At 66.8% G+C, this 57,671-nt stretch carries 51 protein-coding genes and 2 tRNA genes (2 of these 53 cut by a window edge); 22 read left to right on the top strand and 31 right to left on the bottom strand.

Annotation, left to right across the window (positions count from 1 at the left end):
* A protein-coding gene (locus MU582_11865) for a type IV toxin-antitoxin system AbiEi family antitoxin domain-containing protein (protein UPK73146.1) crosses the window boundary here: on the top strand, positions 1 to 847 show its 3' portion. 143 nt of this gene lie to the left of the window's left edge; only the last 847 of its 990 coding nucleotides appear in the window; its start codon lies off the left edge, out of view; it ends in the stop codon at positions 845 to 847.
* Between the two features lie 231 nt (positions 848 to 1,078).
* Here the strand turns inward: MU582_11865 and metH are convergent, their stop codons facing one another.
* The gene (gene metH / locus MU582_11870) at positions 1,079 to 4,567 is read right to left on the bottom strand and encodes a methionine synthase (protein ID UPK73147.1); all 3,489 of its coding nucleotides are present in this window, start codon (positions 4,565 to 4,567) and stop codon (positions 1,079 to 1,081) included.
* A gap of 200 nt (positions 4,568 to 4,767) precedes the next feature.
* On the opposite strand from metH, the gene MU582_11875 reads away from it, so the two are divergent.
* Positions 4,768 to 5,571: a PAC2 family protein gene (locus tag MU582_11875; GenBank protein ID UPK77158.1), complete on the top strand. Its 804-nt coding sequence runs from the start codon at positions 4,768 to 4,770 to the stop codon at positions 5,569 to 5,571.
* Between the two features lie 18 nt (positions 5,572 to 5,589).
* On the opposite strand, the gene mshC is transcribed toward MU582_11875, so the two are convergent.
* Positions 5,590 to 6,828 carry a cysteine--1-D-myo-inosityl 2-amino-2-deoxy-alpha-D-glucopyranoside ligase gene (gene mshC / locus MU582_11880; GenBank protein UPK73148.1) on the bottom strand — a complete coding sequence of 413 codons (1,239 nt, stop codon included), beginning with the start codon at positions 6,826 to 6,828 and terminating at the stop codon, positions 5,590 to 5,592.
* 175 nt (positions 6,829 to 7,003) lie between these two features.
* Here mshC and MU582_11885 point away from each other — a divergent pair, with 175 nt between their 5' ends.
* Positions 7,004 to 11,782 (top strand): metallophosphoesterase, encoded by a 4,779-nt coding sequence (locus MU582_11885; GenBank protein ID UPK73149.1) that lies wholly within the window; start codon positions 7,004 to 7,006, stop codon positions 11,780 to 11,782.
* Between the two features lie 18 nt (positions 11,783 to 11,800).
* On the opposite strand, the gene MU582_11890 is transcribed toward MU582_11885, so the two are convergent.
* Genes MU582_11890 through MU582_11905 form a run of 4 tightly spaced genes read right to left on the bottom strand, consistent with a single transcriptional unit; the run spans position 11,801 to position 15,161 of the window.
* Positions 11,801 to 12,601, bottom strand: a complete 801-nt coding sequence (locus tag MU582_11890; protein ID UPK73150.1) for an SCO1664 family protein — start codon at positions 12,599 to 12,601, stop codon at positions 11,801 to 11,803.
* Positions 12,594 to 13,118 (bottom strand): DUF3090 family protein, encoded by a 525-nt coding sequence (locus MU582_11895; GenBank protein ID UPK73151.1) that lies wholly within the window; start codon positions 13,116 to 13,118, stop codon positions 12,594 to 12,596. Before MU582_11895 ends, MU582_11890 begins: the two co-directional genes overlap by 8 nt.
* A 57-nt stretch (positions 13,119 to 13,175) precedes the next feature.
* Complete coding sequence (locus MU582_11900; GenBank protein UPK73152.1) at positions 13,176 to 14,462, bottom strand: Nramp family divalent metal transporter; 1,287 nt, start codon at positions 14,460 to 14,462, stop codon at positions 13,176 to 13,178.
* Positions 14,463 to 14,483: 21 nt separating this feature from the next.
* On the bottom strand, positions 14,484 to 15,161 hold the full coding sequence (locus MU582_11905; GenBank protein ID UPK77159.1) for an MSMEG_4193 family putative phosphomutase: 678 nt from the start codon (positions 15,159 to 15,161) through the stop codon (positions 14,484 to 14,486).
* Positions 15,162 to 15,224: 63 nt separating this feature from the next.
* Here MU582_11905 and corA point away from each other — a divergent pair, with 63 nt between their 5' ends.
* Positions 15,225 to 16,205 carry a magnesium/cobalt transporter CorA gene (gene corA, locus MU582_11910; protein ID UPK73153.1) on the top strand — a complete coding sequence of 327 codons (981 nt, stop codon included), beginning with the start codon at positions 15,225 to 15,227 and terminating at the stop codon, positions 16,203 to 16,205.
* Between the two features lie 19 nt (positions 16,206 to 16,224).
* Here corA and MU582_11915 read toward each other — a convergent pair whose 3' ends face one another.
* Positions 16,225 to 17,271, bottom strand: a complete 1,047-nt coding sequence (locus tag MU582_11915; protein UPK73154.1) for an LLM class F420-dependent oxidoreductase — start codon at positions 17,269 to 17,271, stop codon at positions 16,225 to 16,227.
* Positions 17,272 to 17,341: 70 nt separating this feature from the next.
* Between MU582_11915 and MU582_11920 the strand changes: the two genes are divergently transcribed.
* Both MU582_11920 and MU582_11925 read left to right on the top strand, forming a co-directional pair.
* On the top strand, positions 17,342 to 18,292 hold the full coding sequence (locus MU582_11920; GenBank protein ID UPK73155.1) for an aldo/keto reductase: 951 nt from the start codon (positions 17,342 to 17,344) through the stop codon (positions 18,290 to 18,292).
* Between the two features lie 4 nt (positions 18,293 to 18,296).
* Positions 18,297 to 18,479, top strand: a complete 183-nt coding sequence (locus MU582_11925) for a DUF5703 family protein (GenBank protein UPK73156.1) — start codon at positions 18,297 to 18,299, stop codon at positions 18,477 to 18,479.
* 72 nt (positions 18,480 to 18,551) lie between these two features.
* Here MU582_11925 and MU582_11930 read toward each other — a convergent pair whose 3' ends face one another.
* A complete protein-coding gene (locus tag MU582_11930) occupies positions 18,552 to 19,859 on the bottom strand; it encodes a M20/M25/M40 family metallo-hydrolase (GenBank protein ID UPK73157.1) in 1,308 nt (435 codons plus the stop codon).
* Between the two features lie 122 nt (positions 19,860 to 19,981).
* Here MU582_11930 and MU582_11935 point away from each other — a divergent pair.
* The 3 genes from MU582_11935 (at position 19,982) to MU582_11945 (ending at position 21,767) form a co-directional block, all read left to right on the top strand.
* Positions 19,982 to 20,069, top strand: a tRNA-Leu gene (locus tag MU582_11935).
* A gap of 130 nt (positions 20,070 to 20,199) precedes the next feature.
* Complete coding sequence (locus MU582_11940; protein ID UPK73158.1) at positions 20,200 to 20,475, top strand: hypothetical protein; 276 nt, start codon at positions 20,200 to 20,202, stop codon at positions 20,473 to 20,475.
* A gap of 401 nt (positions 20,476 to 20,876) precedes the next feature.
* Positions 20,877 to 21,767 (top strand): hypothetical protein, encoded by an 891-nt coding sequence (locus MU582_11945; GenBank protein UPK73159.1) that lies wholly within the window; start codon positions 20,877 to 20,879, stop codon positions 21,765 to 21,767.
* Here the strand turns inward: MU582_11945 and MU582_11950 are convergent.
* Both MU582_11950 and MU582_11955 read right to left on the bottom strand, forming a co-directional pair.
* Positions 21,745 to 22,098: a TraR/DksA C4-type zinc finger protein gene (locus MU582_11950; protein UPK73160.1), complete on the bottom strand. Its 354-nt coding sequence runs from the start codon at positions 22,096 to 22,098 to the stop codon at positions 21,745 to 21,747. The genes MU582_11945 and MU582_11950 overlap by 23 nt on opposite strands.
* The gene (locus tag MU582_11955; GenBank protein UPK73161.1) at positions 22,082 to 24,907 is read right to left on the bottom strand and encodes a DUF4091 domain-containing protein; all 2,826 of its coding nucleotides are present in this window, start codon (positions 24,905 to 24,907) and stop codon (positions 22,082 to 22,084) included. The genes MU582_11950 and MU582_11955 overlap by 17 nt, the downstream gene beginning before the upstream one ends.
* Before the next feature lie 168 nt (positions 24,908 to 25,075).
* Between MU582_11955 and MU582_11960 the strand changes: the two genes are divergently transcribed.
* Positions 25,076 to 26,482, top strand: coding sequence for a beta-lactamase family protein (locus MU582_11960; protein ID UPK73162.1), 1,407 nt, complete (start codon positions 25,076 to 25,078; stop codon positions 26,480 to 26,482).
* A gap of 21 nt (positions 26,483 to 26,503) precedes the next feature.
* Positions 26,504 to 27,898, top strand: a complete 1,395-nt coding sequence (locus MU582_11965) for a glucose-6-phosphate dehydrogenase (protein UPK73163.1) — start codon at positions 26,504 to 26,506, stop codon at positions 27,896 to 27,898.
* A 61-nt stretch (positions 27,899 to 27,959) separates the two neighbouring features.
* Here MU582_11965 and MU582_11970 read toward each other — a convergent pair whose 3' ends face one another.
* Together MU582_11970 and MU582_11975 are read right to left on the bottom strand one after the other, a co-directional pair.
* Positions 27,960 to 28,274 carry a hypothetical protein gene (locus MU582_11970; protein UPK73164.1) on the bottom strand — a complete coding sequence of 105 codons (315 nt, stop codon included), beginning with the start codon at positions 28,272 to 28,274 and terminating at the stop codon, positions 27,960 to 27,962.
* Between the two features lie 792 nt (positions 28,275 to 29,066).
* Positions 29,067 to 29,417 carry a helix-turn-helix domain-containing protein gene (locus MU582_11975; protein ID UPK73165.1) on the bottom strand — a complete coding sequence of 117 codons (351 nt, stop codon included), beginning with the start codon at positions 29,415 to 29,417 and terminating at the stop codon, positions 29,067 to 29,069.
* Between the two features lie 742 nt (positions 29,418 to 30,159).
* Here MU582_11975 and MU582_11980 point away from each other — a divergent pair.
* Positions 30,160 to 30,795 (top strand): hypothetical protein, encoded by a 636-nt coding sequence (locus tag MU582_11980; protein ID UPK73166.1) that lies wholly within the window; start codon positions 30,160 to 30,162, stop codon positions 30,793 to 30,795.
* Between the two features lie 544 nt (positions 30,796 to 31,339).
* Here MU582_11980 and MU582_11985 read toward each other — a convergent pair.
* Positions 31,340 to 33,016, bottom strand: coding sequence for an AAA family ATPase (locus MU582_11985; GenBank protein UPK77160.1), 1,677 nt, complete (start codon positions 33,014 to 33,016; stop codon positions 31,340 to 31,342).
* 236 nt (positions 33,017 to 33,252) lie between these two features.
* On the opposite strand from MU582_11985, the gene MU582_11990 reads away from it, so the two are divergent.
* From MU582_11990 to MU582_12030, 9 genes are all read left to right on the top strand, one after another.
* On the top strand, positions 33,253 to 34,485 hold the full coding sequence (locus MU582_11990; protein ID UPK73167.1) for a helix-turn-helix domain-containing protein: 1,233 nt from the start codon (positions 33,253 to 33,255) through the stop codon (positions 34,483 to 34,485).
* Positions 34,486 to 34,520: 35 nt separating this feature from the next.
* Positions 34,521 to 35,687 carry a flavoprotein gene (locus MU582_11995; protein UPK73168.1) on the top strand — a complete coding sequence of 389 codons (1,167 nt, stop codon included), beginning with the start codon at positions 34,521 to 34,523 and terminating at the stop codon, positions 35,685 to 35,687.
* A 143-nt stretch (positions 35,688 to 35,830) separates the two neighbouring features.
* On the top strand, positions 35,831 to 36,250 hold the full coding sequence (locus MU582_12000; protein UPK73169.1) for a hypothetical protein: 420 nt from the start codon (positions 35,831 to 35,833) through the stop codon (positions 36,248 to 36,250).
* A 311-nt stretch (positions 36,251 to 36,561) separates the two neighbouring features.
* Positions 36,562 to 37,992, top strand: a complete 1,431-nt coding sequence (locus MU582_12005) for a hypothetical protein (protein ID UPK73170.1) — start codon at positions 36,562 to 36,564, stop codon at positions 37,990 to 37,992.
* Entirely contained in the window at positions 37,989 to 38,351 is a 363-nt protein-coding gene (locus MU582_12010) for a WhiB family transcriptional regulator (protein UPK73171.1), read from the top strand. Before MU582_12005 ends, MU582_12010 begins: the two co-directional genes overlap by 4 nt.
* The gene (locus tag MU582_12015) at positions 38,348 to 38,731 is read left to right on the top strand and encodes a hypothetical protein (GenBank protein ID UPK73172.1); all 384 of its coding nucleotides are present in this window, start codon (positions 38,348 to 38,350) and stop codon (positions 38,729 to 38,731) included. The genes MU582_12010 and MU582_12015 overlap by 4 nt, the downstream gene beginning before the upstream one ends.
* Positions 38,728 to 40,560 (top strand): replication initiation protein, encoded by a 1,833-nt coding sequence (locus tag MU582_12020; protein UPK73173.1) that lies wholly within the window; start codon positions 38,728 to 38,730, stop codon positions 40,558 to 40,560. Before MU582_12015 ends, MU582_12020 begins: the two co-directional genes overlap by 4 nt.
* Positions 40,561 to 40,578: 18 nt before the next feature.
* Complete coding sequence (locus tag MU582_12025) at positions 40,579 to 40,779, top strand: helix-turn-helix domain-containing protein (GenBank protein UPK73174.1); 201 nt, start codon at positions 40,579 to 40,581, stop codon at positions 40,777 to 40,779.
* Positions 40,776 to 41,999, top strand: coding sequence for a site-specific integrase (locus MU582_12030; protein ID UPK73175.1), 1,224 nt, complete (start codon positions 40,776 to 40,778; stop codon positions 41,997 to 41,999). The genes MU582_12025 and MU582_12030 overlap by 4 nt, the downstream gene beginning before the upstream one ends.
* 37 nt (positions 42,000 to 42,036) lie before the next feature.
* Here MU582_12030 and MU582_12035 read toward each other — a convergent pair.
* Positions 42,037 to 42,113: transfer RNA gene (locus MU582_12035), tRNA-Pro, on the bottom strand.
* Between the two features lie 73 nt (positions 42,114 to 42,186).
* Positions 42,187 to 43,539: an HNH endonuclease gene (locus tag MU582_12040; GenBank protein UPK73176.1), complete on the bottom strand. Its 1,353-nt coding sequence runs from the start codon at positions 43,537 to 43,539 to the stop codon at positions 42,187 to 42,189.
* 102 nt (positions 43,540 to 43,641) lie between these two features.
* Between MU582_12040 and MU582_12045 the strand changes: the two genes are divergently transcribed.
* Positions 43,642 to 43,995, top strand: a complete 354-nt coding sequence (locus MU582_12045) for a DoxX family protein (GenBank protein UPK73177.1) — start codon at positions 43,642 to 43,644, stop codon at positions 43,993 to 43,995.
* Positions 43,996 to 44,016: 21 nt separating this feature from the next.
* On the opposite strand, the gene der is transcribed toward MU582_12045, so the two are convergent.
* From der to steA, 16 genes are all read right to left on the bottom strand, one after another.
* On the bottom strand, positions 44,017 to 45,354 hold the full coding sequence (der, locus tag MU582_12050; GenBank protein UPK73178.1) for a ribosome biogenesis GTPase Der: 1,338 nt from the start codon (positions 45,352 to 45,354) through the stop codon (positions 44,017 to 44,019).
* Complete coding sequence (locus MU582_12055) at positions 45,351 to 46,115, bottom strand: 1-acyl-sn-glycerol-3-phosphate acyltransferase (protein ID UPK73179.1); 765 nt, start codon at positions 46,113 to 46,115, stop codon at positions 45,351 to 45,353. Before MU582_12055 ends, der begins: the two co-directional genes overlap by 4 nt.
* A 16-nt stretch (positions 46,116 to 46,131) precedes the next feature.
* Positions 46,132 to 46,794 (bottom strand): (d)CMP kinase, encoded by a 663-nt coding sequence (gene cmk, locus MU582_12060; protein UPK73180.1) that lies wholly within the window; start codon positions 46,792 to 46,794, stop codon positions 46,132 to 46,134.
* Positions 46,791 to 47,855 carry a prephenate dehydrogenase gene (locus tag MU582_12065; GenBank protein UPK73181.1) on the bottom strand — a complete coding sequence of 355 codons (1,065 nt, stop codon included), beginning with the start codon at positions 47,853 to 47,855 and terminating at the stop codon, positions 46,791 to 46,793. Before MU582_12065 ends, cmk begins: the two co-directional genes overlap by 4 nt.
* Positions 47,852 to 48,583, bottom strand: a complete 732-nt coding sequence (locus tag MU582_12070; GenBank protein ID UPK73182.1) for an rRNA pseudouridine synthase — start codon at positions 48,581 to 48,583, stop codon at positions 47,852 to 47,854. Before MU582_12070 ends, MU582_12065 begins: the two co-directional genes overlap by 4 nt.
* Positions 48,580 to 49,215 (bottom strand): SMC-Scp complex subunit ScpB, encoded by a 636-nt coding sequence (gene scpB, locus MU582_12075; protein UPK73183.1) that lies wholly within the window; start codon positions 49,213 to 49,215, stop codon positions 48,580 to 48,582. The genes MU582_12070 and scpB overlap by 4 nt, the downstream gene beginning before the upstream one ends.
* Positions 49,208 to 50,053, bottom strand: a complete 846-nt coding sequence (locus MU582_12080; protein ID UPK73184.1) for a segregation/condensation protein A — start codon at positions 50,051 to 50,053, stop codon at positions 49,208 to 49,210. Before MU582_12080 ends, scpB begins: the two co-directional genes overlap by 8 nt.
* Positions 50,050 to 50,412 carry a hypothetical protein gene (locus tag MU582_12085; GenBank protein UPK73185.1) on the bottom strand — a complete coding sequence of 121 codons (363 nt, stop codon included), beginning with the start codon at positions 50,410 to 50,412 and terminating at the stop codon, positions 50,050 to 50,052. The genes MU582_12080 and MU582_12085 overlap by 4 nt, the downstream gene beginning before the upstream one ends.
* Positions 50,397 to 51,209 carry a ParA family protein gene (locus tag MU582_12090; GenBank protein ID UPK77161.1) on the bottom strand — a complete coding sequence of 271 codons (813 nt, stop codon included), beginning with the start codon at positions 51,207 to 51,209 and terminating at the stop codon, positions 50,397 to 50,399. Before MU582_12090 ends, MU582_12085 begins: the two co-directional genes overlap by 16 nt.
* 190 nt (positions 51,210 to 51,399) lie before the next feature.
* Positions 51,400 to 52,338, bottom strand: a complete 939-nt coding sequence (gene xerD, locus MU582_12095) for a site-specific tyrosine recombinase XerD (GenBank protein UPK73186.1) — start codon at positions 52,336 to 52,338, stop codon at positions 51,400 to 51,402.
* 25 nt (positions 52,339 to 52,363) lie between these two features.
* Positions 52,364 to 53,479: an alanine dehydrogenase gene (ald, locus tag MU582_12100; GenBank protein UPK73187.1), complete on the bottom strand. Its 1,116-nt coding sequence runs from the start codon at positions 53,477 to 53,479 to the stop codon at positions 52,364 to 52,366.
* A 54-nt stretch (positions 53,480 to 53,533) separates the two neighbouring features.
* Positions 53,534 to 54,160: an NUDIX hydrolase gene (locus MU582_12105; GenBank protein ID UPK73188.1), complete on the bottom strand. Its 627-nt coding sequence runs from the start codon at positions 54,158 to 54,160 to the stop codon at positions 53,534 to 53,536.
* On the bottom strand, positions 54,157 to 55,827 hold the full coding sequence (locus MU582_12110; GenBank protein UPK73189.1) for a CTP synthase: 1,671 nt from the start codon (positions 55,825 to 55,827) through the stop codon (positions 54,157 to 54,159). Before MU582_12110 ends, MU582_12105 begins: the two co-directional genes overlap by 4 nt.
* Before the next feature lie 11 nt (positions 55,828 to 55,838).
* Positions 55,839 to 56,633, bottom strand: a complete 795-nt coding sequence (locus tag MU582_12115; GenBank protein ID UPK73190.1) for a hypothetical protein — start codon at positions 56,631 to 56,633, stop codon at positions 55,839 to 55,841.
* Positions 56,633 to 57,559 carry a copper transporter gene (locus MU582_12120; protein UPK73191.1) on the bottom strand — a complete coding sequence of 309 codons (927 nt, stop codon included), beginning with the start codon at positions 57,557 to 57,559 and terminating at the stop codon, positions 56,633 to 56,635. Before MU582_12120 ends, MU582_12115 begins: the two co-directional genes overlap by 1 nt.
* 13 nt (positions 57,560 to 57,572) lie before the next feature.
* On the bottom strand, positions 57,573 to 57,671 hold the 3' portion of the coding sequence (gene steA, locus MU582_12125) for a putative cytokinetic ring protein SteA (protein ID UPK73192.1). It continues 1,077 nt past the right edge of the window; only the last 99 of its 1,176 coding nucleotides appear in the window; its start codon lies off the right edge, out of view — the gene reads right to left on this strand; its stop codon occupies positions 57,573 to 57,575.

Below are 57,671 nucleotides of genomic sequence, written 5' to 3' on the forward strand. Positions count from 1 at the left end.
CTACTCCCCCTCGACGTACGTGGAATCGCTCGATTCGACGGAACGCCATGCACTTCTCGCTCGGGCGGTGCATCACCGCCTCGGCGACCGGTACGCGTTGGCCGGCATCTCGGCATGCGCCGTGCAGGGCGTCGAACTGTGGAGCGACGACCTCACCACGGTGCATGTTGTGCGAATCGACGGACGCACTGGCCGGAAGGAAGCTGGTGTGCGCTATCACGAGTTCCCAGTGGAGCCAGAGGCCGATGTCGTGTCGGTCGGAGCCGTTCGCGCCATGAACCCTGCCCACGCAGTCTGGCAGGCCGGTTGCGACCAAACGATCGAGCGCGGGTTGGTGTCCACGAACTCCGCGCTCCATCGCGGCATCGTGACAGCGGAAACACTCCGGTCGCGGGCTGCGGCCTTCAGTCGTTGGCCGGGTTCACGCGGGGCACGAATCGCGATCGGCCTCGCCGACCCACGCGTCGAGAGTGTGGGAGAGTCACGGACGTTCTACCTGTGCTGGGAGCAGCACTTGCCCCTCCCGGAGCCGCAGTTCGAGGTGATTGACGATGCGGGCACCCTCATCGGTCGTACCGACTTCGCCTGGCACGAGTACCGCCACGTCGCTGAGTTCGATGGCGCAGCCAAATACAGCCGCTACCTTCGTCCGGGCGAAAGCATCAGCGATGCGGTAATGCGCGAGAAGGTTAGGGAGAACCTGATCCGAGCCGAGCTGTTCGGCGTCACCCGCATCATCTGGATCGAGCTCACATCATCGAAACGCCTGCACACGGCACGGACCCTCCATGAGGCGCTCGACCAGAGTCGTCGCTTGTACACGCGCAATCGTACTGTCGTCGCGTAGTCGCGCCCGTTTGCGGCACGCCCCAACGTGGACTGCTACCTCGCACGGCACATACCCCTTGGGAGAGCGCGGACTCCCTTGGGACCAAGGCAAACCGCGGGATGCGTCGCACACTCCACGACAAACACGCACTCCCCACAGCACACACCCCCTGGGAAGCGCGGACTCCCTTGGGACCAAGGCAAACCGCGCCCCGTCCATGCGGCCGCCGCCGCAAACCACGGGCAGCGGTCAGCGGGCGTTGAAGTAGGACGCCTCGGGGTGGTGGAGCACGATCGCGTCGGTGGACTGCTCGGGGTGGAGCTGTAGCTCTTCAGACAGCGAGACGCCGATGCGCTCGGGGCGCAGCAGCCGTACGATCTGCGCGCGGTCCTCGAGATCGGGGCACGCCGGGTAGCCGAAGGAGTAGCGCTCCCCGCGGTAGCCCTGCTTCAGGATCCCCGACAGCTCGGCCGCGTCGTCGCCGCCGATCCCGAGCTCGGCGCGTACGCGAGCGTGCCAGTACTCCGCCAGCGCCTCGGTCAGCTGCACCGACAACCCGTGCAGCTCGAGATAGTCGCGGTACGCGTTGCGCTCGAACAGCTCGGCGGTCACCTCGCTGACATGGGCGCCCATGGTCACCAGCTGGAGACCGATGACATCGAGCTGGCCGGAGTCCTTGGGCCGGAAGAAGTCCGCTAGGCACAGGAACCGTCCGCGCTGCTGGCGCGGGAACGAGAACCGCGCCACCTCGCCCGACTGCGTCTCCGCATCCAGTACGACGAGGTCGTCGCCCTCGGCGAAGCACGGCCAGTATCCGTAGACGACACCGGGTTTCATGATGCCCTCGGTCTGGATGCGGTCGAGCCACATCCGCAACCGCGGGCGTCCCTCGGACTCGACCAGCTCGTCGTACGAAGGACCGTCGTCGGCCCGCGACGATTTCAGGCCCCACTGCCCCATGAACGTCGCCCGCTCGTCGAGCCAGCCGGCGAAGTCGCCGAGCTGCACACCCTTGACGATGCGGTCACCCCAGAACGGCGGGGTGGGCACGTCGACGTCCGTTGCGACGTCGGACCGCGCAGGCACCTCCACCGGCTCAGCAGTTGCGGCCGCGGTACGCGAACGGACCTTGCGTTTGCGCAGCGGCGGGAGCTCGGCGCCGGGTACGCCGCGCTTCACGGCGACCAGGGCATCCATCAGCCGCAATCCCTCGAATGCGTCGCGCGCATAGCGAACGTCGCCTTCGTAGAGCTCCGCGAGATCCTCCTCGACGTACCCGCGGGTCAACGCCGCGCCGCCGAGCAGCACCGGGAACTCGCCCGCTTGCCCGCGCGAGTTGAGCTCCTCGAGGTTCTCCTTCATCACGACTGTGCTCTTGACCAGCAGACCGGACATGCCGATCACGTCCGCGCGGTTCTCCTCGGCGGCCTCGACGATCGCGTTGACCGGCTGCTTGATGCCGATGTTGACCACGTTGTAGCCGTTGTTGGTGAGGATGATGTCGACGAGATTCTTGCCGATGTCGTGCACATCGCCCTTGACCGTCGCCAGCACGATGGTGCCCTTGCCGTCGTCGTCCTCGGTCTTCTCGATATGAGGTTCGAGATGGGCGACGGCGGCCTTCATCGTCTCGGCCGACTGGAGTACGAAGGGCAGCTGCATCTCGCCCTTGCCGAACAGCTCCCCGACGACCTTCATGCCCTCCAGCAGCTCGTCGTTGATGATCTCGAGCGCCGTCTGCCCACCGGCCATCGCTTCGTCCAGGTCGGCGTCGAGTCCGTTGGACTCACCGTCGATGATCCGCCGCTGAAGCCGATCCGACAGCGGCAGCGCCGCGAGCTCCTCCGCACGAGACGCCTTCGCGTCCGCGGCCTTGACGCCCTCGAACAATCCGAGCAGCTTCTGCAGCGGGTCGTAGCCCTCGGACCGCCGGTCGTACACGAGATCGAGCGCGACTTCGCGCTGTTCGTCGGGGATGCGGTTCATCGGCAGGATCTTGCTCGCGTGCACGATCGCCGCGTCCAGGCCCGCCTCCTGGCACTCGTGCAGGAACGCGGAGTTGACGACCTGCCGTGCCGCCGGGTTGAGCCCGAAGGAGATGTTCGAAAGACCGAGTACGGTCTGCACCCTCGGTCGGCGTTGCTTCAGCAGCCGGATTGCCTCGATCGTCTCGACTCCGTCGCGCCGGCTCTCCTCCTGCCCGGTGCCGAGCGTGAACGTGAGGGTGTCGACCAGGATCGATCCCTCGTCGAGGCCCCATTCGTCGACGAGCTTGTCGATCGTGCGCTCGGCGATGGCCACCTTGTGCTCGGCGGTACGCGCCTGCCCCTCCTCATCGATGCACATCACGACGACACCGGCGCCGTGCTCCTTGATCAGCGGCATCATCCGGGCGTACCGACTCTGCGGACCGTCGCCGTCCTCGAGGTTTACCGAGTTGACGACGCAGCGCCCGCCAAGCAGCTCGAGACCCGCCTGGATCACCGGCGGCTCTGTGGAGTCGAGCATGATCGGCAGCGTCGACGCGGTCGCGAGCCGCGACGCGATCTCCTTCATGTCAACGGCGCCGTCGCGGCCGACGTAGTCGACGCACAGGTCGAGCAGATGCGATCCGTCGCGGATCTGCGCACGCGCGATCTCGACGATGTCGTCCCAGCGCTCCTCCAGCAGCGCTTCGCGGAACGCCTTGCTGCCGTTGGCGTTCGTACGCTCACCGACCGCGAGGTACGAAGCGTCCTGACGGAACGGCACGCTCTGGTAGAGGCTGGCAACGCTCGGCTCCGAGCTGGGCGTACGCTCGGCCAGCTTTCGGCCGCGTACGCGCTCGACGACCTGGCGCAGGTGCGCCGGCGTGGTGCCGCAGCACCCGCCGACGAGCGACAAGCCGTAGTCGCGGGTGAACGTGTCGTGCGCATCTGCCAGCTCTTCGGGCGTCAGCGGGTAGTGCGCGCCGTCCTTGGTCAGCTGCGGGAGCCCGGCGTTGGGCATACAGGCCAGACCGATGCTCGACGTACGCGCGAGGTAGCGGAGGTGCTCGCTCATCTCGGCCGGACCCGTCGCGCAGTTGAGCCCGATCAAGTCGACGCCGAGGGGTTCGAGGGCGGTGAGCGCCGCGCCGATCTCGCTGCCGAGGAGCATCGTGCCGGTCGTCTCGACCGTCACGTTGACGATGATCGGCACGGCGGAGTCGGCGGTCGTACGCGCGCGTTTCGCGCCGATGATGGCGGCCTTGGCCTGCAGGAGGTCCTGCGCGGTTTCGACCAGGATCGCGTCTGCCCCGCCCTCGATGAGTCCGCGCGCTGCGTCCTCGTAGGAGTCACGGAGTACGGCGAACGGCGCATGGCCGAGCGTCGGCAGCTTCGTACCGGGCCCGAGCGAACCGAGTACCCAGCGCGGGTGGTCGTCGGTCGACCAGGCGTCTGCCGCCTCCCGCGCGATCGCCGCGCCCGCACGCGCCAACTCGTACGTACGCTCGGTGATGTCGTACTCGCCGAGGTTGCCGAAGTTTGCGCCGAAGGTGTTGGTGCCGACGCAGTCGCAGCCCACCTCGTAGAACGAGTCGTGAATCGAACGAACCACGTCGGGCCGGGTGACGTTCAGGATCTCGTTACAGCCCTCGTGCTGTTCGAAGTCATCGAGGTCCAGGTCGAACGACTGCAACATCGTGCCCATCGCCCCGTCCGCAACGACGACGCGCTCGGCGAGCGCACTTCGCAGGGACACTGGGGACGCAGGCATGGTGACGATCAACTCCGTGCTTTCGGGGAGTGCGGCTGTGCGGCCGCAGGACTCCTCGAGTCTACGAGGTCGCTGTTCGAACTGTGGACACACGTCTCCACCAGTGAGACGAGGGTCTCGCCGGATGGTCTGACGGTGGCGGCGCCTACTCTGGACGGGTGGAGAGTCACAGGGAGCCCCTCGGCCTGATCGACCCGTGGATGGTCGTGGCGTTCGAGGGTTGGAACGACGCGGCCGAGTCGGCCTCGGGCGTCATCGACCACCTCATCGAGGTGTGGGATGCCGAGCAGATCGCCGAGATGGATCCCGACGACTACTACGACTTCCAGGTCAACCGCCCGTACGTCGGTGTCACGTCCAGTGGCGATCGCGGCATCACCTGGCCGACGACGCGGGTGTACGTCGCCCGGCCGGTCGGGGCCGAGCGCGACATCGTCCTGGTCCGCGGCATCGAGCCGAACATGCGGTGGCGGCAGTTCTCCGAGGAGCTGCTGATGATCGCCGACTGGCTCGACGTACGAATGGTGGTGACTCTCGGCGCGTTGCTGACCGACACCCCCCACACCCGGCCGGTCCCCATCACCGGGTCGGTGAGCGATCCCGGGCTCGTCGCACGACTCGAGCTCGAGGAGTCCCGGTACGAAGGCCCGACCGGCATCAACGGCGTCTTCACCGATATGTGCGTACGCGCCGGCATCCCGAACGCCTCGTTGTGGGCCGCGGTGCCCCATTATGTCGGCCAGCCGCCGTGCCCGAAGGCCACCCTCGCCCTGCTCGGCCGGCTCGAAGACGTCTTCGGCCTCAGCATCGCCGAGGGCGACCTGCCCGAGGAGGCGCGTGCGTGGGAGCGCGGCGTCGACGAGCTCGCGAGCGAGGACGGCGAGATCGCAGAGTACGTCGAGTCGCTCGAGGAGGCGCGTGACACCAGCGAGCTTCCGGAGGCGTCCGGCGACGCGATCGCCCGGGAGTTCGAGCGCTACCTGAAGCGCCGCTCGGGAGACTGAGCGCTCAGCAACGACCGCTCAGAGCCGTAGCCCGAGGAGTGCGTCGAGCGCGGCTCGTACCGCGGCTGGGTCGCCATCGAGCCGATCGGCGCCGGCGAGTGTCGCTTCCGCCCACGAGTCGATCGCCGCCAGCGCGGTCGGCGCATCCAGGTCGTCTGCAAGCGCCGCGCGGAGCTCTGCGACCAGCGGAGCCGCCGGCGCGACACGATCGGTGTCGAGCGCCGTGCGCCAGCGCTCGATGCGACCCCGGGAGGACTCGAGGTCGGCGTCGGTCCATTCCCAGTCGGAGCGGTAATGATGCGCGAGTAGCGCGGCGCGGATCGCGACCGGCTCGACGCCCTGCTCGCGCAGCGCCGAGACGAGCACCAGATTGCCCTTCGACTTCGACATCTTCTCACCGTCGTAGCCGACCATCCCCGCGTGTACATATGTACGCGCAAAGCGCTCCCCGTCGCGCGCGACCTGCGCCTCGGAGGCCGACATCTCGTGATGCGGGAACACCAGATCCGATCCGCCGCCCTGTACGTCGAAGCCCGTACCGAGGTAGTTCAGTGCCATGGATGCGCACTCCATGTGCCAGCCCGGACGGCCGCGGCCGAGACTGCTGTCCCACGCCGGCTCCCCCGGGCGCTCGGCCTGCCAGACCAGTGTGTCCAGGGGGTCGCGTTTGCCCGCACGATCGGGGTCGCCGCCGCGCTCGGCGGAGAGCCCGATCATCGTCGCGCGGTCGAGTCCGGAGATCTCACCGAACGTCGGATCGGCGTGCACCGCGAAGTACAGGTCGCCGTCTACCTCGTACACCGCATCGCGCTTGCGGAGGTCCTCGACCAGGTCAGTGACGAGGTCGACCGTCTCTACCGCGCCGAGGTAGTGGTCCGGCGGAAGCACACCGAGTGCGGTCATGTCGTCACGGAAGAGCTGGGTCTCGCGCTCGGCCAACTCCTGCCAGTCGGTTCCGGTCTGGGTCGCGCGCTCGAGGAGCGGATCGTCGACGTCGGTGACGTTCTGGACGTACATGACATCGGTGCCGTGGTCACGCCACACCCGCTGCAGCAGGTCGAATGCGAGGTACGTCGCCGCGTGCCCGAGATGGGTGGCGTCGTACGGCGTGATGCCGCATACGTACATACGTGCCCGCTCGGCCGGATCGATGGTGACGCGTTCATCCGAGGCCGTGTCGTGGACCGTTGGCGCCGGCCCGCGACCGAAGCCCAGCGTCGACAGGTCAGGGACGTCGCGTGTCGGCCAGGAGCGCATGCACCCGAGCCTAAGCGCTTGTTGGCGGCAACCGTTCGCCGGTCCCGGATGGCGAACAGCCGACAACCGATCGAGTTCACGCCGTGTTCGTGCACCGGATGCCGTACCACGACCTGGTTGCCACCCTCACCCAACAGCCTGGCCACGCCCCAGCACCTGTTCGAGGAGTCGCTCGATGAGTTCGGTTCGCCCCGTGGCCGCTTCCCTGGCCGCATGCCTGACCTTCGCCGGCCTGACGACTCTGTCAGCGATCACGGCCGGATCAGCGCGCGCGGCAGAGGACCGACCGACGTACGGCGACATGACGCACTTCACCGGCGAGTTCCATGCGCACACCGAGGTGAGCGACGGCGTCGAGATGCCAGACGATGCCTTCGATCACGTCGCGGCGAACAGCGACGCCGACTTCTTCACCGTCTCGGAGCACGATGTGCTCTACGACCGGCGCAACAGCGACGACTTCACCGGCGACTGGCGCGATGCGGTCTCGCAGGAGTGGCGATACCTGCACGAGAGGTCCGACGCGTACAACGAGTCTCAGGACGACGTCGTGACGATCGCGGCCGAGGAGATCACCTGGTACGACGACTCCGGGCACATGAACCTGTTCAACACCGACTGGATGGCGACCGCGCGAGCGGAAGGAGACTCGCTCAGCTTCGGGGCCGCGACCGGCGACCTGAAGTACGACCTGCCGACCTTCTACGCGCGGCTCAAGCAGGACCCCGATGCGATCGCGCAGTTCAACCATCCCGACCCCGACGGCAAGGGTTCGTTCGCCGGGTTCGCACATCTCGACCCCGAGGTCGACGACCGGGTCGAGCTGATCGAGGCGAAGAACGACACACAGCGGAAGAACTACCAGGCCGCGTTGGACGCGGGCTGGCACGTCGCGCCGGTGTGGAACGGCGACGAGCACAGCGCGAACTGGGTCACCGGAGACGACGCGATCACCGGCATCTGGGCGGCGGAGAAGAGCCGTGACGCGGTGTACGACGCGATGCGCAACCGCAGCATGTACTCGACCGAGGACGTCAACACGGTTCTGCGGTTCGGCGCTGATGACCAACTGATGGGGTCCGTCCTTCCGGCCGACACGAGCAGTGTGGACCTCGACGTTGCGCTGACCGACGCCGACGAAGCGGAGTCGTTCACCTCCGTACAGGTGCTCAAGAACGACGGCGTCGTGGCGTACGACGTTCCGGTGGGTTCCAGCAACGAAGTCACCGACACGCACGAGCTACCGGTCGACGACGGCGACTATCTCTACGTACGCGCGACGCAGGCCGACGGCGATGTCATCGTCTCGGCCCCGGTGTGGGTCGGCGAGACCACCCGCGGAGCCGACTACGCACCGACGATCGAGGTCGACTCGGAGGTTCCCTCGACGGTCGAGTACGGAGACCGCATCGAACTGCCCGAGGTCGTCGCCGAGGATGACAGCGGCACGACCCCCGATGTGTCGTACGAGGTCTGGGACGACAACGGCGAGGTTCGGGTCCGCAACGGGTCGTTCACGGTGCGCAGCTACTCCGACCATGTCATCGTCGTCAAGGCGACCGATGCCGCGGGCAATGTGGGTGCAGAGATGATCCGACTCCAGGTGAGCCAGGATGACGCCGACCCCGAAGGGGTGTTCCGCTATCTCGGCGCGACGCCGACTGTTGCCGAGGAGCCAACTGGTGCGGGCATCAGCGTCAGCACGGATGCACCGATCGAGCAGGCGTACGCCCAGGTACGCCGAGCGGGCCGCCGGACCTGGGACGACGCGCCGGTGCTCACCTCCGAGCGCGACTCGACGTACGAGATCAACACGATCGGCAAATCGGGCGACGTCTACCAGGACACGGTCACCGGCCAACCGCTGCGCAGCCACGAGTTCGACCTGTCCGCGTTACAACCGGACAAGCGGTACGAGTACCGCTTCGGTGTCGCCGTGGACGGCTCCGAACCCGAATCCGGCGACGAAGCATGGACCGGTGTCCGAGGCACCTTCGTCGCCGGGGGCAAGAGGTCTCGGCCGATCTACCTGCTCGGCGACGCAGCGGCCGAGTCCCGCCGTCCGGCCGACCTCGACCTGTTCGGCGACACGTTGGAGACCCTGCGCCGAAAGGAGCCACGGGGCGACACGCTGATCCAGACGGGCGACCTCGTCGCGAGCGGCGTCCACCGCGAGTACTGGGAGGACGCATTCGACCGTCCGTACGCAGACCTCGGGCTACAGCTGGCCCCGGTGGTAGGCGACGGCGAGAGCGACTTCGACCGCGAGTACAACATCCTCTCGCCGAAGCGAAACTCGATCTTCTCGAACATGTACGCGTTGCCCGACTCGGGTCCGATCGGCGAGAGCAACTACTCGTTCGACCGGGCAAACGTCCATGTTGCGGTCCTGAACACCGTCTACGATCTCGAGTCTCAGCTGGACTGGTTGGTCGACGATATCCGCGGCTCCGACCAGCCGTGGACGGTCGTCGTCGGCCACCGGTCGTACTTCGGAGGCAAAGGCGCCGACGGGCCGGGGATGGCCAAACAGCGCGAGCGGATCTCGCAGCTGTTCACTCGACTCGGCGTGGACCTCTATGTCGGCGGTCACGACAACGTCTACAAGCGGTCGAGGATCTACGACGGCAGACTGGCGAAGACGCCGCAGGAGAAGGCCGACGGTACGACGTTCGTGACCCTGGGGTCGGCGGGGCCCCGATTCGGTGAGAATCGTGAACAACACTGGGACGATGTCGTCGTCGACGACAACATCCAGCTCGGCACTGCCTTGCGGGCATCCCCGAGCAGGTTGGCGGTCACGACCTACGCTCGCGACGGTGAGCGCGTCGATCGGTCGACTCTTCGTCGCCAGCTCGGCTCGTGGAAGGTCAGCACCGCCGAGCTCAACGGAGACACGCTGAACGGCATCGGTCTGGTGAGCCATCGCGGCAGCCGCCGAACGGTGACCGTAGAGGCCGTGTCGTACGACGCCGGCGACCGTACGGCGAACGATCGGAGACTGGTCGAGGTCAAGCTCGACCACCGCGGCGCCGAGCAATGGGTCGCCTTCGACGAGCCACTGCAGGTCGGCGGCAACGACACCGTTGAGGTGCGGTTCTGGGACAGCCCCCGCAAACGCCGACAGCTCCGCGCGCCGTTGATCGTGCAAGAGGGTCTCGCTGGCGACGGCACGTCAGAGTCGCCGTACCTCGTCGACTCTCCGGACGACATCTCGAAAGTCCGCAACGACCCGACCGCCGCGTACCGGGTCACGGCCGACCTCGACCTCACCGATGTCGAGATGACTCAGATCGGTGCGGATCAACCGTTCACGGGTGACTTCGACGGCAACGGACACGACATCACGGCCATGACGACGGAGGCCGGCGGGCTGTTCCAGGTCAACGACGGCTCGATCCATGATCTCGGAATCGTCGACGCTGACGTGTCGTCCGCCGATGCCCGGACCGGTGTCCTCGCCGACAGCAACACCGGCAGCATCGAGCGGGTCTACACGACGGGCATCGTGACCGGGCAGTCGCGCGTCGGCGGGATCGTCGGGGACAACGCGGGGATCCTGCGCGACGCGTACTCCACCGCCCGCGTGCAGAGTGCGACCACCGAGGCGGGCGGCACGGTTGGCGTCGCGCTCGCCGGATCGACGACCGAACGGGTTTACGCATCCGGATCCGTCGGCGCGTCCACCAAGAACGCCGGCGGGGTGGCCGGATACGGCTACACGAGCACCACGTTGCGCAACTCGCTTGCTGTCAACCCGAAGGTCTCCGCGCCCACCTACTCGCATCGCGTCCTCGGACGCGTACTCGCTGGGGACGAGGCAACGCTCGCCAACAACTGGGCGGGCGAGGGCGTCGTCTCGGAGAATCCGAGTGCACCTGGCGAGCCGTCACATGACAATCTGATGGGCGCCACCGCATCAGCCGCGCAGACCAAGTCGCCCGACTTCTATCGCGACTCTCTCGGCTGGGATCTCGACGACACCTGGCTGTGGAACGAGAAGGGTGAGCGCCCGGTGCTCCGCGCGACGCCCGAGGAGGTCGAACCGCCGACCTCCGACCCGGGCGAGCCGGATCTGCCGCAGGACGCCGACGGCGCCTTCACCGTCTCGTCGGTCGCGGACCTCAAGCAGGTGACCAGGTTCCCCGACGAGCGCTATCGCCTCGCCGCCGACCTCGACCTGAGCCAGCAGGAGGACACGACTATCGCCCGTTCCGGCTTCTCCGGCGACTTCGACGGCGCCGGTCATCGCATCAGCGGCTTCCGCTCATCTCGGGGCGGTCTCTTTCCCCTGGTCACCGAAGGCGGGACCATCCACGACCTGGCGCTCGTGGGTGCTGCCGTCGACACCGCTGCCACCAACGTCGGGCTGCTGGTCGACAGCAGTCGAGGCACGATCGAGCGGGTGTCGACCGCCGGCACGATCTACGGCGGATCGACCGTCGGCGGCGTGGTCGGCTATTCGTACGGAGAGCTGCGCAACAGCCATTCGTCCGCCGACGTGTACGCGGCGGACGGTCGTCAGGCCGGCGGGATCGCAGGCATCACCGGGCGCGGCAGCGTCACCGAGTTCACGTACGCGACCGGACATGTCGAGGTCATCGAGGATGCCAACGCAGGCGGCATCAGCGGGTACGCCTACTCGGGTACGACCGTGCGTCACAACATGGCGTTGAACTCTGCTGTCACCGCAACGGGCTACGCCCACCGTGTCGTCGCCCGCGTCCTGGCCGGCGAGACCGCAACGCTTGTCGACAACGCCGCCTCCGAGCAGGTGGACGCGAACGAGCAGTCCGTTCCGGAAACCGGGCCTGCGACCCTCAACGGGCAGACCCGCACCGCCACCGAGGTGCAGAGTGCCGCGACGTTCCGTGCGATGGGCTGGGACTTCGAGAAGACCTGGAAGTTCGACCGGGAGTCGGGTGTGCCGGTGCTGCGCGCGCTGTCCGGCTGAGCGGTACGCGTCGACCGCTCAGAACGCGGGCCAGGGAATGGACGGACCGCGCATGCTCGGGTACGGCATCGTTGCGCGAGCGAGCAGCCGATCGACTCGTGCGCCGATCTGGTCGTACTCCAGCGGGGTGATGAGCTCGGAAAGACTCGCGCGCAGCTCGTGCTCACACAGTCGCTCGCGCAGTGCCTCGAGCGACGTACGCTCCTGCTCGGTGACGGCGTCGCCGGCCCAGCCCCACAGGACGGTGCGTAGCTTGTGCTCGGCGTGCAGGCTCACACCGTGGTCGCATCCGTACACGTGACCGTCGCCGTCCGGAAGCACATGACCGCCCTTGCGGTCGGCGTTGTTGATGACGATGTCGAAGATGGCCATCCGGCGAAGCCGCTCGGTGTCCTCATGGATCAGCGCGACCGCGCGATCTTCCTGGTCGTACGCGTCGAGCACGTGCAGCCAACCCTGCGGGACCTGCCCCTCGGGCACGACGTCGACGGGCTCTTCGTCGCTGACGTCGATCCACAGCTGCGCCATACCCTCGCCGAACGGACCGTCACGAAGCACTGTCGGCGGTACGACCGCCCAGCCTGCGGCCTCGGAGACGAGGTACGCCGCCACCTCGCGGCCGGCGAGGGTACCGTCCGGAAAGTCCCAGAGCGGACGCTCGCCGCGGACCGGCTTGTAGACGCACGACAGTCGTACGCGGTCGTGCTCGATATCGGCGAGGAACGTCGCATTGGACGCATTGACGAGGCGGCCGGTCACCTCCATCTCGCCGTGCCGGAGCACCTCGAGCAGCGCATCCTGCGCAGGATGATCAGTCACCGAGCACACGTTTGAAGCCGTTTGCCCGCGGGCAGATGTGCCCGTTCGCGTCGATCGGACCACCGCAGAACGGACACTGGTCGCGGCCGGCCGATACGACCGACTCGGCACGGCGGGCGAAGCTCAGCGCTGCCGCGGGGGCGAGCCCGACGACGAGGCAGTCGGTCGCCTCGTCGTCCTCGCTCTCGGTCAGCGCGAACGCCTCGATGGTCACGGTGCCGTTGTCGTCGTCCCAGGCGAGGGTCATCGTTCCGACTCGGAACTCCTCCTCGATCGGCTGGTCGAGCGGTGACCGGTCGGTCTCGGCCTCCTCGGGTACGTCGACATCTCGTTCCTCCTCGACCTGTGCGAGCAGCTCCTCGACGCGCTCGGCGAGCACCGAGACCTGTTCCTTCTCGAGGGTCACCGACGTCAGCCGGTTGCCCTCACGCGCCTGCAGAAAGAACGTCCGCTCCCCCGGCGACCCGACCGTACCGGCGACGAATCGGTCCGGGGCGTCAAAGCGATGGATCAGCATGACCCCGAGCCTAGTCGGACCCGGTCAGGCACACCCGTGAACCCATGACGAGCGCCATCACACGATCAAGGTGTCGTACAGCAGGAAGGCGTTGAGGCCGATGATCAGGGCGGCGATGACGCTCGCGAGCGCCGTCGTCGGCGTTCTGTTGGCGAGGGCACCCATCACTACGCGCCGGCGGGTGAGCATGATCAGGGGTACGAGCGCGAACGGGATGCCGAACGACAGCACGACCTGTGAGACGACCAGCGCGTCCGTGGTGTTGACCCCGATCGCCAGTACGACGAGTGCCGGCGCCATCGTGACGCCCCGACGGACGAACAGCGAGATGCGTCGCCCGATGAACCCCTGCATCACCACCTGCCCGGCGTAGGTACCGACACTCGAGCTCGACAGGCCGGATGCCAGCAACGCAACGGCGAACGCGAGTGCGGCTCCGCCGCCGATCAGATTGCCGATACCCGCGTGGGCATCCTCGATCGTGTCGATCGTGCTGCGCCCGCTCTCGTGGAACAGACCGGCCGCCACGATCAGCATGGTCAGGTTGACGAGGCCGGCAACGCCCATCGCAATGACGACGTCGACTCGTACGTAGCGCAGCAGCGCTCGCCGCTCGCCGTCGTCGGCCGGCCGGATGCGTTCCTGCATCAACGCCGAATGCAGATACACCACATGCGGCATCACCGTCGCGCCGAGGATGCCGACCGCCAGCAGGACGCTGCCCGTCCCGTCGAAGCGCGGTACGAGACCGGCGGCTGTGCCAGGCAGGTCGATGCCCACCTGCGCAAGGTCGTAGGCGAACCCGAGCAGGACGATGCCGAGGAATCCGGCGATCGCGAGCTCGAACTTGCGATAGCCGCGGTGCTGCAGAGCCAGGATCGCGAATGCGACGACGGCGGTGATCAGTCCGGCGGCAAACGGCTCGATGCCGAACAGCAGGTTCAGTGCGATCGCAGCGCCGACGAACTCTGCGAGGTCGGTCGCGATCGCCACGATCTCGGCCTGTACCCACAGGCCCCAGGTCACCGGACGCGGGAAGCGCTCTCGGCACAGCTCAGGGAGGTTCCGGCCCGTGGCGATACCGATCTTCGCCGACAGGTACTGAACGAGCATCGCCATCAGGTTCGCCGCGACGATCACCCACACCAGGAGCAGACCGTGCGCCGCGCCACCGGCGATGTTCGTCGCGAAGTTGCCCGGGTCGATGTAGGCCACGGCCGCGACGAACGCCGGGCCGAGCAGTGCGATCCGTCCGCGTACGGGACCGCGACCGCGTACGCGCGCGAGCTCAGACCCGGAGGCGGCAAGCACCTGCGGGTTGCTGGAGAGGCCGTCGTCGCTCATCGCACGGCTGCCGGGTGCGTCCTATGCCCCGCCGCCGACGGTGGCGTCGCCCTTCGTACGTCCACGTGGCTTTGCGCGGACGAGTCCGGTGAGGTCGGATCCGGTGTCGTTGACGTGCAGCACGAACGGACGCTGCTCGGCGTACTCGACGACGGAGACCGACGCGGGCGACACGACCAGGCGCTGGAACTGGTCGAGGTGCATACCGGAGGCGTCGGCGAGGATCGACTTGATCACGTCGCCGTGGCTGACCACGGCGAAGCAGGCGTTCGGTCCGTGGGACTCGGCGATCCGCGCGTCCCAGGTACGCGCCGCCGCGACCGCCCGCGACTGCATCGCAACCATCGACTCGCCTCCGGGGAACACGACCGCACTCGGATGGCTCTGCACGGTCTTCCACAGCTTCAGCTTGGCGAGCTCCTTGATCGGCCGACCCGTCCACTCCCCGTAGTCACACTCGGTCAGTTGTCGATCGCGGCGAAGCGTCGTATCGGACTGGCGGCGCACGATCGCCCGGGCCGTCTCCTGCGTACGCTCCATCGGGCTGGTGACGACCGCCGCGAGCGGTAGCTTTGCGAGGCGCTCGGCGACCGCCACTGCTTGGTCGCGCCCGACATCATCGAGGTGGACGCCCTTGCCCCTGCCCGCGAGCACGCCGTCTGCGTTCGCCTGCGTACGCCCATGACGGACGAGGATCATGATCGGCACCCCGCCAGCGTACGGGTACCGGCGCGGAGCGCGTCCGGACGGCACAATGTCGCCATGATCATCGACTGCGCGGTTTACCGGAAAGGCCGTCGGGTCGCCGAGGCTGCGACTCCGGACGACCTGGACTCGATGGTCGCTTCGATGTCGGAGCCCGAGGACTTCATCTGGGTCGGAATGCACGAGCCGACGCAGGACGAGTTCAACTCGATCGGTAATGCACTCGATCTCCATCCGCTCGCGATCGAGGACGCGATTCACGCTCACCAGCGGCCCAAGATCGAGCCGTATGCGGGCCATCTGTTCATCGTGTTGAAGACACTCTGGTACACCGAGGAGAGCGACGACGTCGACACCGGCGAGGTCAATGCTTTCCTCGGACCGAACTATCTGGTCACCGTGCGACACGGCAAGGGCCAGGCGCTGTCGACCGTGCGGCAACAGGCCGAGGTCCACCAGGAGCTGCTCGGCCACGGCCCCGCAGCGGCGTTCTACGCCATCGTCGACTCCGTTGTCGACCAGTACGAGCGCGTCGCCGCCGACCTGGAGGTCGACGTCGACGAGGTCGAGACGGCGGTCTTCTCCACGACGCGCGCGGCGAACTCCGATCGCATCTACCGGCTGAAACGGGAGATCATCGAGTTCCGCCGCGCGGTCATGCCGTTGCGCGAACCACTGTTGAAGTTCACCGATGGGCGGTTCCGCGAGGTACGCCCGGTCGCCATGCCGTTCTTCCGCGACGTCGTCGACCACCTCGTACGCGTTTCCGAGACGATCGACTCCATCGACAAGCTGCTCGACAACGCCCTCGATGCGCATATGGCGCGCCTGAGCATCCAGCAGAACGACGACATGCGCAAGCTCGCAGCGTACGCAGCGATGTTCGCCGCTCCGACCCTGATCGCCGGCGTCTACGGGATGAACTTCACGAACATGCCGGAGCTCGACTGGCACTACGGGTATGGGTTGTGCGTGCTGCTGATGGTGGTCGTCGTACTCATCCTCTGGCGCGCCTTCAAGCGCTCGGGCTGGCTCTGACCGTCGCGGCCGCAGCGTCCTAGGCGAGCCCCGCGTGCTCGACGGCTTCCACGACCGTACGTAGCGTCGACGCCCGCTCCTGATGGGTTGCGCCGAACGTCGAGACGTTGAGGGTACGTACGCCCGCCTCGGCGTACGCATGCAGACGCTCGGCGATCCGCTCCCGCGGGCCGATCAGTGCGGTCTGGTCGATCAGGTCGAACGGCACGGCCGCGGCCGCCTCCCGATGCTGCTTGTCCAGGTAGAGGTCCTGGATGCGCTGCGCCGCGTCGTCGAAGCCCATCCGGCGGGCGAGCGAGTTGTAGAAGTTCTGCTTGCGGCTGCCCATCCCGCCGACGTACAACGCGGTGTACGCACGCAGCGGGGCGGCGCAGGCCTCGAGGTCGTCACCGACGACGACGGGCACCGTCGGCGACACGTCGAAGTCGCCCAGCTCGCGTCCGGAGCGTTCGAGTCCGACGCGGAGCGGGTCCAGCGAAACGTCGGCGTGTTCGGGTGCGAAGAAGATCGCCAGCCAGCCGTCGGCGACCTCGCCGGTCAGCTCGAGGTTCTTCGGCCCGACCGAGGCCAGGTAGAGCGGCACATCCGGGCGACGCGGGTGGATCATGATCTTCAGCGCCTTACCCGCGCCGTCCGGCAGCGGCAGCGTGTAGTGATCGCCGTCGTACGAGACGGTTTCGCGACGCAGGGCAGTTCGTACGATGTCGACGTACTCGCGGGTGCGTCCGAGCGGCTGTGCGAACCGCACGCCGTGCCAGCCCTCAGAGACCTGCGGGCCCGACACGCCGAGCCCGAGGCGGAACCGGCCGTCGGAGAGGTTGTCGAGCGTCGCGGCCGTCATCGCCGTCATCGCCGGCGTGCGGGCGGGGATCTGCATGATCGCGGTGCCAATGTGCATCCGGCTGGTGCGCGCGCCGATCCAACTGACCATCGTCACTGCATCCGACCCGTACGCCTCGGCCGCCCACGCAACGTCGTACCCGAGTTGCTCGGCCTCGACTGCCGTCTCCACCCGCTCGGCCGTATCGGGGCCGGCGACATAACCGACGTTCACACCCAGTCGCATCGTGCCTCCTCGCAAGTTGCGGCGAGCCTATCGACCCGTAACCGCCGGTCCTCGACTAGCCTGACCGTTCATGCGGCAGCGATACGTCGGGCGGAGTGGCCTTCGGGTGTCCCGGATCGGGCTCGGCACCCTCACGTGGGGTCGTGACACCGATGAGCACGAGGCGCGGGAGCAGCTCACGTCGTTCCTCGACGCGGGCGGAAATCTCGTCGACACGGCGGTCTCGTACGGCGACGGCGCCAGCGAGGAGCTCATCGGCTCGCTGCTCGCCACGACCGTCAACCGTGACGAGGTCGTGCTGTCGTCGAAGGCGGGCGTCGCTCCGGGCACCGGCGAGCGCGACACTTCACGGCGAACGCTGCTGCGCCAGCTCGATACGACCCTGGCGCGACTCGGCGTCGACCACCTCGACCTCTGGCAGGTGCAGACCTGGGTGCCCGAGATCCCGCTCGAGGAGACGCTGTCGGCACTCGACTACGCCGTACGTACCGGCCGAACCGCGTACGTCGGGGTGTCGAACTACACGGGCTGGCAGTGCGCTCTCGCGCACACGACCCAGAGCCAACACGTCGGCGGGCCGGCGCTCGTCTCGACCCAGGTGGAGTACTCACTGCTCAACCGCGACGTCGAGCTCGAGGTCGTACCCGCGGCGGAGGCACTCGGCATGGGTGTCATCGCGTGGTCGCCACTCGGGCGCGGCGTCCTGACCGGCAAGTACCGCACGGGGACGCCCGCCGACTCGCGCGGCGCGTCACCGCAGTTCGAACGCTTCGTCGGCGTCTACCTGGGTCCGAGCTCACGGCGCATCGTGGAGGCGGTCGCCCGCGCGGCCGACGGGCTGCAGCTGTCGCCGACCGAGGTGGCGCTCGCCTGGGTCCGTGACCGGCCGGGAGTCAGCTCCGCAGTCGTGGGCGCGCGTACGGCCGCCCAGCTGAAGGGCACGCTGCTCGCCGAGGACGTCGAGCTGCCCGACGAGATCGCAGCGGCGCTGGACGACGTGTCGGAGCATGGCGAGGAGTGATCCGATGGAGTACGAGTTCAAGCGCTTCTGGGTCTCGCGAGAGCACTCGCGCTCATCCGTACGCCGCCTGCTGACCGAGGCCGCCGAGTACGGCGGCTGGGAACTCGCCCGGCTGCGGATGTTTCCCGACGGCCGCCGCCGGATCACGATCCGCCGCAAGATCATCCGCGTAGCGCGTACCTTCTGATTCTGTATCTATCACGCACAGGTACAAACCTATTGGACCTATGCGTGATAGATACAAAACAACGCCCGCCGATCAGGCGAGGTCGACCAGCCGGTCGAACACGCGAGCACCGAACTCGAGCGCATCGGTCGGTACGCGTTCGTCGACGCCGTGGAACAACGCAGTGAAGTCGAGGTCGCTCGGCAGGCGTAGCGGCGTGAACCCGTACGAACGGATGCCGAGCCGGTCCCATGCCTTCGCATCGGTGCCGCCCGACATCAGGAACGGCGCGACATGCGCATCGGGGTCTTCGGCGGTGAGCGCAACGGTCATCGAGTCGACGAGGTCACCGACGAACTCGTACTCCAGCGCGGGCTGGAACACATCGGATTCGGCGCGTACGCGATCGCCGACGACCGCCTGGATATCGCTCATGAACGTATCGCCCTGCCCGGGCAGGTAGCGCCCGTCGACTCGTGCCTCGGCGTGGCTGGGCACGACATTCACCTTGTAGCCGGCTTCGAGCATCGTCGGATTGGTGATGTTGCGCATGCCTGCACCGATCATGCGTACGGCAGGGCCGAACTGGCCCATCAGCGCGTCGGTGTCGTCGCGGTCGATGCCGGTCAGGTCGCTGACCTTGTCGAGGAGCAGCCGCATCGACGGACCGGGCTGCGCCGGCCACTCGTGGGCGCCGAGCGCCGCGACCGCCTCCGCCACGGCCGTCACCGCGTTGTCGGGCTGACGCATCGAGCCGTGGCCGGCCGTGCCGTCGGCGCGCAGCCGCATCCAGGAGATGCCCTTCTCCCCCGACTCGATCACGTACAGCCGTTTGCCGCCGACCTCGGTCGAGAATCCGCCGACCTCGCCGATCGCCTCGGTGCAGTCGGCGATGAGATCGCGATGCTCGTCGACGAGCCAATGCGCGCCGTACAGGCTGCCGGCCTCTTCGTCCGCGGTGAAGGCGAGCACGATCGGGCGCTTCGGCTGTACGCCCGCACGTTGCCGCGCGCGTACGACCGAAAGGACCATCGCGTCGAAGTCCTTCATGTCGACGGCACCCCGGCCGTACACGTAACCGTCGACGACTTCGGCGGCGAACGGATCGTGTGTCCAGTCGCGCGCCTCGGCGGGTACGACGTCGAGGTGTCCGTGGATGAGCAGCGGCGGCTCGCTGCCCGAGTGGTCGCCCCAGCGCGCGACGAGACTCGCCCGGCCGGGCGCAGACTCGTGGATCACCGACTCGATGCCGACCTCGTCCAGCTGCTGCGCGACGTACTCCGCCGCCTTCCGCTCACCCGGACCCGAGTTGTCACCGAAGTTCTGGGTGTCGATGCGAATCAGCTCGCGGCAGATGTCGACGACCTCTGCCGCCGGGTCGTACGTCGAATCCTCAACCATGATTGCCGCCTCCCACGTCGCCGTACCTCGTCGCCTCCATCCTGCCCGCTCGATGCGCGGATGCCCAGCCGGGTTTGCTACAGTTTGGGATCGCAGCAACGGCCTCGGTCGGGCTGACCCGTGTCCGGGTGGCGGAATAGGCAGACGCGCTAGCTTGAGGTGCTAGTCCTCGTATAGAGGGTGGGGGTTCAAGTCCCCCCTCGGACACCAGATTTGGGCGTCTTGTCGGAAGTTTCCGGCAAGACGCCCTTTTGGTTGCAGCCGAGGACCGCTTCCCCGCGCGGTTCGGCATACGAGCACGTCGAAATGGGTAGGCTGCGGCGAAGAGTCACGAAAGGGCATGAGCGAGATCGCCGTGAGCCGTTGGCGGGCAGGCATGCGACTGGCGGTCGCAGCCGTCCTCGATGTCCTGCAGCAGGTCTGGTTCTTCTTCGTACGCGGTCTTCGCGCGGCAGGAGCATGCTGGTGCGCCGGCCACGTACCGCTCGACTCCGAGGACGACCGAGCCTGGTCGGGTCACGCCTGGTCGAGGACGCGCGACGCACTCGTGTGCTGGCGAGCGGCCGACGGGCTCGCGAAGATCGACCGGTTCCTCGACGCCCGGTCGAAACCGTAACCAGGTCACTCGTACGAGGGATCAACATTCATCCATGCGGGCGAGTCGCGCCGACGCATTCTCGCCGCGCGCCGCTCCCGCGAGCGCGTACGAGATGAACAAACCCTTACCAGGTTGTAAGACGAGGCTCACCGCGACCTCATACCGGTTTCACGGACGCTCGCGATCGTTCCGGTATGAGGCTTCGATTCAGACTGACTGTCGCCGGCTTGCTACTCGCTCTCATCCCGACCGCAAACACCATGACAACGGCATCATCGAAGGAACTCGAGACTCCAACGGACGCCCGGACCAGCCGGACGCTCATGATTGCAGACGCGAACGTTCGTGAAGGCGCACGTTCTCGGCCACTCGCCGATCTGAAGGCGGCTGGGGACCGCGCGACGTTCGTCCGACGCTTGATGAAGCGAACGTCGCACGTCCCTGGCGTCGTACTCCTGCAGGAGACGTACGGAAGTGCGCGGGCGTACGTACGCGCGCTCAACCGTCATCCGCGAGCGAAGCGCGCTGGCGCGAAATACCGGCTCGCCGTACGACCGAGCCTGCGCTCCGGTCAGCGACGGTGCGGCGACTCCAAACGGCCACGCCACCAACGGGTCCAGACGTCGACGATCATCGTCAACCGGGCGAAGATAGGCCGGGTGCTACGCACCGGGACCATCGCCGGGTGGGGCCGCTGGGAGGACCCCAAGGATCGGTCCAAGATCGTCAGCCACTGTGCGTACCAACCGTGGGCTCTCCTGCGGTTACGCGGTGGCGGGCTCGTCCGCATCGTGGGTGCGCACCTCGCGCCGGTGAATATGACCCTCAAGACTCGTGCATTGCATCGGTTGTCCGACCGGCTGCAGCAGTTGCAGAAGAAGACTCCCGGCGCGCAACTGGTGCTCGCGGGCGATCTGAACATGACGCGCCAGCCGCGAAGCGTCGGTCGGCATGAGCAGGCCGACGGAAAGGTCCGAGCGGCACACCGCCTGCTCGAGCGACGCGGCCTGCGAGACGCTAACCGCCTGGCACACCCGACCGGACGCAACGGTGTCATCGGGTACGCCCGCCGAGTCGACTTCATCTACACGACCACCGAGGTAGCCGACGCATCGTTCGATCGCTGCTATCGCGGCTATCGCGGCGGCAAGACCTGTCCGCCGTCGGCAAGCGTGTTCGGCAAACACCGAAACTTTGCTCCCTGCCAGTGGCGGGCCGACTCCGGCAAGCCGCGTGCCGGTTGCCCGAAGAGCAAGGCGCGCCGCTACTACTCGGACCATCCGACGGTCACGGCGAGGCTGCGCTGGTGACGGCGCAACCCATGCAGGTGCGGGCTACGGGTCTCGCCTCGAGTCGGCCTTCCTCGATCGGCCCGCCGCACAGTTCGCAGATCTCGTACGTACCTGCGTCGAGCCTCGCCAACGCGACGTCGATCGCGCCGAGGTGACGCTCGGTCTGTTGGACGAGCGCGGTCACCTGTGACCGCTCGAAGGCGATCGTCGCTCCCTCGGGGTCGTGCTCGTCGTCGACGTTGGCGTCGCGCGCACTCGCGACCACATTCGCGAAGTCGCTCTCCAACCGGCGCAAACGCGTCATCGCCTGCTGGCGCTCGGCGTCGAGTCGACTACGTGCTCGGTCCATGTCTCGAGCCTGCCATGAGGACGGTCAGCTCTGCACCGGACGCGAACGCCTGACCGCTCTGCTCCGACAGTGCCACGAAGCGTACGAATCGTCCGGTGGCTCCGGTGAAGTCCACGCGTTTCACCTCGCGGCCGTCGGTGAACGCACCAGTGGCGACGGGTTCGCCCCAGGAGCCGGGTTCGCCGACGTAGACCTCGTAGTCCTTGACCGTGCCGTTGCCGGTGCCGGTCTGGCGCGGCAGGTAGGTCATGGCATGGACGGCGCGCTGCGCGCCGAGGTCGAGTACGACCTCGTGCGGAGGCTGCGCCACCTGGTCGGACCAACGGCTGTGCCAATGTGTCTGCGAATCGCCGTCGACCAGGTTGGCGGCGGCGCCGTCCTCCCCCTGCGTCTCCTCGCTGGACACCGAGTGGATCGCCAGGTCCGCAACCGTCGCCTCGTTGTAGCGCACCGACGTCGACGCACGCTCGACCGGAACGCCGTCGAGTGAGACAACGGCACGGAGTTTCGTACGGCCCGCGCTCGCTTTCGGCGAGGCCGTTGCCTCGAAGGTGACGGAGCGTGCGGCATGTGGCTCCAGGTCCACCGTGCGGTCGGATGGTTCAACCGTCCACCCGGCCGGCGTATCGACTCTCACCTCGGCCGACTTCGCGACATCGCGACGGTTGACGACCTTCGCGGTGAGAGTTGTCGTGCCCTGCGCATCGACTTCCTCGGGTTCAGCCGAAACGCTCGTGACACCGACGGCCGCCTGAACTTCGACCGGTACGGAGGTCTGAAGGCGTACCGGACTGCCATTGCGGCGAAGCGACGTCTCGGCAGAGAGTTCTGCAGACCCGCTCGACGCCTTCTCCGGGACCGTCACGGCGAAGCGTCTACTCAGCCGCTCTCCGGGTTTCAGCGTCTCCGGGTCACCGTTGTCGCGGCTTTCGACCTTCCATCCCTTCGGCGCGCGCAGATCGACTTCGACACCGGTGTGCGGACGCGAACCGTCATTGCGCACGGTCACCACAACCTCGGTCTGCTCCCCCGCTACCGCTGTCGACGGGTCGGCAACCGCGTCCACCTCGACGTCTGCGTACTCCTCGATCTCGGACACAACCACCTGCCGTGCGGACAGCACGTCGTCGTAGAGCTGTGGCGAAGGAGCGGAGTTGGCATCGATCAGCTCGAGCGCCTGTCGGTACGCCGGGTTGTTCGCGCCGGCTCGCCGCTCGAGTTGGCTGAGTAGCTCGTGGTCGATCACGCCGTCGCGGAACGTCTCCCAACGGATGCTGGAGGTCGGCCCGTCTTCACCTGGGTAGACGATGTATTCATCGCCTTGTGCGTAACGGTATGCGGGATCGGTGAACGGGTCGTCGGACGGCCAGCTGTTGTACGACCAACGCAGGTAGCCGTCGAGTCCGTACTGATGTGGTACCCACGACAGCAGCCGTGCGCTGACCGGCGGCGACGCGGTGATCGTGTTCGGGATCGCCGGTCCACCGACGTTGTAGAACGTCGTGCGATAACCGGCCTCGCGGCGCCGCTGCAACACGTCGCCGTCCAGTTGCGACAGCATTCCGTGTATGTAGCTGATATCGGGGATGTCGTGGTCGACATCGGGCGAGTACACCGCTATGTGGATCTTGTCCTCGAACGCCGGAGCGGACTCGGCCAGGAAGTCTCGTACCACCTGCATCGTCGCCGACGGTCGCTCGTCGAACGCGAGCATCGTGTCGTCGAACCACCCGCGCTCACGCAGATGCGACTCGAAGTCGTCGAGGAAGGCGGTCCACGCCTCACGCCAGCGCGCACCACCGAGCTCAACGACCTCGCGTACGGACTCTCCGGTGCGGGTGTCGCGGTACAACAACCGTTCGCGGCCACCGAACATGAGCAGGGCGTAGACCCGAATATCGGGTCCGATGCCCGCAGCCTTGTTCGCACGCACATATCGGTCGAAGGCTCGGTAGTCGAAGCTCCACTTGTCACCGTCGTACGACCAGTCCACCAAGGTGTGGAACGGGTAGTAGGTCTGGGCACTCCACGACCCGTCCGGCCACTTCAGCTCCCACGGGTCTTCGATGATCGACGCGTTGATGACCTTCTGACCGCGGCTCGCCAGATCCTTCAGGTACGGCCTCATCAGCCGCCAATGGGCCGGCGAACGTACCGGCACATCGTGCTCGTACGCGACGGAGTCGGGCTGGAACCACATGTTCAGGTAGAAGTCGTAATCGGCCGGGTCGCTCACCGTGACGTCGGCGACGTCGACGACGAGCTCGTGTACGAGCGGGTCCAGCCCATCTGCACTGACCCGCAGCTTCGCCCCGTACTTTGCGGCGCGTACGGACTTCGGCAGGTCGACGGTCAACCAGATCGGTTGGTTGTGGCCGGCCTTGACGTCGACCGGGCCTGTCTGCAGCGGATCGGCGGTCACCTCGTCGGTTCCGTCCACGGGCACGTAGCCGGGAAACCGCACGGTGACCGCATCCGACGGCAACGGCCTGACACCGCCTGGTAGTCCACGCTCGACGACCTCGACCGAGAGGTTCGTCAGATCGCGCTTCGCGGTGACCGCCAATTGTGCGGACTGCGGCGCATTTTGTACCACCGGCATCGACAGCCGATCGGGCGCAGCGGCGTGCGTAGCGTCGGACTCCTGTGGCACGCGTTCGAATGACGACGAAGCGAAGTCACCTGTCGGCACCCAGGCAACGAGTGGGGGTGCCGCGGCCTCGGCCGGCGTCGAGACTGCCGAACCTGCAGCGACCGTCGCCAGGAGGGTCACGAACGCGACGGGTACGACGAACAGCGATCGAAGCATGGGGCATCCCTTCTGAGGACTCCACCCACCGAGTGCGTGCCCTTCTTTGGTCGCGAAGCGATCGTGATCCGCTGCGCAATTTTGCGCAGATTATGTGGATACCAATCACATGTCAACAGCCGTCCGATGATGCTCTAGGCTGCTGATCTCGACCAGATGGGGGTTGCCTTGAGCCGGATCGACGTTGTGCGCAAGCGATTGGACGACGACTTGCCTCGCCTCGCAGCGGCACAGGACGTGCCCGGAGTGTCCGTGGCGGTGCTCGTCGACGGTGAGGTCGTCGAGGGCACTGCTGGTGTGGTGAACCTGCGGACCAAAGTCCCGGTGACGCCCGACTCCGTGTTCATGATCCAGTCGATCACCAAGGTGTGGACGGCGACACTGGTGATGCAGCTCGTCGATGACGGTCAATGCGAGTTGGACACGCCGGTTCGGGCGTACCTGCCGGAGTTTCGGACCGCGGACAAGCAAGCGAGCGCCGAGATCACGGTACGCCAGTTGCTGACGCATACGGGCGGCTTCGAGGGCGATATCTGGGCCGCCACCACCGACGGTGACGATGCATTGCAGCGGTTCGTCAAGGACCTGGTCGCGAAGGCCCAGCAGCACACCCCGCCCGGATCGCTGTTCTCGTACTGCAGCTCCGGGTACGGAGTTCTGGGCAGGCTCGTAGAGGTGCAGCGCGAGCTCTCGTACACGGATGCGGTCCGGAGGTACCTGTCCGAGCCGCTGGGCATCGAGGAGATCGCGTTCGGCGCCAACGATGCGCTGGGCTTTCGTACGGCCATCGGGCACGGCGCGCCCCGGGCCGATGCGCCGCAACGGCCGCTGAACGTATGGGCGGTGATGCCGCCGTCCAATCCGGCCGCCGGCAACCAGCTGGCGATGTCGGCCCGAGCATTGGTCACGTTCGCCGGCATGCACCTGGCCGACGGGACAACACCCGACGGCAATCGGCTGCTGTCCACCCACAGCGCTCGTGCAATGCGGGAACGGCACGCCGCACAGCCAGCCGCACTGGGCGGTTCGAACGGTCAGGGTCTCGGGTGGTTCTTGTCCGACGGAACGGGCGCCGTCGAACACAGCGGAGACATGATCGGCGTAGCGGCGATGCTCCGGCTGGTGCCGGAGAAGGGTGTTGCGGTCGCGGTGCTGACGAACGGAGGTACGCCGGGCCCGCTGATACGCGAGACGATCAGCCCGCTGCTGCACGACCTGGCGGGCGTCGAACCGCGTCCGGTATCGCCACCGCCAGCGGCCTCGGCCCGGACCTCCGACCCCGACCGTTACGTCGGCCGGTACGAGACCCGCCCGGAGCTCAACGAGGTGACCGCCGACGACGACGGCCGGCTCTGGCTCACCGTGAGCGATCGCCGCGAGGCTCTCGCGATGGCAGCGAGAGCAGGGACATCGGACGAGCCGACGCGGGTCGAGCTCCGGCCGATCGGCGGCGACGTCTTCGTACGCACCGATGCGACCGGCGCACGAATGGGTCAGGTGGAGTTCCTCGGAACCGACGACTCCGGACGCGCGCGGTTCCTCCACACCGGTCGCGCTCAGCCGCGCGTTGGCTGATTAGCGCGTACATTCGTTCGCATGGCTTCGGCGCCCACGACACAGTCACTGGTGATCCTCGGTGCGACGGGCGACCTGACTGCTCGGCTGCTGCTACCCGGCCTCGGTGGCATGCTGGCCACCGGAGACGTCCAGGGTCTTGAGGTCATCGGCAGCGGCCTGGATGACTGGGACGACGAGCGCTGGCGTTCTCGGGTACGGCAGTCGTTCGCCGACTCAGGCGCGAGCGGAGCCGAGCTCGATCGGGTCGTCGCCAAGACCCGCTACGTACAGGCCGATGCCACCGACGCTGCCGACCTCGCCCAGCTACTCGACCGTTGTCACGGAGAGGTCGTCGTCTACTTCGCGTTGCCGCCGTCCGTCACCGTGAAGGTCTGCCACGCGATGGCGACCATCGACCTGGACAAGAGCACTCGGCTGGTGCTGGAGAAGCCGTTCGGTCAGGACGTCGACAGCGCAGAAGCACTCAACGAACTGGTCACCGGTCTGGTCCCGGAGGACCACGTACACCGCGTCGACCATTTCCTGGCCATGGCGACGGTCCTGAACATCCTCGGTCTGCGGTTCGCGAACCGAGTGGTCGAGCCGTTGCTCAACAACACCCACGTCGCCAGCGTTGACATCATCTTCGATGAGAGCCTCGCGCTGGAAGGCCGCGCCGGCTACTACGACAGCACCGGCGCGATGATCGACATGATCCAAAGCCATCTGCTCCAGGTATTGGCGCTGTTCGCGATGGAGCCACCCGCCACCCTCGAGTCGCGCGACGTACGCGACGCCAAGGGCCAGGTGCTGCGGGCGACGCGAGTGTGGGATGACGATCCGGTGCGTTACAGCCGGCGAGCGCGCTACACCGCAGGCGACATCGACGGACACCGCGTGCCGGCGTACGTCGACGAGGAGGGAGTCAACGGCAGCCGACGGACCGAGACCTTCGCCGAACTGGTTCTCGCCGTCGACACCTGGCGGTGGACCGGTGTGCCGTTCCGAGTCAGGTCCGGCAAGGCGCTCGGCTCTCCTCGTACCGAGATCACCGTGACGTTCAGGCCTCCCCAGCACATCCCCACACACCTGAGCGGACCGGTGCCACCCGATCGCTTCCACATCGGCATCACCCTGGACAAGAACCGATTCGGGCTCGACTTCAACATCAGCGGTGAGGGTGACCCGTTCGGCGTGGACCCCGTGAGCATGCGAGGCGAGTTCGGCAGCGGTGCGCTCCCGCCGTACGGCGACGTCCTCATGGGCGTCTTCAAGCGCGACCCGGTGCTGTCGGTTCGCGGCGACGCCGCCGTACAGTGCTGGCGCATCATCGAACCCGTCCGCGCGGCATGGGCTCAGAACGAGGTGCCGCTCACGGAATATGCCGCCGGCAGCCCGGGCCCCGACGGTTGGTCATCCACCGGGCTTCCGTGAGGCGTCGCCGGCCACCTCGGTCGCGCTCACATCGTTCTCGGGCCGCGTTCGTTCGCAACCCTCAAGTGTCACGTGACTGTAGCGACAACTCGTCGAGCAGGTTCTCGACGCGCATCTCGAGGAACGCCATCCTGTAGGCCGCTTCGAGCGGCACCTCGTACGCGTCTTCGAACGCGCGTGTGCGGGCGTTGAAGACATCCTCTTCGGGAGAGGCCTTCTCGATGTCGAGGATGTCGAGGTACTCGTCGTAGGTCGCGGTGAATGCGTCCAGCTTCGCGCTCGCTTGCGCGACGCCCGCCGGGTCGAACTTGCCCGACCTCACTGCTTCGGCCCTCACGTCCTCCCAACGCCGCGCCCCGCGATTGTTCTCAGCCATGCCGCCAGACTAGACGGATTCGACAGGTCGGGGCCGAAGATCGGCTGCATGCAGGCCGACCGAAAGCGCAGCATCGCCCCGTGACCCCCGCGCTCATACGTTGTGTCCGTGAGCATCTAGGTGCGTACGTTGTTTCGCCCTCCTTGCAAGGGAAATGGCGAATATGACGACCGGGACACCACATCAAGGACTGGTTCTCGCCGTTTGCAGGGGCGTAGCGTGCTTTGGGCGAGTCAAAGGTCTCGTCGGACCGGCATCACGACCACCACCGCAACCTCAGGCGCCGTAGACGGTGTACGTACACGTTCTCCAACCCTCTCGGCTTCGTCGGCAGTGGCATCGTTCACCCGCTCGCGGTCCCCGTTGGATGCGGCGAATGAGCGCTCTGCGCGTGCCCAAAGCGTCGAGACAGGTACATGCAGCGCGGCCGCGATTCTGCGGAGGTCTGACACCGTCAGAGGGCGTTTGCCACGCAACCGCAAACTCATGTAGCTGTAGCTGAGATCTGTCTGGCGTGCGAGCCAACGCCCGGACTGCCGCTGCCGGGCGAGGTCCTCGCGTATCTCCGCTGCTACCTGGCGCGAAAAGCCGTCGACAGGCACGGCCCGTTGGCCCACTCTCCAAACACCTCCGTAGCGCTCCCGACGCTCACACGTACATAGTGACGCGGCATGTATGGCTATGTCAGTCGATCGGTAACCCGGGTGGCGTTCCGCGCGGCGTCATGGCTCCGGCGCGCAACGAACGGAACGCCCCTCCCGGCACAGGCTTTCTGCTGTCGGTCCGTTGCTGTCAGAACGCGAAGTCATCATCACGGTCCGCATCGTCGGAACCTCTGCGTACACGCCGGCTGATGAGCGCGAGCCGCTCCTCGCCACGGCGACGCATCCGAGCGAGTTCATCGCGGTCCTCGACGCCGAAGAGAGGTACCCCTACGAGGGTCGCGGCGGTGAGGACCGTGCCGACCGCAGTCCCAGGAGAACCGGATTCGACAGCAATGACTGTTGGAGCGGAGACACCAATACGCTCAGCAAGCTCAGCGACGGTCCAGCGTCGCTGGTGACGAGCGAACCGGATCTGAGCCCCGAGCGTGTCGAGCGCGTCGCGCGCCGGAGCAGGGAGAGAGACGGAACGTCGAGCCATACCTACTCCTCGTCAATTAATCTTTATCTATCCTTGCATAAGGTCAACTATATTTGTCTTTTGATAGCAACAGCGCTCGCGCGGTGCATCGAGGTTCGGAGTCACTTTCCGAAACTCAGCAGGTCGCGGCAGAGGATCGGCCGCACCGCTTAGCGCGAGGCCGTGGCCAAGGCAGTTGAAGAGTCGGGCTGACAGGAGCCGTCGTCGCGTCCGGCTCGTACCTCGCCGTGCGCTCCTCCTCCCGGCATCATGTCCCCCGATGACAACGAGGTTGGACCCGGCGCCGCCGGGTCCAACCTCGTTGTCTTGTGTCGGGCTGACAGGATTTGAACCTGCGACCCCGTGACCCCCAGGTCGCGGCATCATGTCTCTGCCCCGAGATTCCGGGGTTCAGGGTGGTGCTGGTGGTACGCCGAACGCACCTCGAGCAACCGTTGCGCATGCCGTTGGTCCCGATTTGGTCCCGATTCTGGACGACGGCACAGTAGTCCTGAGTGCAGGCACGCGAGGACGCACGGGATGAGGTCGGGCGGTTCGACCTCGCGTCCGGCCAACGAGAGAATTCGGGGGCGAAAGTCCGATCGGACTCCGCACAAGGTGCCCGCGATTGACGGGTGATCGCTCGGATATACCGACTTCCTACCGGCTGGATGTGCACGAGTTATACGACGACGCGTGCTGTGTCGGTGAACAGGAGTAGGGTGCCGTTTCGACTCGATGGTCGTCGCGACGGGAGACTGATGTGAGCACCGATGAGTTCGTCGACTATGCCGATGACGATTCCTGGCCGTTAACGCCGAGGACGCGCTTCGTGATGTGGGTTGCGTTAGGCCACGTTGCAATGGCGATCGACTCTGACCTTGCGGACGTACGTGGCGGCCGCGAACAAGTTGAAACTGTAGCTGGCGATCCCCAGAGCATGATCCTGAACGACTTCCCGCTCGTGACGCGTGGGCAGTCGCTCGCTTGGTGGACAGAGACGATGAAGGCCGCCGACCGCATGGAGGAAGCGATGCGTACCGGCGACGATCTCGCGCCTCGCACGCCGGCGGAGGAGGCCGTTGTTCATATGGCCGAGGGCAGGGGATGGAAGGATGCGGCGCTTGATGCCATTAGCGACGACGCGACGCTTAGCGCCCGACTTGAGTCACTTCCGAACCGCTCGGACGATTATGAGTGGGGAGAGATCCTCGCCGACATCACCGGTGACGGTGACATCGAGCAGCTGTGGATGCATAGGCTGGACGGCGCGGAGAACCCTGCCGACCCTGTAAACCAGATGCTCGGCGTGGGCGACTATCGGCCAGAAGCTTGGCATCGCGTGTTCGAACGTCGTGCAGTCGAGCTCGAAGGGCCCTTCGAGGACGAGGGTCAGTAGCCGCGCTTCGTACATGTACCCGACGTACTGCCCGATCTGATCCGCGCCCAATCGCAACACCAGGTCGCCGGCCACTCCTGCCCCATCCCCTGATAGGTGCCGCTCGTAGGTCGGAGTGGAGCGGGTCAAGGGTCGAGCTTGCTCGATCACGGAGTGACGCGACGTAGGAGCGCTCTTGACGCGTGGAGCGGAGGCCGAAGAATGGACCGATCAGGGGACGGGGCTCAACGGCCAGGTCGACAAGCTCGCTCCGCCGACCATTGCCTCGCGGCTCGTGCGTTGTGAGCGCGCCGGTAGCGGTGCGTGTAGCTCCGAGCGCGAGCGGCCCGGAACGGGCCGAAGGTCCGCATGCCCGGTCGCGTGGCGCGACGGAGCGAAGCGCGCCGCGTAGCGGCGCGCGCCTTGACCCTAGAGAGCCAAACTCGGCAGTTGGCCCGCCAACAGGTGCCGACAGGTGCCGTCCTGTCTCAGCAGGTGCGTGCGGTTCTCAGAGCGGTTGGGGTCTGGATGCCGGAAGCATCGATTCAATGGCGTGAGGCGATGCTCACGTGTTAGAGGATACTTTAGCCTCGATATCTCCTAGCACTCGAGCTACCTCCGCTGATATCTCCACTTTCCGATGGGAACGCGCGAGAGCACTTATCGAGATAGTCCTGTGCGAGCTCCCATTTAGTCGATCATTTAGTCTCGAGATGATCTGCTTTGGCGGGCACGTGCGAAGCCTAAAATCGCTGTCCTTCCACCGCGTATCGAACAGTGTCTTGAAATCAGAAGTCACTTGAACCGCGTGGCGACTACCGCTCTTTTCCCATCTTAGCTGATCGTCGAGCAAACGACTAAACACGTCGTCTTCCATGTCCGCGGTTATGTCTGTCAGCCAATCCGTGACCAATTTCTCACTTGCGCCGGACAGTCGGGCAATGACGATCGGTGTTAGAAGGTAGCTCTCCAGCTCTTTCCGTTCCCAGACATGAGGATGAACCCTCGACTGCTGCAATCGGGAAATGACATCGTCACGCGCACCGTCTGGCCTATAGTCTCGATCCAAAATCACGAACGTGTCAAGGGCGTCCGGAAGGAGCGATTCGCAAATCCACCTAAACGGCTCAACCTGCCCCCAGTTGCTGTAACCCTTCAGGGGTACGATCGTCACGCCAGTCTCGCTCTCTAGGTGGCCCAGGCTGAGAGCCTTCGCGAATCGCCGCAGGACCGACATGTCCTTACCCTCCACAAACACAACCACCCGCGATTGCAATGCCTTCGCCAAGCGCAAGTTGAATGCTGTTCCGAGCGTTGTTGAGAGTCTCTCGAAATCTGCGTCAGATTTTGGCCGACTTGCACGCTTCCGCTTGCTGTCCACCATTGTGGTCAACCGCCCGTCAGACTCTGCAACCATCTCAGCGGAGTGAGTGGCAACGAGTATCTGCCTGCCGGTGGATTCGAGGAGGTGCACCAGCCGCCGTTGCAGGTCCGGATGAAGATATACCTCGGGCTCATCGAGAATAATGCTCTCATGGTTACGCACACGATGAATGTGGTACAGGAGCTGCAGCCAGACCTGGATACCGTCGCCCGCCCACACTATCTCCTTCGGCACACGGCTTCGACCTTCATAGAAGAACGCCTCGACCATCATGCCCTCATCGGATAGATGTTTTCCGAGCGTGTCGAATGATATATCGCTCATCCAAGGTCGTGCCCACGTCAAGAACTCCTCAAGTTGACCGCTTTCGTCCAAGAGGCGTAACTGATTTCGAAAGTGGCGACTGCTTAACCGGCCCGATATACTTTGCTTTACGTACCCGTCCTCCAACAGGCGCTCAGAGTGCTCGGTCGGTGTGAGGATTGGAATTACACCTAACGGAGGGAAACTGGACTTTGCTTGTGTTGGACTATTTACCGGATAAGAGTTCGCTTGAGTGAGGTAGAAGTATCCGCCTGCTTGCCCATCTGCCTCTGTCTCCTCCGGCCATACCGCAGTAAGTCGCGCCCCCGACTTCCATTCCAATTCAAGTCGCGTCTCCTCGTCGCCAAATTCGTATCTGAGGCTGTCTCTAAGCGCAGGGAATTCGCGTAGGTTAATAGGATATCCGCGAACGGTATGATTGCCATCAACAGCGGTCAGATCAGGCTTTCGGCGATGCGCGTACCGCAATAGTACGTCGACTGTGCGCAGTGCCGTCAGGATCGTAGACTTACCGGCGTTGTTTGGCCCAACCATGTAGGAACCGGTGCCAAACGAGATGCTGAAGTCCTTAAATGATCGGAAGTTCCGCAGGCGCAGCCGCTTCAGCACGTGTCCTCACCCGCTCCCCAATGAGTCAAGTTGTCGGATCGAAGGCTACTGCATTGGGGCACGGCTTGTTGCACGTTCTGCCGAACGACGAACTGCGAGACATCGTGGCGTGGCCGTAAGATGAATGGCCCGATCACGAGCACAGCCGTATCGTGGGTGTCATGCGTGGAGCGGGCGACCAGTTCAGCATCGGGGAGCGCATTGCGTTCTACCGTCGCCGGCGCGGTCTGACTCAGGGTGTCCTCGCTGGCCTGGTCGGGCGGTCGGAGGACTGGCTGAGCAAGATCGAGCGCGGGGAGCGGGACGTTCGCCGGCTCGATGTTCTGGCCGAGGTTGCGCAGGCGCTTCGGGTGACGATGGGCGACCTGCTCGGTCAGCCGGTGCTCGTTGAGGATGAACACAATGAGGATGACAACGTGCCGGCCATCCGCGATGCCCTGATGGCGCCGCGCCGGCTGTCTCGTGTGTTGTTCGGTCGCAACGAGGCTGCGCCGATCGAGGTGGGCCCGGTCCAGCGGCTAGCGGAGATGGCGTGGAGTGACTTCCAGCGCGGTCGGCTCGGCTCCACGATTTCGGCGTTGCCGTCGCTGATCGCGAGCGCACAGCAGCTCGAGGACGCGGCCGGCGATCTGGTCGACGCTCGAGCGGCGTGGGCCGTGTCAGCGCGTATTCACCACCTCGGCGCATCCACGCTGTCGAAGATTGGCGAAGCCGACCTTGCCTGGATGGCAGCTGAGCGCGCGATGCAAGCTGCCGATCAGTCCGACGATCCCAAGGTGCTCGCGTCGGCTGCTCGTGCCGGTACTCATGCGCTGCTCGCAGTCGGACGCTATGACGATGCGCTGAGTCTTGGCGCAACGGCGAGCAGCTGGCTTCGTGATCGGGTCGAGGACGACGACCCTGAAGCGCTGAGCCTGTCTGGCATGTTGCAGTTGCGTACTGCGCTCGCGGCGGCGCGGCATCAGGACCGCGGTACGCGAACTGACCTCCTGCATCAGGCATCCGCAGCAGCTGACCGTCTGGGCGAGGATGCGAACTACTGGCAGACCGGGTTCGGGCCGACGAACGTCAAGCTCCACGAATTGGCGACTGCCCTTGACCTCGGCGACGTTGCCTACGTTGTGGAGCATGGCCCAGACGTAACCGTTGACCACATGCCTGTTGAGCGTTCGGTTGCCTATCAGATCGATCTGGCCCGAGCCCTGAGCCTCGTTGCTCGTGACGATGAAGCGCTCCCCCACCTATTGGACGCCGAACGTGAAGCTCCACAACTCGTGAGGCACAGCGCGAAGGTCCGAGAGACAGTGCGCGCGATGCATCGGCGGGCACCTGTGACGGCAGGCAAGGAGTCCGCACTGCTCGGCCTCGCTGAACGCTGCAGGGCGGTTCAGTGAGTGTCGTTGGGATCGTCGCCAGCGGAGCGGGCGGCGTGGAGAAACTGCGCGTGTCGCTCGTCGCGCCGTTGCTCGAGCGCGGGCACCAGGTCTCAGTAGTCCTCACACCGACCGCTGCCGTTTGGATGGATGAGAATGGGGAGCGGGAGAAGCTTGCCGATCTGACCGGGCTTCCTGTTCGCTCACAATCACGGCTGCCAAGCGAGGCGAGCCCACATCCCAAACCTGACGTGATTGTCGCCGCTCCGGCAACGTCCAACACGGTTGCGAAACTCGCGCTCGGCATCGCCGACACTCAAGCGCTGACCGTGCTCTGCGAGAACGTCGGAACGACTCCGATGGTGGTGTTCCCACGCATCAACGCTGCCCACGCCCGCCAGCCGGCGTGGGAGTCACACCTCGAAGCACTGCGCAAGGCGGGAGTGCACCTGATTTACGGCGAGGATGTTTGGCCACTCCACGAGCCCCGAGCCGCCTCGCCACGCCGCGAACTTCCCTGGCCGCAAATCATCCAGGAGACGGAGTGCCTCTTGGCACCGGGCGCTTCCGCCACGGTTTCGGGGAAGGGCACCTCGGCCCAGCGACTCGTTGTGGCGGGACGCGCAGTCGAGGAGCCGCTATCCGTACTCATGCAGTACGCCCTTGAACACGGTCGGACGCTGAGGTCGTACGACCATGGCGGGGTCATCCACAACAACAGGGTCACGAGCGAGGACGTCGCCAAAACCCGAGTGTTTGGTTCGCGAATCTCCAATGCACAGGCCGAGTACTTCGTGAACAGGGGCATGGAGCTTGCCGAGCTCTGGGAGCGACTGCCACCCGAGAGTTCCCTTCTGGACGCCGACCCGGCCGTGACGGGTGGCCTGTATGACGCGGCCGCGGAACTCTTCAACGCCTTCGTGTGCGCTGGCATCAGATGGGGCAAGGTCTCCAAGGTTCTGCACCTGAAACGCCCCGACCTGTTTCCCGTGCTTGATTCGACCATGGCGCGCGTCTACCGATATGACGCAGAACTCGCGGCACAGGAGTACCCGCAGCGTGGAAAGCGGCGACTTTACTGGGCCGCCATCAGAAACGACCTGGCGACGAACTCAGCGGCGTTAGACGAACTGCAGCAAGCGCTCGTCAACACGCAGGGGGCCGAATCGCTCGCTGGCTTGTCACGCTTGAGGCTCCTCGACATCGCCGCATGGGCTCAGTGAGCGACCTGACCTCACCCGCCGGCTAACGGTCGCGCCCGCCCTCGTAGTACGTACCCGGACAGTTTGTCCGGGTCGTTCCTTCTTTCCGCCCTTGTCATGGATGCACGGCCCGAAACGGGCTCCAACAGGACAAGGAGACGATCATGCGTTACGCGGTTGATAGTGAGCGGCAGTCGATGGTGGCGACGGGTGTGGAGCCGTCGCCGGTGATGGTTTGGGAGGAGGTCGGCGGGAAGCGTCGTCCTTCGGAGACCGAGCAGGAGCGAGACCCGGACACGGGGATGCCGTTGTGGCAGATCGAGGTCATGTACCGCCAGCTGGTGTTCGGGCGCGAGAACACGGTGACCGCGATGGTCAAGTGCGGTGCGGTCGATGCCCCGCAGGTCGGGCAGTTCTCGCCGGTGTCGTTCAAGGGGCTGACGGTCGAGGTTCGTACCCGCGCGACGGGTGGGGCGACCGAGTACTGGGCGGCTGAGGAGTTCGTGCCCGCGGCCGGCAAGCCGTCCTCGAGCTCGACGCCGGCGGCCGGTTCGGGTAAGTCGGCCGAGAGCAAGGCGGCCTGAGTCATGTTCGGCCGTCGCCGCCATCGTCGCGGTTCGCTGGCACGTCCAGCTGTCGCGGGTGAGGTGTGCACGTGCGGTGCCCCGGCTGTGCGGGTCTTCGATGACCCCCGGCTCGGGGCACCGTTCGGTACCTGCCTCGAGCTCGACGCTGAAGCGCACAAGCGGACGGGTCCGTGCCTGTTCTGCGGTGTCTCGGGGCCGCATCGAACGGCCGGCATATGCCCCGCCTACGTGCTCCGGCCGGCGTGGGCGATCGAACCGGCACAGCGCGCGTTGGCGGCGACGGCCACCACTCACGGGAGTGATCTGCGATGACATCGACACCAACGACCACACGGCCGGCTCCGGCGGCACCCTCGAGGTTGCGGGCCGATACGGATTGGCTGGCTGCGTCGCGGGTGACCTTCGCCGAGGCCGGCGGCCTGTCCGCCAAAGGAATGCGGCAGCTGTTGCGGCTGGTCGGCCGGCTCTTGCTCAGCCTGCTGCGAACATTCGTGGCGATGCTGTGGTGTGCCTGGTACACGCCGGCGCTGCTGCGAGCACTGACGGTGTGGCGGCATGTGATGACCCGCGCGGGTATCGGGCAGATCAAGGTGATGCCGATGGCCGGCTGGGAGCCGTACCCGCAGGAGAAGCCACGCCGTGCTCCGCGGCGTTGGGGTGCGGTGTTGACTCCGACCGGGTACCGGCTCAAACTGCGACTGCGGCACGGGCAAACCTACGAAGACGTGGTGAAGGCGATTCCCGCGCTGTCGTCGTCGTTGCGCGGCAACGTCCGGGTCAGCCGCCACCGCCGGCGCACGCACCTGGTCTATGTGTGGGTGCAGAAGCGGGACCCGTTCCGCCGTGTCCGCAAACCCGTCGCCCTGTCGGCGACGAGACTGCGGGTGGGGGTCCTCGAGACTGGCCGGCCGTTCGTGCTCGATCTACGCGAGCGCCCGCATTGGCTGCTGGTCGGCGCGACCGGCTCGGGTAAGACCCGCGGCCTGGCAGCGATCCTCGCCGCCCTCGCGCCCACCGATGCGGTGGTCTGTGTGATCGATCTGAAATGGGGTGTTGCGGCCGCCTCGTATGCCGAACGCGCGTCGGTGGTCGCTGAGTCGCAGGATCAGGCTGTTGACGTGCTCGGCGACCTCCTCGCGCTGGGTGCGGCACGGGCGGAGGTGTGCAAGACGGTCGGTGTCGATTCGGTCTACGACCTCGACCGGGATGCGCGGCCGCCGGAGGTGGTGTGTGTGATCGATGAGATCGCCGAGCTCGCGATCCCACAGGAAGGCACCCGCGACGCCAAAGCACTCGCTGCCGATGGGATGTCGAAGTTGCTGCGGTGTGTGCAGCTGCTGCGCTCGTTCGGCATCCACGTGATCGTCGCCGGCCAACGGTTCTCGGTCAGCATCGCCCCGCGTGCGACCGACATTCGCGCCCAGCTATCGGGACGGGTGTGCCTGCGTGTCGAGGATGCCGAGACCGCCGATATGGCTGTCGGTGACCTGACCGATGACCGTGAACCGGTCGCGGCCGCGCTGCGGCTGCCGGTCGAACAACCCGGCTGCGGCGTCGCGTCCGGTGGCCTCGACGGGTGGCAACGCATCCGGCTTGCGCATGTCTCGCACGCGAAGCTGGCGACGGTCGCGGCCGCGAACCTCGAACGGCGTACGCCGTGGGACCGCATCGTCTCCGAGACCGCCGGCGTCCAGATACCCGCCGATGCCGGCGACCTCGAGGAAGGCCAGAACCGATGAGAGACGTTGACGGGCAGCTGGCGCTGCCGATCCTCGACCCCGACCGCAACGCCCAGTTGGCGCGCCGGATCACTACCGGCTGGCAGACACAGGCCGCGTGCGGCCAACTGGGCAAGACCTTCGACACCGCGGTCGCTACACCGCTCGAGACTCCCGCGCTCGAGACCTGCAACGGCTGCCGCGTCCGGTCCTCGTGTCGCGCGACTGCACTACTCAATGGCGAACAGGGCATCTGGGGCGGCACCACCGCAGCCGACCGGCGACGCCTCCACGGCGCCCTCGCGGTCGGCGCATCTGTCGATGCGGTGCTCCTCAAGACCATCCGTGTCCGCACCGACGACGAAGGGAGCGCGGCATGACAACCAGCGACACCGAAGCACTGTCCCGTCTCGGACAGGCCGCCGAACATGTGCGGGCGGTGGTCCATCTCCGGCCGGCGTGGGCCGACCCCGCATCGCTCTACGACGCCGCTGGCCTGCTGGACGAGCTGACCCGCACCCTGCACGCGGCGATCGGTCACGGGACGCGCAGCTGCACCCGCCTCGCCTCGTGCACCGACCTACGGGCCGACGACCCCGGCGAACCCGCCAACCCCGCGGCACTCGCGCACAGTGCGGCCCTCGCACTGGACACGGCCGGACAGGCGATACAGGCCGCGAACACCGAAATCAGTGCCGCACACGGCCATCTGTCCCGCCTCTACCTGCACACCCGGACCGATGACGGGAGGACGGTATGAGTACCCGTGAACAGATCGCCTCGTTGACGCTGACCGATGCGATCGCGCTGGCCGAGCACTACGGCGTGTGTACGCGTCCGTTGGTGCGCCGGTTGACCGACCGCGAGACCGGTGTGGTGCGGTATGTCGCGATCCCGTGCGGCTCGACCCGCGCCGAAGTCTGTGCGGCGTGTGCGGACAAGGCACGCCGGCTCCGTCAACAGCAATGCCGCGACGGCTGGCACCTCCGTGTTGAACCCGCCGGCCCGCCACGCGTGGTCGTGCCCGACCTGACCGGCTACGACCTCGCCGACGCGTACGTCGTCGCCGCCGAGGTCGTCGCCTTCGCTGCACCTCATGTCGGGCCGCTCGCCGCGTCGCCGTCCGTGGTGGTGGCCGACGAACGATACGACCCCGAAGCTCCGGCCGGCGTCGTGCTCGAGCAGCACCCGAAACCCGAAGCACTGATCGATCCGCGCTCCGAAATCAACGTGATCGTGTCCGCCGGCCCCGACCCGGAGCCCGAGCCGGACGAGGAATCCGATCAGGGGTCGAAGCGGCGGACGCGCTCGACCCGCCGGCTCGAGGGATACCCCGATCTGCCGAAGAAGGCGATGAGCGGGCGCACGGTCGGCCGCCAGCTGACCTCGCCCAGCGGGAACACCTACGCCCCGTCCACCTGGCTCACCCTCACCCTGGGGTCGTACGGGCCGGTGCACTCAGATTCCAAACATGGTTGTCGCTGCGGTGGCCGGCACCTCGGCGATGATCCGCTGATCGGGACACCGGTCGACCCGGACGAGGACTACAACTACCGCGAGGCCGCGTTGGATGCGTTGCACTTCTCCAAGCTGATCGACCGGTTCTGGCAGAACCTGCGGCGCTGCGCCGGCTGGAAAGTTCAGTACTTCGCCTGCGTCGAACCACAGAAGCGTCTCGCGCTGCACCTGCACGCCGCCGTCCGTGGTGGGATCACCGCCAGCCTGTTCGATGCCGTCGTAGCCGCGACGTATCACGCGCTGTGGTGGCCACCCCACGACGATCCCGTCTACGCCAAGGAGCATCCGCCGGTCTGGGACGAGGTCGCCGGCGGGTATGTCGACCCCGATACCGGCGTGCTGCTGCCGACCTGGGACCAGGCACTCGACCGGCTCGAGGAAGCCGACGCCGCTCCCGCGTACGTGTTGTCGTTCGGCAGCCAGAGTGATCGGCAATGGTTCCTTCCCGGCACACCCCGCACCGACAAGCGCATCGGCTATCTCACGAAGTACCTGACCAAGTCGATCGCCGAAACCTACAGCGGCGACCGCGCCAGCGACCCACAACAAGACCACCGTGACCGCCTGGTCGAAGAAGTCCGCTGGCTGCCGTGTTCGCCCGAGTGCACGAACTGGCTGCGATACGGCGTCCAGCCCAAAGACTGCGACGACGACATGGCACCCGGCGAATGTGAACGCGCCGCGCACCATCCCGACAACCTCGGCCACGGCGGCCGCCGCGTACTCGTCTCCCGCCAATGGACCGGCAAAACCCTCGACAAGCATCGTGCCGACCGTGCAGCCGTCGTCCGCGCAGTGCTCGCCGAAGCCGGCATCGAGACACCCGACCGGCAGCGCTACGCCACCTCGCAGACCCTCGAGGACGGCACACCCCGCTACGACTGGGAACGCGTCGACCTCGAAGACCCCGATGGTGTCGACGCGCTCAACACCGCCTTTCGGCAATCCATCATCGAACGCATCAAACGACGCAACCAATACGAAGCGGCTAAGCGAGCTCGCACGGACCGCGACGGGCCACCTCACGATCATTCGGCAATTCGGCAACGGACCGCCATCGTGGCGGCATGACAGAAGGGTGTGATCAGGATGGAAGTGCAACGCGTAGGTCGGCTATTGACGACGGCAGAAGCGGCGAAGCGCCTTCGGGTGCATGTGGCGACGATGCGGCGGTGGCGGCTGGATGATGTCGGTCCGCGGTTCCTGAACGTCGGGAGCGTGTATCGCTATCCCGAGGAGTACCTCGAGGCGTGGATCACCGAGAAGCTCGCTGAACAGGCCGCGGCATGAGCAAGCCGGAGAAGTTGCCGCCGCTCGGCGTCCGGCTGACGATCGATGTCGAGGAGGTCGAGCGGAAGAACGGCATCGCATACAGCACGCGTGTTCGTTGGACTCATCCGTTGACCGGGCATCGCGAGGGCGTGAAGCGTATTCATCATTCGCGTGAGGCGGCTGATGGCTGGCTCGAGCGGATGAGCGGTGCGGCCGCGACAGGTGTCGATCCTGGCCAGACCCTCGAGACCTACCTCGTCTCGATCGGTGATCGGTGGTCGCGGGCGATCGATGGGAGCTCGACGTACGAGCAGTACTCGGCCGGCCTCCGGCATCGGGTACTCCCGGCTCTGGGGCATCTACCGGTCGCCATGATCACGGCCGGCCTGGTGGATCGCGCGATCGATGACTGGGAGACCCGGTACGGGCGCTCGATCATCAAGAACTCGACGGCCGCGCTGGTCCTGGTGCTCGATGAGGCGGTACGCGACGGGATCATCGCGCGGAACCCGGCAAAGGATCGCGCTCGTCGCACGGTCGTCGGCAAGGCCGGCGCTCACCCGGACCAGGAGCCGGCGAATCCGCGAGAGCTCGCGCTACCTGACGTCGCAACGCTCAACCAGTTGGTGGCCGAGCTCGTGACGGCGGGCCGTCATCAGTCGTGGGGCGACATGGCGATGGTGCTTGCCACAACTGCGATGCGGATCAGTGAGGCGGCCGGCCTGCGGGTCGGGGACGTCGACCTCGAGAACGGCCTCATTCATGTCGTTCGGCAAACGTATCCCGGTCGAGGCGGGCTCGTGACAAAGACGACCAAGGGCCGGCGGCGTCGTGATGTGCCGATCATCGATGCGCTCGGGCCGACACTGGTACGGCTGACCACCGGGCGTTCGGCAGACGATCGGCTGCTGCGTGGGCCTCGAGGCGGTGTCATCACGACCGCGACCCTGCGCGACGCGACCGGCTGGGACGCCGTTGTGACAAGGCTCGGTTATCCGACCTTGGTGCGGCACGGTCTGCGGCACACCGCCTTGACCTGGATGGCCGATGCGGGGATCGAGCTGCACATGCTGCAGCGGGTGGCCGGCCATCAGGACCCGGCCGTCACGGCGCGATATCTGCATCCCGATCACGAGTCGATGAAGGCTGCCGGGTCGGCGTTTTCGGCCTGGTGGTCCCGATCTGGTCCCGAATCGCCGCACCTTCGCGTGGTGGGCGGCAACGGCAAGACCGCATGATCTGTGCCGTGACCTGGGGCGATGCCCCAAAAATGTGTGGTCGGGCTGACAGGATTTGAACCTGCGACCCCGTGACCCCCAGTCACGTGCGCTACCAAACTGCGCCACAGCCCGATGGATCGCCTTCAGGCGAACCGAGAGAACACTATCGCAGCGTCGTACGCGCCCGAACAACGGCTGGCGCGGATCAGGCGGCGTAGCGGAAGAGGTCGAGCTCGAGCGGCGTGGTCGTGGATTCGGTCACGTGATAGAAGCGGGATCGAGGTGATCGCCACACCCAGGTGCCGACGGCGGGCGAGATCACGGTCCAGCCGCCGAACGTCTTGGCGCGATGGTGGTGTTTGCATAATCGGTGTCCGTTGCGGGCATCCGTCGGCCCACGGGCGTGGTAGTCGACGATGTGGTCGTATTCGCCTCGCCATGCGGAGCTCGTGCAGTACGGGAAGGTGCAATAGCCGTGATTCGCGAGTGCCGTTTGCTCTTTCAGCTTTGGCGGCGCGACGTAACCGGTGTACGTGACGTTCTGGCGCAAGTCGATGACTGGCTTGATCGTGACGTACGAATGCCCGAGGATTCCCATCGCCTCGCTGCGAGTGATCGGACCGTGCCCGTCGAGCAACCAGGTGCCCGATGCGGCGTCGAGGTGTACGTAGAGCACGGTCTTGGGCAGCCGCGGCGAAGGCCGCGAGGGAATATCGGCGACGGGCTCCGATGGCGCATCGTCGGCCTGCGATGAGCGCTGACGCAGGCGCGTGACCTGCTCGGATAGCTCATCGACCTGCTCATGGTCGGCGAGCATGATCAATGCAACCGAACGCCGAACGTCCATGGACCGTCGCTCAGCACCATTCGCGGAGTCGATCTCGCCCAGCCAGCCTGCGATCTCATCGATGCGGGCGAGCAGCCGCCGTCCACCGCCGCTGGAGACCGTGCCCGAGATCTCATCGACGCCGACGCCGCCCGGGCGGATCCGGACAAAGCGATTCTTGCGGTTCTCTTCGGCTTCGTCTTCCGCCTGCGCTTCGTCTTCGACGTAGGCGATCTGATGAATCACCTGCTGGACCCGTGCCCGCGACATTCGAGCCACGACGGGCGCGCCGTCGGCGCCGGCTTGGCTGAGCCGCTCGTCGACCGCGGCCGCCTGCTCGACAGACAGCTCCCTGGTGCCACCGGCGACACGACGTACCCGCCAGGTATCGACCTCACCATTGCGCAGGCACGCGAACAGCAACGGCAGCCGATGGCGCAGATCGAGGATGTCGGCAACCAGGCTCGCCGCCGAGCGGTTTGCCATGCCCAGCGAGGCCGCGAGCTCGCACACGGCGAACTCGGGAATGTCGGGAGTGCCATCACCGCCGTACGGGTGCACCCGCTCCGCCCCGCACAGCCGCAGCACGTTCGGATCGGCCGCACACTCGTCCAGAAACTCCAAGAGATACAGGAACTGCTCCGCCTCCATCGACGCGAGCGACCGCTTCACCGACATGGCACGTTCAAGCGCATCATCATCTGCGATGCCCGGCAGCGATAGAACAGCCATGCGATAAGCGTCTCATGCGCCACTGACAGAACCCGTCTCGAACGTCAGGGCCCTTGCACCACAACGTTGCCCCTTCGCCAGCCAGTACGAAAGGATGCGTGAATGGACTCGCTGCCTGAACCCGAGTGGCCGGTCGTCGCGTTGGCCGCGATCTCCCTGTTCGACGCGATCATCTGCCTCGGCCCGGTGCCGTTCGTACGCAACTGTCTGGAGGCGGTCCACTTCCCGCGGCGCTACTGGGGTCTGCTCACGCCGATCAAGGTCGCCGCTGCGGCCGGGCTCGTACTCGGCGTCTGGGTGCCGTACCTCGCCTTCGTCACCTGTGTCGCATTGGTCGCGTACTTCGTCATCGCGATCTCGATGCACGTTCGTGCCCGCGACTTCACGTCTCGGTTGTTCGTCAACGCAACCGGCATGCTCGTACTGTCACTCGCCGTCGGCTACGTCTGCCTCTGACTCCGAGACGTACGAAGGCCGCTACCGTGCGCGTCGCTTGCGTGGCCGCTGCGTGAGGTGCACGGGCGATCCTGCGAAGCCGAAGTCCTCGCGAAGCCGACGCTCGATGAAGCGGAGGTACTGGTCCTCCAGCTTGCCGGAGGTGAACAGGATGAACTCGGGCGGAGCCGTCGAGCTCTGCGTACCGAACATGATCTTCGGCTGCTTGCCGCCGCGCACGGGGTGTGGGTGCTCGGCGACGAGCCGGCCGAGGAATGCGTTCAACGCACCCGTCGGTACGCGCGTCTCCCAGCCTTCCAGCGCGGTGTCGAGTGCGCGGGCAAGCCGGTCTATGTGCCAGCCGGTACGTGCGGCGACGTTGATCCGCGGCGCCCACTGCACGCGTACGAGCTCGCGCTCGATCTCCTTGTCGAGGTAGTAGCGACGCTCCTCGTCGACGAGATCCCATTTGTTGAAGGCGATCACGAGCGCCCTGCCCGCCTCGGCGACCGTCGAGATGATCCGGGTGTCCTGCTCGCTGAGCGGCTGGCTCGCGTCGATGAGCACCACGGCGACCTCGGCGCGGTCGATCGCGGAGTTGGTACGAAGGCTCGCGTAGTACTCGTGCCCCGATGCTTCCTTGACCCGTCGCCGGATGCCCGCAGTGTCGATGAAGTGCCAGGTTCGGTCGGCGAACTCGACCAGCTCATCGACCGGATCGACCGTCGTACCCGCGACGTCGTCGACGACCGAGCGTACGGACCCGGCGACGCGGTTCAGCAGGCTCGACTTGCCGACGTTCGGCTTGCCGACGAGTGCGACCCGGCGCGGGCCGGTGTGCTCCTCGAAGTCCTCCTCCGGCGCGGGCGGGAGCGCGTCGAGAATGACGTCGAGCAGGTCGCCGCTCCCCCGGCCGTGCAGCGCGGAGACCGGATAGGGCTCGCCGAGCCCGAGGTTCCACAGAGCCGCAGCCTCGGCTTCGGTGCGCTGGTCGTCGACCTTGTTGGCGGCGAGCACGACCGGTCGCCCGGACTTGCGCAGGATCCGTACGACTGCCTCGTCGTCGTCGGTGATGCCGATAGTCGCGTCGACGACGAAGAGCACGGCGTCCGCGGCCTGCACGGCGATCTCGGCCTGCTCGGCGATACGTTCGGCGAAGCCCTGCGCGTCGGGGTCCCAGCCGCCGGTGTCGACGACCGTGAATGCGCGGCCGTTCCAGACCGCGTCGTACGAGATGCGGTCACGGGTGACTCCGGGAGTGTCTTCGACGACCGCGGCGCGTCGGCCGAGCATCCGGTTGACCAGTGTCGACTTTCCGACGTTGGGTCGGCCGACGACCGCGAGAACGGGCACCGTCCTGGTCGGTCCAGTGGTGGTCAACTGTCCTCCTGGGGGTCATCGGCGAGCCCGACCATATCGGCCTCCTTGGCCTCTTCATCGGCCGCCGGGCCGGGCAGCTGCTGCCCGGATATGTCGAGTGCGTGCTCGAGGTTCGCGACGAGCTCGCGTTGAAGCGAACGCGTCAGCTGCTCGACGGATTCCCGAGTCCGGGGCCAGCTTGTGGCGTTCACCGCGATCGGCTCACCGTAGACGATGTCGATGCGGCGTCCGCGCGGCGGGATCCGCGATACGGACTCCCCTCGTACGCGCGTACCGAGAAGCGCGACGGGCACCACCGGCGCACCCGTCACGAGCGCGAGGTACGCGAGCCCACGCTTCATCTTGCGAAGCTCGCCGTCACCGCGCGTACCCTCCGGATAGATCGTGACGACGCGGTCGTCACGCAGAGCCCGAATGGCGCGCCGGATGGCGCGTACGTCGATCGTCGCGCGCTCCACCGGGATCTGCCCGACGGCATGGAGCAGCAGACCGAGCTGTCCGGCGAACATCTCGTGCTTGACCAAGGCATGAACCGGCCTGGGAGCCAGCCCCACCATCAGCGGCCCGTCGAGCCAGCCGACGTGATTACACGCAAGTAGCGCCCGGCCGCGACTCGGCACATGGTGCTCGCCGTGGGTGTGGATGTCCCACCACCACCTCATCGCCGCGCCGCCGGGCTTGCGGAGCGTCACCTGCGTCCGGTGCGCGATCGGGCGCAGGTCTCGGGTACGCGGGGGCTCGTTGTGCTCCAGGGTGTTCACCCGACTCGCACGATCCTCACGGTTCCTTGGTCAGGCGCACGATCTCCTCGATGACCTCGTCGAGGCTCAGGTGCGTCGTGTCGATGACCTGTGCGCCGTCGGCGCGACGCAATGGAGACGCCGTACGCGAGGAGTCGTAGGAGTCGCGACGCTCGAGGTCGGCCTTCGTCGCAGAGACATCGGAGCCGCCGAGCTCGGCCGCGCGTCGACTCGCCCGCGCTTCGGCGTCGGCGACGAGATACACCTTCACCGCGGCATCGGGCGCGACGACAGAGGCGATATCGCGGCCCTCGACCACGATGCCGCCGGACCCGGCGATCAACGATCGCTGCTCGGCGACCAGCTGCTCGCGTACCGCGGGCACGGCGGCCACGGCACTCACCGCTGCCGTCACGTGCGGGCCGCGGATCGGGCCGGAAACGTCGACGTCATCGGCGTGAATCGTCGGCTCACCTGGATCGGTGCCGACGTCGAGCACGACCTTGGCGGCGGCATCGGCAACGGCGTCCGCGTCGTCGACATGCACGCCGGCCTCCAGCAGCGCCCACGTGATCGCGCGGTACATCGCCCCGGTGTCGAGGTACGCGAGCCCGAGCCGCTGCGCGACGCCGCGCGCCGTACTCGACTTGCCCGACCCCGACGGCCCATCGACCGCAACGACCAACGTGTCTGACTTCACCGGTGTGCCCTCCAACCACGGTTGCCCAATGCATCGATGAGTACGTCGGCCCGATCGCTCGCCACGACGACCTCGACGAGGCCGACCGGACGCGCAGGATCGTGGTCAATACGCAGATCCTCGATGTTCACGCCCGATTCTCCCGCATCGGCGAACAACCGCGCCAATTCGCCCGGCTGGTCGGGCACATTGACGTACACCGTGCTCTGCTCAGGCCCCTCCTCGCCGTGCTTGCCCGGGATCAGCCCCGTGCCCTGGACGCCACGCTGCAGAACCGCGACGATGTCGTCCGGCGAGGTACGCAACCCCTCGATCAGCCGATCAATGTCGGTGCGTACGGCCTCGAGCAGTCGCCCGAGGTGCGCGGCATTGCCGCCGAGGATCTGACGCCACAGGCGCGGGTCACCGGCCGCGATGCGGGTGACGTCGCGCAGCCCCTGCCCGGCGAGCGCCAGCTGCTCCTCGGAACCGCCGTCGAGCTGCGCGGCGGCCAGCGCCGACATGACATGCGGCAGATGCGAGACGCGAGCGGCGGCCTCATCGTGTTCGTCGGGCGATAGCTCGATCACCGTCGCACCGCAGGTCGTCGCGAGCGCGCGAACCTGCTCGACGGCACGAGGAGCTGCGTCGGCAGTCGGAGCGACCGCCCACGCACGGCCGTCGAAGAGCTCCTCGGACCCGGCGATCGGACCGGATCGCTCGCTACCGGCCATCGGATGCCCGCCGACGTAGCGCGACGCATCGACACCGGCAGCGCGTACGTACTCCAACGGCGCGACCTTGATGCTGGACAGGTCGGTGACCACCGCATCCGGCCAGGCGCGCAACGCTTCGACGACGGCAGCGCCCACATGGTCGGGCGGCACCGCGACCACCACCATGGCCACCGACGTCGGTTTCTGCGCCGAGCCGGCACCGCGCGACTCAGCCACCTCCACATGGGTGCGGAGCAGGTCTTCGAGATAGACCTCGACGCCGCGGCGGCGTAAGGCCAGCCCCGCGGACGTACCCATCAGACCGCAGCCGACGACGAGAACGGGGCCTGCGAGCGATTCGGTCACAGCCCTACGCTATCGAGCAGCGCGCCGAGCTCGTCGGCGGAGAGGTCTCGTACGTCACCGGGCTTGAGCGAACCCAGACGTACGTCGCCGATCGCGATGCGGCTCAGCCGGCGTACCGGATGGCCTACCTCGGCGAGCATCCGCCGCACAATGCGGTTGCGCCCCTCGTGGATGGTCAACCGGACCAGCGAGCGGTCGCCGTGGACCTGCTTGATGCTGAACTCGTCGGCGGCGGCCGGGCCGTCGTCGAGCTCGACGCCCGACCTCAGCCGGCCGGCGGTCCGCTTGTCGACCCGCCCGTCGACCTCGGCCACGTAGACCTTCGAGATCTCGTACGACGGGTGCGCCATCCGATGTGCGAACTCACCGTCGTTGGTGAGCAACAGCAGCCCCTCGGTGTCTGCGTCGAGCCGGCCCACGTGGAACAATCTCTCCGGACGCGACTCGACGTACGAGGCGAGGGTCGGACGACCGCGCGGATCGGACATCGCACTCACCACACCGAGCGGTTTGTTCAGCACGACGTACGCGTGGGGTGTCGCCGGTGGCAGTCGCTTGCCGTCGACTCGGATCACCGCCGTCGACGGGTCGACCCGCAGGCCCATCTGCATGACGATCTCGCCGTCGACCTCGACCCTGCCCTGTGCGATCAGCGTCTCGCTGTGCCGCCGGCTCGCAACACCCGCCTGTGCGAGCACCTTCTGCAGGCGTACGGGCTCAGCACTCACTCGACGACGTCCTGGGTGGGTGCCTCCGCGGGCGGCGGCTCCTCGGCGACCGTCTCCTCTTCGTCGCCGACTCCCTCGGGGAGGTACGGCGCCAGCTCCGGAAGCTCGTCGAGGGAGTTCAGCCCCATTCGCTCCAGGAAGTACGACGTGGTGCGGTACAGCACCGCCCCGCTCTCCTCCTCGGTGCCGGCCTCCTCGACCAGCCCGCGGGTGACGAGCGTACGCGTGACTCCGTCGACGTTGACGCCGCGAATCGCGGAGACCCGAGCACGGCTGATCGGCTGCCGGTACGCGATGACGGCCATCGTCTCCAGCGCCGCCTGCGTCAGTCGGGCCTGCTGTCCGTCGAGTACGAAGCGCTCGACGGCGGGCGCCAGCGCCTCGCGGGTGTAGTAGCGCCAACCGCCGGCGACCTGGCGGAGCTCGAACCCGTGCTCACGTTCGTCATAGGTCGCTGCGAGGCGTTCGAGCGCCGCCTCGACATCGGCCGGCGGGTGGCCGACCGCCTGGGCGAGCGTCAGATGGTCGAACGGCTCATCGGCGACCATCAGGACGGCCTCGAGCGCCGGCTCCAGCGGCAGCAGCTCCAGCTCGAGCTCCGGATCGCGCTCGCCGGGCGTGTTCTCAGTCATCGTCGCCCTCCTCGTCGGGCTGGTCAGGGATCATGGGTTCGTCCTCGTCGAACTCCTCGCCGACGTCGACCTCGCCCTCGTCGGAACCGGTCCAGCGGATGTGCAGCTCGCCGAGCGGCGTCACCTGCTCGAAGGCCACGACCTCTTCGCGGAACAGCTCCAGCAGCGACAGGAAGCGCGCCACCTTCGTCAACGTGTCGGGGGCGTCGGCGGTCAACGACCGGAACGTCGCACTACCGCTGCGGCGCAACCGGTCGACGATGACCGCAGCCTGCTCTCGTACGCTCACCTGCGGCGCATGCAGATGTGCCAGGGACAGCACCGGCTCGGGTTTCGGCTCCATCGCCTTTGCGGCCAGCTCGGCGAGGTCGTCGACTCCGACGGAGATGAGCACCTCGGGCAGCAGGTTCGCGAACCGCGGCTCCAGACTGACCGACCTCGCGTAGCGGCGTTGCTCGGCCGCGAGCCGCTCGGCCATGGCGCTCGCGACGTCCTTGAACGCGCGGTACTGCAACAGCCGCGCGAACAGCAGGTCACGCGCCTCGAGCAGGGCGAGGTCGTCCTCGTCCTCGACCTCTGCCTGCGGCAGCAGCCGCGCCGCCTTGAGATCGACGAGCGTCGCGGCGACGAGCAGGAACTGCGTCGTCTCCTCGAGCTGGTCGGCTTCCATCTGCTTGACGTACGCGATGAACTCGTTCGTCACCACCGAGAGCGCGACTTCGGTGATGTCCAGCTGGTGTTTGCCGATCAGGCCGAGCAGCAGGTCGAACGGTCCTTCGAAGACGTCGAGATGGACCGAGAACGCCCCGTTGTCGCTCACCTGCTGCGTATCGGTCACTTCTTCCTCAGGCGGCGGACCAGCTCGCTGTCGTCGCCGTTCTCCTCGAGGTCGGCGAGCGCCAGAGCGAGCGCCTCGCGTACGAGACGGCCGCGGTCGACGCCCTGGCCGAGCCGACGGCGCAGCGACAGTCTCGCGTGCTCGATCTCGAGCAGCTCGTCGGCCGTAACGTAGACCGTCATCTTCTCGTCGTGCTTGACCCGGCCACTTCCCCGAGGCGTGCGCTTGGCAGCCGGCTCGGGCTGCGCGGGGGGCGCGTCTTCAGGGGCAGGTCGCTCGACGGCCGGCCGCTCCTCCTCCACGGGGCTGGTCGGCCGGAACAGCTCGTCGGCCCCCGGGAGCCTTACTCGACGTGACACCGTGCCAGAACCTCCCGAGCGAGCTGACGGTACGACTCCGCGGCCGACGACGTCGACGCGTACGTCGTGATCGGCTCACCGGCGACCGTTGAGTCGGAGAACTTCACGGTGCGCCGGATCACGGTGTGGAAGACGGTGTCGCCCCAACCGTCGACCAAGGTCTGCAGCACCTCGCGCCCGTGCAGGGTACGGCTGTCGTACATCGTGCCGAGCAGCCCGATGATCTGCAGGTCGAAGTTGGTCCGCTCACGTACCTTGTCGATGGTCTCCTTGAGCAGGGCGACGCCGCGGAGCGCGAAGTACTCGCATTCGAGCGGGATGATCACGCCGTTGGCCGCGGTGAGCGCGTTGACGGTGAGCAGGCCGAGCGAGGGCTGGCAGTCGATCAGGATGACGTCGTACTCGCGACGTAGCGGATGCAGCACCCGGGCCAGCGTCTGCTCGCGGCCGACCTCGGTGACCAGCCGCATCTCCGCGCCCGACAGGTCGATGTTGGACGGGATCAGATCGACCCCGTCGACCGAGGTCTTGCAGATGACCTCGCGTACGTCCTGGTCGCGGTCCATCAGCAGGTTGTAGATGCTCGCCTCGAGGTCGTACGCGTTGATGCCGAGCCCGACGGTGAGCGAACCCTGCGGGTCGAAGTCGACGAGCAGCACCTTACGGCCGGTCTCCGCGAGTGCCGCGCCGAGACTGATCGTCGTGGTCGTCTTGCCGACGCCGCCCTTCTGGTTGCACAGCGCGATCACCTGGGCCGGGCTGCCGTCGGGCGGCGCGGGCTTGGGAAGTGTCGGCATCGGTCGTCCGGTCGGGCCCGACGTCGCGGACTCCTCGACGGGCACCGCATTGCCGAACAGGTCACCACCCGCGTCGTTCACATCAGCCTCGATCCGTCGACTTCTCGACAAGACGCCAGTATCTCGCAGGACTCTATGCAATGCCGGAAGCGGGGACAAACCCGACTGGTGTGTCTTGGCGCCAACCGACTCACCCTCGTGCCCGCGGATGCGCAGTCGCGTAGACCTCGCGCAGCTTGTCAACCGTCACGAGGGTGTAGATCTGCGTAGTCGTGACGGACGCATGCCCGAGAAGCTCCTGTACGACGCGTACGTCGGCACCGCCGTCGAGCAGATGCGTCGCGAACGAGTGCCGCAACGTATGGGGAGACACCTCTGCAGTCACGCCTGCGCGGTCGGTGGCCTTCGCCAGCACCGCCCACGCACTCTGCCGCGACAACCGGCCCCCGCGTGCGTTGAGAAAGACGGCGCCGACCGCTCCCCCTGGCTTCGCGAGCTCGGCCCGGCCCGTCTCCAGGTAGCGGCGGATCGCGTCGAGTGCGTACGAGCCGACCGGGACGATCCGCTGCTTGCTGCCCTTGCCCCGTAACAGCACCGACCCGGTCTCCAGGTCGAGATCGTCCACGTCGAGGCCGACGGCCTCGGAGATTCGCGCGCCGGTGCCGTAGAGCAGCTCCAGCAGCGCGCGGTCGCGAAGTGCGAGCGATGTGCCGGGCGCGCCGGCCGCTTCGAGGATCGCCTCGATATCGGACAACGGCAACGCCTTGGGGAGCCGGCGAGGTGCCGTCGGAGGCTTCACCCCAGCCGATGCGTCGGCATGGACGAGTCCCTCGCGCAGGGCGAACCGGTGGAACCCGCGCGCCGCGATCAGCGTACGCGCGGCACTGCCGGAGTTCAGTGGTTTGTGGTCGGCGTCGCCTTCGCGCAGGTACATCAGGAACTCGGCGAGGTCGTTCTCCGAGATCGCATCGGGGTCGTCGATGCCCCGCCCGCGCAGGAACGACACGTAGCGGCGAAGGTCGCGGCGGTACGACGACAAGGTGTTGGCCGCAAGGCCGCGCTCGACGCCCAGGTGACTCAGGTAGTCGCCGATTGCCCGGTCGAGGGCTGTGCTGTGCGCCGTCGTCATCCTCTCCTTCGCCTCGCCGCTGGGCCTAGGCGAGAACGTGGTCGAGCGCGACGTGGTCGCGACCGTGGGCCCGGGCGACCGGCTCGTTGGTGAGCGAACCGGCATAGGTGTTCAGCCCGAGAGCCAGCGCCGCATCGTCGCGCATCGCGTTGCGCCAGCCTTTGTCGGCCAGCGCCATCGTGTACGGCAAGGTGACGTTGGTCAGCGCGTACGTAGAGGTGTGCGGCACCGCACCGGGCATGTTCGCGACGCAGTAGAACACCGACTCGTGCACGCCGTACGTAGGGGCGTCGTGCGTGGTCGGATGCGAGTCCTCGAAACAGCCGCCCTGGTCGATCGAGATGTCGACGAGGACGCTACCGGGCTTCATCCGAGACACGAGGTCGTTGCTGAGCAGCGTCGGCGCCTTCGCACCGGGTACGAGGACCGCCCCGATCACCAGGTCGGCATCGAGCACGGCTCGCTCGATCTCGTACGCGTTGGAGGTGACGGTCTGCAGATGCCCTTGGTAGATCCGGTCGGCGGCCCGCAGCGCGTCGACGTTCAGGTCGAGCAGCAGCACCTCCGCCTGCATCCCAAGCGAGATCGCGGCGGCGTTCATACCCGAAACGCCGGCGCCGATCACGACGACCTTGGCCGCGTACACACCGGACACTCCGCCCATCAGCACACCGCGGCCGCCACCCTGGCGCATCAGGTGGTACGCACCGGCCTGCGGTGCGAGCCTTCCCGCGACCTCGCTCATCGGTGCGAGCAGCGGCAGCGAACGGTCGGCGGCCTGTACCGTCTCGTACGCGATCCCGGTCACTCCGCGCTCGAGCAGGGCGTCGGTGCACTCGGCGGACGCCGCGAGATGGAGATAGGTGAACAACACCTGATCGGTACGCATCCGGTCGTACTCGCTCGCGACGGGCTCCTTGACCTTCAGGATCAGATCGCCTGTGCCCCACACGTCGTCGGCGCTGCCGACGATCCGGGCGCCCGCAGCGGCGAAGTCGTCGTCCGGAATCGATGAGCCGACCCCGGCCTCTGCTTCGACGAAGACCTCGTGCCCCGACCGTACGAGCTCGTTCACACCGGACGGAGTGAGCGCGACCCGGAACTCGTTGTTCTTGACCTCCTTGGGCACGCCGACCTTCATCCGCGAAGTCTCCTCTTCCAAAACGCCCCGTGTCGAACGATTGCGAGTGTAGTCCTAGCCGACGGTCATTCGGGCCGAAGCGGCGAGAACGCCTGCGACGGCCATCCCGTCGGCGATCTCACCCGCGAGTGCAGCCCGTACGACGTCGTCGAGCGGTGCCCAGACCCGAGTCATATGGGCTTCCTCGTGTACGCGCTCGTGTCGGCGCGGCTCGGGTACGGCGGAGAGCCCACGTGCCAGGTAGACGTACCACTGCTCGTCGGAGAAGCCCGGCGAGGAGTACATCCGCAGCAGCGGATCCCAGTTGTGCGCCACCAGATCGGCCTCTTCCGCCAGCTCGCGAGCTGCGGCGTCGCGGGGGTCTTCGCCCTCGACGTCCAGTACGCCGGCGGGCACCTCGACCAGATGTGACCGCGTGGGATGGCGGTACTGCTCCAGCAACAGCACTCGGTCGTGGTCATCGAGCGCCACGACGCCGACGGCGCCCTTGTGTCGTACGTAGACACGCTCGAAGGTGTCGCCGTCGGGCGCCTCGACGGTGTCGAGAGACAGCGAGAGGAAGGGATGCCGAAACGCATCCCGAGACTCGCGTACGGGCCACGCGCCTGGCCGGTCGACGATCGGCTCGTCGGCGCCGTAGAGCAGCCCGGGCAGACTCGGATGCGCGGCTCGGTCGGTCACCCCACCGACACCTCGGGAGTGTCGACCGGAAGCCGCTGCTCGCGCTGGCGGTCGATCGCGGCCGCGACCAGGCCCTCGAACAAGGGATGCGCACGCGTCGGTCGCGACAACAGCTCCGGATGTGCCTGGGTCGCCACGAAGAACGGATGCACATCGGCCGGGAGCTCGACGAACTCCACGAGCGCGCCGTCGGGCGAGGTGCCGGAGACCACCAGGCCCGCCTCCTCCAGCCGCTCACGGTATGAGTTGTTCACCTCGTAGCGGTGCCGGTGGCGCTCCTCGACGAGCGTACGACCGTAGAGCTTGGCGACCATCGAACCGTCGACGAGTCGCGCCGGGTAGAGGCCGAGACGCATCGTGCCGCCGAGGTCGCCCTCGCCGGAGACGATCTGCTTCTGCTCCTCCATCGTCGCGATCACGGGGTTCGAGGCACCGGGGTCGAACTCGGTCGAATCGGCGCCCTGCAGGTCGGCCGCGTCGCGGGCGAACTCGATCGCCATGCACTGCAGTCCGAGGCACAGGCCGAGCGTGGGTATGTGGTTCTCCCGCGCATAGCGGATCGCACCGACCTTGCCCTCGATGCCGCGTACGCCGAAGCCGCCGGGGACACACACCGCATCGACGTCACGCAGATGCGCCGCAGCCCCTTCGGCCGTCGCACACTCATCGGACGGCACCCAGCGCAAGTTGACCTTGGCATCGTTGGCGAACCCGCCCGAGCGCAGCGCCTCCGCGACAGACAGGTACGCATCGGGCAGGTCGACGTACTTGCCGACCAGCGCGACGGTCACCTCCTCGGCGGGATGGTGCACCCGGCGCAGGAGCTCGTTCCATTGTGTCCAGTCGACATCGCGGAACGGCAGGTTGAGGCGGCGCACGACGTACGCGTCGAGGCCCTCGGCGTGCAGCACCTTCGGGATGTCGTAGATCGACGGCGCATCGCTCGCGGTGACGACGGCTTCCTTGTCGACGTCGCACATCAGCGAGATCTTGTGCTTGACGCTGGTCGGGATCGGCCGGTCGGAGCGGCAGACGATCGCATCGGGCTGGATACCGATCGAGCGCAGCTCGGCGACCGAGTGCTGCGTCGGCTTGGTCTTCAGCTCACCCGAGGGTCCGATGAACGGCACCAGCGACACATGCAGGAAGAACACGTTGTCGCGCCCCACATCGTGGCGTACCTGACGCGATGCCTCGAGGAACGGCAGCGACTCGATGTCTCCGACGGTGCCGCCGATCTCGTGGATGACGACATCGACGCCGTCGCCGCCCATCCGGACCATGCGGTCCTTGATCTCGTTGGTGATGTGCGGGATCACCTGGACGGTGTCGCCCAGGTAGTCTCCGCGGCGCTCCTTCGCGATGACCTCCGAGTAGACCTGCCCGGTGGTGACGTTCGCGTGGCCCGAGAGGTTCTCGTCGAGGAACCGCTCGTAGTGGCCGATATCGAGGTCGGTCTCGGTGCCGTCGTCGGTGACGAAGACCTCGCCGTGCTGGAACGGGTTCATCGTTCCCGGGTCGACGTTGAGGTACGGGTCGAGCTTCTGCATCGTCACGCGAAGCCCTCGCGACTTGAGGAGACGACCGAGACTTGAAGCGGTCAGCCCCTTTCCGAGAGAGGAGGCGACGCCGCCGGTGACGAACACGTGCTTGGTTCGGTTGTCCACGGGATTCCAGCCTACCAATCGCGTCCGGCGCGGTCGATCCGGTCCAGCCATGAGTGTCGGGCGATGAACTCCGAGAAGCTCACCCGCTCGCTCGCGTACGTCAGGCCGACGACTACGGCGAGCCCTGCCCAGCGTACGGACGGAGGCGTGTCGCGTACCAGTGCGGCGCCGACCGCTGCGCCGAGCGCGTTCGAGCCGCAGTCACCGAGCATCGTCTTGCCCCGCAGATCGTCGCCGATACCGCCCGCGATCGCGCCGGCGACAGGTCCGCCGCCGGGCAGTGCGGCCGCCGGCAGCACGGCCTTGTACGCCCGGCCGGGACGCAGGTCCAGCAGGTTGACGATATTGGCTGCACCTGCCACCAGAGCGCCGTCGCGGACGAGGCCGATACCGGGCCGTCGAGACCGGCGCTCACCCGCGGCGATCACGAGACCGGCGGCGGAGACAACGGCGATCTTGGCGATGCCGCTCGTCACGACACCGCGCTGCAACGCCTGCAGATGACCGCGGACGCCTTTTGTCGCCGAGTCACCGTACAGATCGTCGTACGCACCCACCGCCCCGACAGCGGCCAACCCCGTTGCCGTGACAAACCTGCGCTCGCTGAGCGTGCCCGCAATCAACCCGGACACAGCGGCCGGGCCGCCGAGCAGCGAGACCGGATCGCCGGCGTAGTTCGTACGCTGCCACCGCGACTCCGCCCCGAGCGGATGAGACGCAACCCACCGCCCGACCGCGCCGGATGCCGATGCGGCGACGGAGTGAGCACGAAGCCAGGCCCGGACGGCTGACCTCGGAGTCCGCATCAACCGGCGTCCGGCATCGCCTGATCGGCACCGTCCTCGGTGCCGTAGTGGCCGGACTTGCCGCCCGCCTCACGCTGCAGGGCCAGTACGGTCACGATCTGGCCGGCGGTCACGGACACTGCGTCGACCGTCGACACCGAGTCGCCGACGTCGTTGGACCGGATATACGCGACCGCGCCGTCGTCCGCGGCGGAACCGGGCGGGCCGCCGACGACCGCGCCGGCGCTCTGCGTGTCGGCGGCGCCCGCGATGGTAGCGACGACCTGGTCCTGGTTGTCCTCCATGGACGTTGCGGGCGGCACCACGAAGACCGCGAGCGATGCGCGTGCGCTCGGCTGGCCCTTGGCCTCGACGAATCCGGCCTCCTTGTACGCAGAGGCGATCGTGCCGGACGTCGAGTCGAACTTCGTGTCCGAGCCGTCACCGAGATACGCCCGCGCGAGTGCCGTGCCGAGCAGCTCGTAGCTGCTCATGCCACTGGTGTTCGGGGTGTTCTTTTGCCCGTCGAGTGACTGCCGTGCGACACCCTCCGCGAACTGCTGCTGGGACGGGTCGACCATCTTCTCGGTCAGGTTGACCGTTGTGGTGACGCTGCCGCCGGCCGCCTCGACCTCGTCTGCGACACCCTCCGCGGCGCCCTCATCGGCATCCGGGAGCACGAACAGGGCGACCGTACGATCCTGTAGTGCGCCGGAGACGAGATCGGTGCCGACCTGCTTGGCGAAGGCGTCCTGAAAGGCGCGTACCTGCTCGGCGTCGTCGAGCTCGGTACGTAGATCTGCTTTGTCCTGCCGGTCCCGGTCGGCTTCGGATGCGAGCTGCTCACTGAACGGCTCGTCCAATGGGCCCGCTCCCAGCGCGACACCGGCGGCGAGCGCCAGGAAGATCGCGATGATCGAGATCAGGTGGTAGCGGAAGTCAATCACTCGGTCATGTCTCCTAGAAGAGTCCCTGGATCCAGTAGATGAAGTCGTCCCAACGCGCCTGGAACACGTCCAGCCACTCTCGGCCGGCCGGCGTCGCTGCGATCGACACACC

It is taken from the genome of Nocardioidaceae bacterium SCSIO 66511, assembly GCA_023100825.1.
GTDB lineage: Bacteria > Actinomycetota > Actinomycetes > Propionibacteriales > Nocardioidaceae > Solicola.

Bases quoted from the DNA above. Each gene is read 5' to 3' on its own strand.
- metH (UPK73147.1), bottom strand. From the start codon at position 4,567: ATGCCTGCGTCCCCAGTGTCCCTGCGAAGTGCGCTCGCCGAGCGCGTC.
- MU582_11875 (UPK77158.1), top strand. From the start codon at position 4,768: ATGGTCGTGGCGTTCGAGGGTTGGAACGACGCGGCCGAGTCGGCCTCG.
- mshC (UPK73148.1), bottom strand. From the start codon at position 6,828: ATGCGCTCCTGGCCGACACGCGACGTCCCTGACCTGTCGACGCTGGGC.
- MU582_11885 (UPK73149.1), top strand. From the start codon at position 7,004: ATGAGTTCGGTTCGCCCCGTGGCCGCTTCCCTGGCCGCATGCCTGACC.
- MU582_11895 (UPK73151.1), bottom strand. From the start codon at position 13,118: ATGCTGATCCATCGCTTTGACGCCCCGGACCGATTCGTCGCCGGTACG.
- MU582_11900 (UPK73152.1), bottom strand. From the start codon at position 14,462: ATGAGCGACGACGGCCTCTCCAGCAACCCGCAGGTGCTTGCCGCCTCC.
- MU582_11905 (UPK77159.1), bottom strand. From the start codon at position 15,161: ATGATCCTCGTCCGTCATGGGCGTACGCAGGCGAACGCAGACGGCGTG.
- corA (UPK73153.1), top strand. From the start codon at position 15,225: ATGATCATCGACTGCGCGGTTTACCGGAAAGGCCGTCGGGTCGCCGAG.
- MU582_11915 (UPK73154.1), bottom strand. From the start codon at position 17,271: ATGCGACTGGGTGTGAACGTCGGTTATGTCGCCGGCCCCGATACGGCC.
- MU582_11920 (UPK73155.1), top strand. From the start codon at position 17,342: ATGCGGCAGCGATACGTCGGGCGGAGTGGCCTTCGGGTGTCCCGGATC.
- MU582_11925 (UPK73156.1), top strand. From the start codon at position 18,297: ATGGAGTACGAGTTCAAGCGCTTCTGGGTCTCGCGAGAGCACTCGCGC.
- MU582_11930 (UPK73157.1), bottom strand. From the start codon at position 19,859: ATGGTTGAGGATTCGACGTACGACCCGGCGGCAGAGGTCGTCGACATC.
- MU582_11940 (UPK73158.1), top strand. From the start codon at position 20,200: ATGAGCGAGATCGCCGTGAGCCGTTGGCGGGCAGGCATGCGACTGGCG.
- MU582_11945 (UPK73159.1), top strand. From the start codon at position 20,877: ATGAAGCGAACGTCGCACGTCCCTGGCGTCGTACTCCTGCAGGAGACG.
- MU582_11950 (UPK73160.1), bottom strand. From the start codon at position 22,098: ATGGACCGAGCACGTAGTCGACTCGACGCCGAGCGCCAGCAGGCGATG.
- MU582_11955 (UPK73161.1), bottom strand. From the start codon at position 24,907: ATGCTTCGATCGCTGTTCGTCGTACCCGTCGCGTTCGTGACCCTCCTG.
- MU582_11965 (UPK73163.1), top strand. From the start codon at position 26,504: ATGGCTTCGGCGCCCACGACACAGTCACTGGTGATCCTCGGTGCGACG.
- MU582_11970 (UPK73164.1), bottom strand. From the start codon at position 28,274: ATGGCTGAGAACAATCGCGGGGCGCGGCGTTGGGAGGACGTGAGGGCC.
- MU582_11975 (UPK73165.1), bottom strand. From the start codon at position 29,417: ATGGCTCGACGTTCCGTCTCTCTCCCTGCTCCGGCGCGCGACGCGCTC.
- MU582_11985 (UPK77160.1), bottom strand. From the start codon at position 33,016: ATGGTTGGGCCAAACAACGCCGGTAAGTCTACGATCCTGACGGCACTG.
- MU582_11990 (UPK73167.1), top strand. From the start codon at position 33,253: ATGCGTGGAGCGGGCGACCAGTTCAGCATCGGGGAGCGCATTGCGTTC.
- MU582_12000 (UPK73169.1), top strand. From the start codon at position 35,831: ATGCGTTACGCGGTTGATAGTGAGCGGCAGTCGATGGTGGCGACGGGT.
- MU582_12005 (UPK73170.1), top strand. From the start codon at position 36,562: ATGACATCGACACCAACGACCACACGGCCGGCTCCGGCGGCACCCTCG.
- MU582_12010 (UPK73171.1), top strand. From the start codon at position 37,989: ATGAGAGACGTTGACGGGCAGCTGGCGCTGCCGATCCTCGACCCCGAC.
- MU582_12015 (UPK73172.1), top strand. From the start codon at position 38,348: ATGACAACCAGCGACACCGAAGCACTGTCCCGTCTCGGACAGGCCGCC.
- MU582_12020 (UPK73173.1), top strand. From the start codon at position 38,728: ATGAGTACCCGTGAACAGATCGCCTCGTTGACGCTGACCGATGCGATC.
- MU582_12025 (UPK73174.1), top strand. From the start codon at position 40,579: ATGGAAGTGCAACGCGTAGGTCGGCTATTGACGACGGCAGAAGCGGCG.
- MU582_12030 (UPK73175.1), top strand. From the start codon at position 40,776: ATGAGCAAGCCGGAGAAGTTGCCGCCGCTCGGCGTCCGGCTGACGATC.
- MU582_12040 (UPK73176.1), bottom strand. From the start codon at position 43,539: ATGGCTGTTCTATCGCTGCCGGGCATCGCAGATGATGATGCGCTTGAA.
- MU582_12045 (UPK73177.1), top strand. From the start codon at position 43,642: ATGGACTCGCTGCCTGAACCCGAGTGGCCGGTCGTCGCGTTGGCCGCG.
- scpB (UPK73183.1), bottom strand. From the start codon at position 49,215: ATGACTGAGAACACGCCCGGCGAGCGCGATCCGGAGCTCGAGCTGGAG.
- MU582_12090 (UPK77161.1), bottom strand. From the start codon at position 51,209: ATGCCGACACTTCCCAAGCCCGCGCCGCCCGACGGCAGCCCGGCCCAG.
- xerD (UPK73186.1), bottom strand. From the start codon at position 52,338: ATGACGACGGCGCACAGCACAGCCCTCGACCGGGCAATCGGCGACTAC.
- ald (UPK73187.1), bottom strand. From the start codon at position 53,479: ATGAAGGTCGGCGTGCCCAAGGAGGTCAAGAACAACGAGTTCCGGGTC.
- MU582_12115 (UPK73190.1), bottom strand. From the start codon at position 56,633: ATGCGGACTCCGAGGTCAGCCGTCCGGGCCTGGCTTCGTGCTCACTCC.